The organism is Bartonella sp. TT121SHDZB, from assembly GCF_042193415.1.
GTDB lineage: Bacteria > Pseudomonadota > Alphaproteobacteria > Rhizobiales > Rhizobiaceae > Bartonella.
Genome location: NZ_JBHILR010000002.1, coordinates 173,015 through 230,685 on the forward strand (window position 1 = coordinate 173,015; position 57,671 = coordinate 230,685).

Sequence of the window (57,671 nt, forward strand, 5' to 3'; positions counted from 1 at the left end):
AAACCTTAAAAGCATTTTTTACGTTAAGTTTTCTCTCTCTCGAAGAAAGACTAACCTGCGGACGGGTATGCCGACAACGAATAAGCCACCCCGGTTTTAAAAGCTTTTTTTGTGATTCTGCAATATAACGTGCAAGCTCAGCAGATTGATTATAACGCCTCTCCCAAAAACGACGAAAATGCAATGGAATGGGGATAATAACATCACAATCATCAATAACCTCGCGCCCAGCAAACATCATCCACTTGGCCATAAATGATGCCAATTCTATATGATCACCATATTTTAAACGCGTTACTAAAGTTCGTGCAAGCCCTTTATGAACAATGACTGAGCGAACACGTGAAAAAGGATAAGAATTACGAAGTGCTTCACCACTGAGAAACCCCTCCCCCATATCACAAACAAAAGGAGTCCCCATAACAGGACAATAAGGTTTCGTGATAAATTGAAGTTCTTTCCAACATTCAGGGCAAATCGTACCATAAGTAGAAACATTTTGCTTACATCCAGGACAAATTGGTGGATAAAGCATCGTTTTCAAGCGTTCAACGAACTTACTTAGTATATCCCCGCTATTTAACGCCGCTTCTCGAAAATACAACATTATAAATTTAGGCTTTTACAAGTTTCCCTCAGAACAAAAGTTCCTTTGTATTTCCTCAATTTATAATTTTAATTCCTTTAAAAACTCTTACCTTCTATAAATTTATTTTCTTTCATATTATAAACTTGACAGAGCTTGCACAAATAATGAACCTTTTGAAAATATATTCTTTCATAGATCGAAAGTGTTCCACAATATGTCGCATCCTTTAATTTTTGATCATAACCGCATTGAACAATTCCGCAAACGCGCTTTCCAAAAAGCAAAAAAAGGATATGACTTTTTACTCTCTCACATGGCAGAAGATCTCTATAAACGTCTTAGCACTGTTGATCGCCTCTTTACATTAGCTCTTGATTTACACAGCCATACAGACCTTGCTGCGCAAGCTTTAATGAAATCTGGAAAAGTTTGTTCCATAGAACGCATTGAAACCGATACGCTTTATCAAAGCCATGATAAAAAATTTCATTTACGTCATCGAGAATTTCTTGATTTACCTCAAAGTTACTGTGATCTTATTGTTTCACTTCTTTCATTACAATTAACGAATGATACCCCTGGTGTTCTAAGCCAGATAAAAAATACCCTTAAACCAGATGGCTTATTTCTTGCTGTTATGGCAGGAGCTGGTACATTAAGAGAATTGCGGGAAAGCCTGCTGCAAGCTGAAAGTGAAATTTATGGTGGAGCAAGCCCTAGGATCTACCCTTTTGCCGACATTCGTGATGCAGGCGCTCTTTTACAGCGTGTTGGCTTTGCCCTGCCTGTAGCAGACGTTGAAGATATCACAATACGTTATAATACAATGTTTGACCTTATGCACGATCTTAAAGCTATGGGAATGCAAAATGCACTCATCAATCGTTCACGACGCCCTGTATCCAAACGTTTTTTTCTCCGCGCAGCTGAAATCTATGCACAACAATTTAGTGATCCTGATGGACGTATTCGTGCACATTTTTCTTTTATCTGGCTCTCTGGTTGGGCTCCTCATCCCAACCAACAAAAACCCCTACAACCCGGTTCAGCGCAAATATCTCTTACGAATGTTTTAAAAACTAAAAAAACATAATCTAAAATTATTTTTTAAAAATACTTTTATCTGTTGTCCGTAATATTTGACTGGTGACCGTTCCGGCTATCATTGAATCGCTCACGTTTAGAGCGGTCCGTCCCATATCAATTAGCGGTTCAATAGAGATAAGTACAGCAACCAAAGTAACAGGAAGCCCCATAATTGGTAACACAATCAATGCAGCGAAAATAGCACCTCCCCCCACACCAGCAACACCAATAGAACTCAATGTTACAACACCAATAAGCGTAGCAATCCAAGTCGGATCAAGAGGATTAATACCCATAGAGGGTGCAATCATGGTCGCAAGCATCGCTGGATAAAGACCAGCACAACCATTTTGTCCAATTGTTGCCCCAAAAGAAGCTGCAAAACTCGCAATGGATTGTGGTACACCTATCCACTGTGTTTGTGCTTCAATATTCAAAGGAATACTTGCAGCACTTGAACGACTGCTAAAAGCAAATGTCAAAACCGGTAAAACCTTTTTGAAAAAACGAAAGGGATTAACTCCAGAAATACCAAGCAATACACCGTGAATTCCAAAAATTAAAATAATACCGACATAAGAAGCAATAATAAAAACCAGTAAATTTAAAATATCTGCAACACGCGATATTGCTCCTACTTTTGTCATAAGTGCAAAAATACCATAAGGTGTCAAAGCAATCACAATACGGACTAACCGCATAATCCAAGCTTGTGCCACTTGAATAAATAAAAGCGCTTTTTCTCCTTTTTCTGGCTCATCTTTCTTTAAAAGGAGAACCGATGCACCTAAAAATGATGCAAAAATAACAACACTGATAATTGACGTACGTTTAGCTCCACTCAACTCAGCAAATGGATTTTTAGGAATCATAGACAAAATCATCTTTGGTATATTCATATCTCCAAGTTTAGAAATATGACCTTCAAGAAGAGCAGAAACATTTTGCCCTTCATGCACCAAACCATCGGTTGTTAATCCAAAAAAATTAACCACAAGCACACCAACCAATGCTGAAAGAGCCGTTGTAAAAAGCAATATTGAAATTGTTATTATACTCATCTTTCCAACAGCATAAACAGAATGTAAATGAGCAACTGCTGAAACGATAGAGATAAAAACCAATGGCATAACAATCATTTGCAACAATAAAATATAGCCCTCACCGACAATGTTAAACCATTCAACGGATTTCAATAAAGTGCTTTCACCCTCTCCATAAATAAACTGCAAAACACTTCCAAAAATCAAGCCAAGGATAAGCCCTAGCATAACACGTAGTGAAAGACTCCATTGCATTCTCTTACTTTGAGCAACCCACAGTAAAAAAATAACAAATAAAAACAAATTGATGAAAAAATTAAATGTCATTGTCTATGCCCAGTCCATATTCACTATTGTTATGATGACGTAAATAACATGCATAATTCAAAATCAATGCATAATATCTGAAATTAAAGTATAAAGCTTACAAGGCTTTTACAAGATCATTATTTTTTCAATTTATAGCTTAAAAGAGAATTTTTTATCTATTAATAACGGTTTAAAGAAAATAAATAAAAATATTTTCCTATTATTTAAATTTACACTCTCATTAAAAATAATTAAAAAAGAGAAGTATAAACAACATTCATTGCATCTTAATACTGAATAGTTCCAACATATCTTATCCTATAAGTGCCCTTATCACTCTCTTTTGCTATTTGAATTAAAAAGAGTTTTCCAAGCAAGGATGAATTAACAATCGAACATTCATGATTTTTCTAGAAAATACACTAACAAGCTACTTTTGCTAATTTTATGAACTGCGCTCTCAACAACTTTGATAAGCACTGCAAATATAATTATTTTATTGAAAATATCTTTTATACATTCTTTCTTTGTTCTCAATGAAAGCTTTTTTCGAAATCCTCTTTATAGTCATAAAAATATGCGCTCTTAATAACAAAAAAATCGTAAATGTAACGTGCTTTGAAAGCTACAATGCCTATTGAAATGTAATACCAACAAAAATATCATATATTTCATTGATATAACCACATATACTGATATCAACCGTCATAATAGCTATATTCAATATCCGACTATTGATCGAAGATAAGGCATTAAATCACTCAGAAGCGTACCGTAACATTTATTGTTTTAGCTTCTCTAATACCTTTGTTTTCTGTATTAATATCATTTGGATATATCAAAGTGAATAGATCTGAATCCGTATAATGAACTTTATCAATCACACCTCAATAAAAACTATAGAGACTCAGAATATCGCGAAAAAGAGGAAATAGCAAAAGAATATATATATAGAAGTCTTTCAGAGTACAATAAAATTTGTCACAAGCTGGCATCATCGTTATATTTTAGCCCTCAATGTGCCCGACAGCCCTTGTATTAAAACGGTTCATAAGAAGCATTTTTAGTCCTTTCTTCTATAGTTTTTTCTCCACACGCCAGCCCCACTTGTGACGTACAAGCAAGTGATTTTGATTGATCAAGATAAACAGATTTGAAATAAGAGAATCTTATGGTATTGGGGGTTCTAATTCAATATAAATAACGCCATATTATCTTTATAAATCAATATCTTGTTACATCTACAGAATATGATAAGGTATCGTAAAAAAAAATATTTAATGGAACTACAAATTGAACCTTCATAATTGGATATTTTAAAGCATTACCACACAATACTTGTCTTTTGTGAACACTGTATACTGTTGTTTGGCAAATAATCCAAAGACAAAGATCTGCTCAGTAATTAAATATGATACTAATTTGATTCATTGAGAAAAAATGCTTCTCTCGCAAAACTTGAAACAGACTTTAATGATCTGATAGCTGAATATGTAGAAAATTTTTAGATTCTCCAACTGATATTAACCGAAAAAAACAAATTATGTGTTCAGAAAAACTAATAACACTGTAATTCCCTTACCCATTAAAAAAATACAGCGATTGTCTACATGATGACAGTATAATTATATCGTATAATGATAAAAAAAGAATAAGAATCCTCATGAGATCTGGCTAATAAAAAATGGAAGCAATAAAAAGTTAAGCAGCACACTCTATGTTTTTAACGAACAAAAGAAGTGTTTGTAGCTTACCAGCACAACAACTAAGGTTTTGTATTTTTTCCACAAAACAAAATACTTCGTGTTCATATAAGCATCGTATATTGAGTTATAATCATTTATTATTCTAACATTAAGCAAGATATTAAACGCAAATTATATTTTTTTATCCCTTTTAAAAGTGAAAAATATTGTTTTCAAACCTATCCATCAGCGTGATGAGCCAAGTGGATAAAAATATTTGATAACCAGCTAAATATATCTCCTATGATCTATCTTTAGGATAAAGATACAACATTGAGGTTACAGAGATATCGTGACAGTATTAATCTGGATATAAAGATAACAGTGCCTAAAAGAGCTCTGTATTGTATCCCTTATGAGAAAGGTTGAAAGCAAGGGACAATATTCTCTCTAAGACAAGTTGGTGAATGCCTCCCACAGTGATATGCATTTTTTAAAAAGTACAAAGTGCCTTTGCCTAAAATTTAATAGGCACATTCTAAAAATACAGGTTCTACAGACTCATTCCAAATAGAATAGTAATAAGACAACAATTTTTCAGCATCTGTTTGCCCCATTGCAACAACCTCTTCTAAAGGATTAAGAAAATTTGTTTCATCAAAACCATTCTCATCATACTGTTTGCGATTTTTTAAGCCCTTGCGTGCAATAGCAAGAGCTTGACGTGCTAATTCTAAAAGAATGGTTTGACGAAAAGGGGTTCTTAATCCTTTTTGGGGAACATGTTGGCGCAACTCTAAAACTTCTTCAAAACACCAATCTTTTGTTAAAGCCTCTGCCTCATTAAGTGCTTCTCTATCATAAAGAAGCCCAACCCAAAAAGCTGACAACGCACAAATACGCTTCCAAGAACCGCAATCAGCTCCTCTCATTTCTAAAAATCTTTTTAAGCGGACTTCAGGAAATAACGTTGATAAGTGATTAATCCAATCTCCCATGTTTGGAATTAAATTTGCAACTTCTCCTCTTAATGCTCCATTCATAAACTGACGAAATGTTATATGTGTACAATCATAATAACGACCATCCCGCACAACAAAATACATTGGAACATCAAGGGCCCATTCAACGTAATCAGCAAAACCAAAACGCTCAGAAAATATAAAGGGGAGAACGCCTGTCCTCTGATTATCCGTATTACGCCAAATTTCAGAACGCCAAGATAAAAAGCCATTTGGGCGTCCTTCTGTAAAAGGTGAACTCGCAAATAATGCGGTCGCAATAGACTGTAGCTTCATAGATACTTGCATTTTTCGCCGCATATCACTTTCAGATGAAAAATCAAGATTAACCTGAACTGTTGATGTGCGATACATCATATTAAGACCATTATGCCCCACTTTCGGCATATAATCAGTCATAATCTGGTAACGTGACTTAGGCATTTTCGGCGTTTCAGCTAAAGTCCACTTTGGACTAGCTCCAAGACCTAGAAAACCTATACCTAATGGTTCTGAAATTTTCTTGAGAAGAGTTAAATGCTTCATCAACTCGTAATATGTATGACCTACTGATTTTAATGGTGCACCAGATAATTCAAATTGTCCCCCTGGTTCCAAAGAAATAGCCCCCTGATCAACTGATCCTACGAGCCCAATAATATTCCCTTCATCTAAAATAGGTTCCCACCCTAAAGCGCTTTGCATCCCCTCTAAAAGCGCTCGGATTCCTCTCTCACCTTCATAAGGAACAGGAAGAAAACCATCTCTATAAAACGGAAATTTTTCATGTTCTGTACCAATACGCCAATCATCTTCTGCTTTATACCCCCCTTGGAAATAGCTAACCAAGGAATCTAAGTTATAAATTTCACTTTCATCGGTTATATCAAGCGCCATAACTTATCATATCCTATCATTGGTATTATCTTATTAAATGAATTATTTAGAATGATTTTACAGACTTCTCAATCCATTGACCAATCTCCCACTGTAGCATTAAGAAGAGCTAAAGCAGCGACAGCGGCAGTATCAGCGCGTAAAATACGTGGACCTAATGATATTGGAACTACAAAGGGATGTTTTTTTAAAAAGTTCCGCTCTTCTTCACTAAACCCACCTTCTGGTCCAATGAGAACACCAGGTTTTGTAACTTTAAACTTCTTAAAAGAAGGCAATGGATTATGCGATTTATGCTCTTCATCACAAAAGAATAAAGGCTGTGTCTCATCCCAACGTGCTAAAAGCTCTGCTAATGATAAAGCAGATACGCATTCAGGAAGAGATAAAATGCCACACTGTTCAGAAGCTTCAATAACATTGGCTTCCATACGCGCCATATTGATACGCGTAACCTGTGTATGATGCGTTATAACAGGCTGCAAAATCGACACCCCCATTTCAACAGCTTTCTGCACCATATAATCTAACCGCGCGTTTTTGAGTGGAGCAAAGCAATAAATAAGATTGGAATGCGTCGTTTGTAATCTTTCTTGATGGATAAGCTGAGCTACAACAAATTTTTTTTTAACAATGATAAGCTTAGCAAGCCACTCACCATCCTGTCCATTAAAAAGTAAAATTTCTGCTCCTGCTTTCATCCGCAAAACATGCACAAGATAAGAAGCTTGTGCCCCCTCTATTTTTATTTCTTCATTCAAAGCCAATGTCTGTCGGATAAACAATCTTTTAAGTTTATAATTTATGCGCATAAAAATCTTATCAAAGCTCACTATCATCATCGATGAAAATAAAGAAAAGTATATAACAAAAAGAAAAAATTATATCTATAGAACTATAATATATTAAAGAATTATAGAGTTTTTTTTAGCTTTATGAGATGATAATAGGAACCAATAGATCTTTAAGTGATTCTGCTTTCATAATAGTTTAAATAATACACCATTCATCTTTGCATTCAGTCATTGATGCATCCGTGGAGGAGAAATATGTCTGCTAAAAAAGCTACAATTATTACAATTACAACCCTCTTAGCCTTTATTTTGATTACAGTGGGAATTGGTTCTGTTGGAGCAGACAGGAAGCATACAATTACCAAAGATGGCTATGGTATTTCTTCTGCGATTCAATAAGCACTGGCCAACATCCTCCTTAAAATTTTAATGTTTTTTAGCAACTTTTCTAAGATTTGCATAAATATTATGAATCTCTTGTATTTGAGAGATTCCATAAGAAGGATTTTTATTCTTCTCTTCAGTCATTTATCTATATCAACCACACTTATTATGACGGAGAGGACGGTTTTTACTGCTTCACGACGAACGGACTTAAAATGAAAGAATCTTTCGATAATGGGAGCTCTGATTTAAATTTAAAAACAACCTTAAATTGCAAACAGACAAATTATCATTATAAAATAGAATGTTATACAGATGCAAAACAATACTCAATCTGCGTCAATGTCTTTTGTAACCCAAAAATTACCATGATTTTGTCCTTTAGAGCTTAGAGAAAATGTAAAAGGCCATGCAAGGCTATTAGCAAGACATTGGACGTCTTTACATAAAGTTTCTGATCTATAGTTTTTGTCTAGTTGTGCCTGTAATATCAGTTCATTTTGCTTCCCTTGCACAATAGCAGCTGCAATGGTTCCTTGAATGGATAAGCTCAAGTCTGCTGTACGCATTAATGACTCTGTCACCTTCATCGTACTTTCTGAAAAGCTTGTCTGAATATCCCAGTGATCAAATGTTGTTGAAAAGGTATCATTATTCATTAAAAGAAATTGTTGTTTATTTGAAAGTTTTGTTTGTAATTCATTCAGATCATACCCTAATAGCCGACCAGAAGACATCTTTAATGTTAATTCACCTTGCATTTTCGTAAAAAGTTCTGGATAAGAATCAGCAAGTGTTCGTACCGTTGCAGTAAAATTTGTTTTGCTTTGTATAAATGGAATAAATCCTAAAGCTTCTAGAGCTCCCTGCGTATCAATAGAAGTACCTGAAATATTTCCTCCAATATGCATTTTCTGTCTAGCTGACGTAACTTCAATATTACTTTGAATGGATCCGCCAAAAATATTCGCATGCCCAAGATCAAAAATACCATGCCCATTTCTTATTTGTATCGCAGCAGCTAAATTTGTGAATGCAATATTCCCTATTTTAGCTTGTGGTGCAGAAAGTCGTATATCCACGCCAATACGATCAAAAATTCTCATATCAAAGCAGGTATTTTTCTTTTTACCTGAAAAAAACATTGAACCCAAGAGGCTAAGGTCTAGGTTATCAAAGGCTAAAGAGCCCATAACATTTGGTACATAATCTTGAAAATCAAGTTCTAAAGCCCCACGTGCATTGGTTTTCCCCATCGTAAATGTAACATTGTTCATTTGGATATGCATTGGTTGCGCTAAAAAATGAGATTCCCATACAATGGGTATTTTTAATTTATGTCCCCAAAATTGATTCCCACCAACCCAAGACAATGTCTGATTCCATCCCGGAGAACGCATCGATACCTTTCCATCAAAAATATAATATTCAGATAACCGAGCCTGCCCTGTAAAAGTTATTCCCCCACGTACAGAATTGAGACTTGCTTTAATCTGGCTTTTGCCTCCTGCAAGAAGCAGCAATGCTTGAGATGCATCAATTGATAACTTTGTAAATTCTCCGCGCCAACGAGCATTTGCACGCAACCGTACTTCCTGAGTCGCTTCTGCCCAATCTAAAGTTGCATTTAATCCTGTTATTTTTTCTGTTACTCCTGAAAAATTATCGTGATAAACAAAAGCACCATTTTCAATGACAATCCGCCCAAAAGGTTGTTTTAAAAGGTGCTCTAGTTCTGGATGTTCAGGATTACTTTTTAATATTTCACGCGCATTGCGTATCGCTAATCCTAATGCACCTTGTGAGCGAGAAAAACTATCAAAAAAATCTGCCATTGTTTTAATGGGCTTCTCCATAACAAATTGAGGATGCACAATCCGAGTCTCTGAAAAAGAAACATATCCCCATAGAAGATCGACGACAGAAAGATCAACTTCTATTGATTCAGCTTCCATTAATGGCGCAACATCATCCATTTTTGATGTTAAAGTAACACCGGAAAGAAATGCTTTAGGATAAGGAAAAAGGTGTAATCGTGGTGGATCACGCAGTTGTACATTATAACCTGTCCATGCACTCAAATCCTGCGCTAAACGAATACGAATCGCATCCGTAGAGACAAGATAAGGTAAAACGAGAATCCCCACTCCAAATAAAAAGATAATTATAATAAAAATTCCGCTCAAAAATTTTATTATTCCGATGCGCACAATATTCCTCTACACTTATCCCCCTATTACGGATTAAATACAAACTTAAATAATCGTTAAAAGTTTTTTTGTATCCTTATAATTCGCCCTATACATTTTGTATCTTCATTATTTTTGTTCTTTATCCAAAGTTTATTTAAACAGCAATATTGTTGCTTCTTTATAAAGCAATTATTTAAAAGCCTTCTAAAACTATAAATCCACAACCTTATCAAATCATTCTTACTGTTCTCACATAAATATTGCTATTAAACTCTATCGTATTATTAGAAAATGCTTTACAAAAAAACAAACAGCCTTACCGAAAGGATCTCTTAATGAATAACATTATCGACGGAAAAAAACTTGCTGAAGAGATTATTGTGAAAATTAAGGCTGAAACAACGAAACTCCGCAATAACTATAATATACAACCTAGTATCGCCGTCATTATTGTTGGAGATGATCCTGCAAGTCAAGTGTATGTCACCTCAAAAAATAAAAAAGCCGAAGAATGTGGGTTTCTTTCAATCAAACATGCCGTTTCCAAAGAAACACAAGAAAAAGAACTCCTGCAACTTATTGCAACATTAAATTCTGATCCCCAAATTCATGGTATTTTGGTACAACTGCCTCTCCCTGCCCATATGAATACAAACCGCATAACACAAGCCGTTGCTTTTCAAAAAGATGTTGATGGTTTTCATTATATCAATGTAGGAAAACTCGCAGCAAATGCACTTGACGATGCGATTATTCCCTGCACACCAGCTGGCGCCATGATGATGATTGAACGACACTGTGGACGAGATTTATCTGGACTTGATGCTGTCGTTGTTGGACGCTCTAATATTGTTGGAAAACCTATGGCTGCCCTTTTAACAGCAGCCAATGCTACTGTGACAATTGCCCATAGCCGTACCCGAGACCTTGATGATGTGTGTAGAAGCGCTGATATTCTCGTAGCAGCTGTAGGACGCCCACAAATGATTAAAAAAGACTGGATAAAAGATGGTGCAATTGTTATTGATGTCGGTATTAACCGCGTTGCTGCACCAGAAAAAGGGATAGGGAAAACACGTCTTGTTGGTGATGTTGATTTTGAAAACGTAAAAGAAAAAGCTGCTGCGATTACCCCTGTTCCAGGAGGCGTTGGACCAATGACAATTGCCATGCTTATGGTTAATACACTCAAAGCCGCCGCGCGATCACACAATCTTCCTATACCAAAATTCTAAGAATCGTAACAGTTCATTGTGCATGGTTTCATGGCGCAGACTCATCTTGTTCATTTTTGCATTCCTCATGTCATAAAAACAGATGCTCCTTGATCCGCACGATTAACGAATTGACGAAAAACATGAAAAAGTTCACGTCCAACGCCATGTTCGTTTTTTGAAAGATCAGGAGGCGTGATTGTTCGCGCGTTAAATTTTGCTAAATCCTCCAAAAGAGTTAGTTTACCCCCATGAACATCAAGGAAAACAATGTCACCATTTTGTAAACGTGCAATGGGACCACTATCCAAAGCTTCTGGTGTCACATGGATGGCAGCAGGAATTTTTCCTGATGCCCCTGACATACGGCCATCCGTTATCAATGCTACCTTTTGACCGCGATCTTGTAAAACGCCTAAAATAGTCGTTAATTTATGAAGCTCTGGCATACCATTGGCTTTTGGTCCTTGATAGCGAATGACAGCGATAAAATCTTTATCATGCAACGCTCCAGATTTAAAAGATTTTTGTAGTTCTTCTTGATCATTAAAAACAAGGACAGGAGCTTTAATCTGCCAATACTCTGGTTTAACAGATGAAACTTTTATAATAGCTGTTCCCAAATCTCCTGATAAAACACGAAGACCACCGTCAGGCTGAAATGGCTTTTTCCACCCTACTAACACCTTATGATCACCACTTTCCTTGAGAGCAGCTTCACGCACCACATGACCATCAGCAGAAAGCTTTGCTTCAATTGCATAAGCATTGAGATCTTTACCAAAAACCGTAGAAACATCTTCATGTACTAAACCTGCCTCGATAAGTTCGCGAATAATAAATCCCATCCCCCCAGCTGCATAAAAATGATTGATATCCGCTAAACCATTCGGATAAATTCGCGCCAAAAGAGGCACAACGGATGAAATTTCTGCAATATCATGCCATGTCAATTTAATACCGCAAACAGCAGCCATAGCAATCAAATGAATCGTATGATTGGTAGAGCCTCCTGTTGCATTTAATCCTACAATGGCATTTACAAAAAAACGCTCATCAATGATCATACCAAGTGGTCTATAATGATCACCAAGATTTGTCATTTCAAGTACACGCTTCGTAGCTTCCTTTGTTAAAGCATCACGCAACGGTGTATTCGCATTAACAAAAGAAGCTCCAGGCATATGAAGCCCCATCATTTCCAGTATCACCTGATTTGAGTTAGCGGTTCCATAAAATGTACATGTTCCTGGCCCATGATAAGAACGTGCTTCTGATGCTAAAAGTGTTTGGCGATCTATTTTATTTTCCGCGTAAAGTTGACGTATCTTCGCTTTTTCATCATTACCTTGACCACTTGTCATAGGACCAGCTGGTATAAAAATTCCTGGTAAATGACCAAATGTTAGTGCACCAATCAATAAACCTGGTACAATTTTATCACACACCCCAAGATACAATGCTGCATCAAAGACATCGTGTGATAAGCTTATAGCTGTTGCCATTGCAATTACTTCACGCGAAAAAAGAGAAAGTTCCATCCCCGCATTTCCCTGCGTAACACCATCGCACATCGCGGGAACACCACCTGCAACCTGTGCAACACCACCAACCATACGAGCCGACTCTTTAATTAAGTGAGGAAATTTTTCAAAAGGTTGATGCGCTGAAAGTATATCGTTATATGCCGTGATAATGCCAATATTCCCAACGATATTTCCCTTCAAACGCTCTTTATCTATTGCACCACAAGCAGCAAAGCCATGAGCCTGATTGGCACATCCTAAAAAACTCCGTTTGGGGCGATGGACTTGTGCTTTTGCAATACGATCTAAGTAAATTTCTCGTGTTGATCGAGAACGTTCATAAATCCTTCGTGTAACTGTGGCAATTGTCTTGGAAAGTGCCATATTTCTCTCCCCCTTTCATTGTTTCTTCCCCTCATTCATTGAGAGAGATTACGTTTTTATTCACCTTGTGTCGCATATTCTGATTCACCTATTTCATTTTCTGCAGGCGACCAATAAACCTGTACAAGATGAGGGGAATTACGCAAAATTGCCCGAATAGGCATTTCTATTTCAGATCCATCTTGACACGCTTCTTCAAAACAATCGCGTTTCTGAAAACCTTCAAAATGGAGAATAATACAACGAGATTGCATAATAACTGGCAAAGTTAGTGAGAGTCTTGGCTCAACAGCGCTCTTGGCATGAAGGGGTAAAACAAGTGCTTGTGTTCGAAGATCAAGCGCTTGCTTTAAACGATCAGCATCAGGAAAAAAGGAAGCTGTATGTCCATCAATTCCCATTCCTAAAACAACAACATCAAAGGGTTTAGGCAAAGTATTAACACGATTTGCCGCTGAAAAAGCAGCAAGTTCAGCAGTAATTGCTTTATGATAAAGCCCTACAAAACGCGCTTTTTCGGCAAAATTTTGTAACAAATGACACCGTACCATATGTTCATTTGAACGTTCATCGTGTGTAGGGACAAAACGTTCATCGACCAAAGTGATAATAATCTTTTGCCAATCAATATCCGCTTTTGACAAATAATGAAAAAACAATTCTGGTGTTTTACCACCAGACACCGCTAAAACGGCTCTCTTGCGCTCAAGAACAGATACACTAAGCTCTGCTGCTACTCGATCTGCTAATGCCAAGGCTAAAGTCTGAGGAGTTTCAAAATCTAAACGGTCAATATTCATTCTATACATACTTATTGCTCTAAACTAAATTGTTCCATATACGCCCATCACGTTCTATGAGGCTCGTCGAAGCAGATGGGCCCCATGAACCAGCGTTATAACTGTGAACAGGCTGTTTTATTTCTTCCCATCCCTCAATGATTGGATCAATCCAACGCCAAGCAGCCTCAACTTCATCACGACGCATAAACAGTGTTTGATCTCCACGAATAACATCCATTAATAAACGTTCATAAGCATCAGGATTACGTTCAGAAAATGCGGAAGCAAAACTCATGTCTAATGGAATGTGACGAAACCGCATACCGCCATAACTTGGATCCTTAATCATCAACCATTGTTTTACACCTTCATCAGGTTGGAGACGAATCACAAGCCGATTAGAAAAAATTTCATCTAAATCCACATTAAAAATATTATGAGGAATAGGTTTAAAAACCACAACAATTTCAGACATTCGCCTGAACATGCGCTTACCTGTTCGTAAATAAAAAGGCGTATTGGCCCAGCGCCAGTTATCAATCTTAATCTTAAGCGCTACAAATGTTTCACTCTTACTCACTCTTCCCAGATCATCGAAATAAGACTTTACAGATATACCATTTGATAGACCAGCAAGATACTGTCCACGTACAGTATGCTGCCCTACATTATGGACATCAAGCGGTGTTAAAGACTGCAAAACTTTAAGTTTTTCATCGCGCACAGCATTAGCACTGTTGGTAAATGGTATTTCCATCGCGACCAAACAAAGTAATTGTAGCATATGGTTTTGAACCATATCGCGGAGAGCACCAGTGCTTTCATAATATTCTGTACGCCCCTCTAACCCCAAAGATTCAGCAACGGTTATTTGAACATGATCAATATAATTGGAGTTCCATAGCGGTTCATAAAGTGTATTAACAAACCGCAATGCCATTAAATTTTGAACAGTTTCCTTCCCAAGATAATGATCAATACGAAAAATCTGCTCTTCATTAAAGGTGCTTGCAAATACATCATTAAGTGAAACAGCTGTTTTTACATCACAACCAATTGGCTTTTCAATGATAAGCCGTGTTTGTGGTGTCACCAAATCATTTTTTTCCAACTTCATCGCAATATCAGCAAAAAGTGACGAACCAACAGCCAAATAAAAAGCTCGAATATCCGCTGAATCTTGTGATAGAAGGAGGGCTAAATCCTCCCATCCTCGATTTGAGGAAATATCAACAGAAACGTAAGTTAAACGTGCAAGAAAACGATTGAGTTCTGTTGAATTTAGATCTTTTGGATGGATATGTTTTTCTAAAGAAATGCGGACAAAATTTTGATATTCTTCACGACTTAAGGAAGTGCGCGAAACCCCAATAATACGTGTTGGCTCACTGAATTGCCCAGCACACTGACAATGATACAAAGCCGGCAAAAGTTTGCGCGAAGCCAAATCACCATTGCCACCAAAAACAATACAATCAAAGGAAGAAACTGGAATAATTTTACGCACCATGAACTTGTTTATTTTTCTATTCGATTATGAAATCCTATATCACTTATAAAAGCTTTCATCATTAAAGCAGACAGATACTAAATAAGCCATTAATTTTCTTTATTTCAAACAATGTCCCCATTAAAGGCGATCCATAAAAGAAAACCAATGCATTGCTAAAAATACAAGCGGATAACGCAAAATGCGTCCCCCCAGGAAAGATGAAATCTTTAAGTCCTGAAAATAGGCAAAACGTTCATGATTCCCAGTCAACCATTCTGCGTATAATTTTCCCATAAAAGGAGCAAGCATAACGCCATGCCCTGAATAACCACCACAATAAGTCATCCTTGAAAAAAGTTGGCGAACATAGGGCATACGCTCAACTGTGATAGCTACCGTTGCCCCCCAACGATGACTGAGATTGATAGATTGTAATTGAGGATAAATTTCAGCAATTTGTTGTTTTATACGTTTATCTAAATCTACAGGGTGCTTATTATCGTAACTTTCTACACCACCAAATAATAGACGATTATCAATGCTTTTGCGAAAATAGCGAACCATAAAACGGGAATCATCGACCGATTCCCCTCCCATGAGAATTGAACTGTGCTTTGGTAATGGTTCCGTTGCTCCAATATAAGAGCGAATAGAAACAATATTTTTTTCAATAAAACGCTCCAGACCAAGTTTATACCCATTTGTTGCAAGTAAAACATGCTCTGCTGTTACACTACCTTTTTCTGTTATTACTTTCCAATGTGCTCCCTTGCGCCTTATGGTCGTTACTTGTGACTTCTCATAAAGCTTAGCATCAGCATCTTGGGCTCTTTTTGCCAACCCAACAATCAATTTTAAGGGATTGATATGGCCGGTATCTGCATCATAAATACCACCACAATAAAAAGGGGATCCAAGTCGTCTAGATGTTTCAGCCCTATCCATAAAAGTAAGCGCGTGATAGCCATAACGCTGCATCGCCTCAATATGCCGTTGATAAGAGAGAAGCTCACGCCTTTTATGAGTTACAGAAAGCTGTCCTCCTATAAAATCACACGGACAATTAGGCATTGCGCATAAAGATAAAATATCTCTTTTAGCTTCTTCTGCCAAATCAAACAGAGCCTTACTTCGCTCAAAACCATACTTTTTTTCTAATGTTTCTACCCATTGCCGTTGCCCTGTTCCCAGCTGTCCACCATTGCGCCCTGAAGCGCCGTCACCAAAACGTGATGCTTCAAATAAAACAACATCTACTCCAGCTTCGGCTAAATGATAAGCAGCCGAAAGACCCGTAAATCCGCCTCCAATAATGACCACATCACACTGTCTGTTTTCACAAAAAGAAGGATACGATGGACGTTCTCTTAAAGCATCTTCATACCAAGAAATTCCTGGAGAAATTGAATTATAATCAATGGTTGTCATAAAATTTAAACATTCAGCAGGAGATATTCACGCTCCCACGGACTGATTACTTCCATAAAAGTTTCAAACTCTTGTCGTTTAATTGCAGCATAAGTACTGACAAATACATCCCCTAAAATAGCACGTATCGCTGTATCTTGTTCAAATAAATTAACCGCCTCAATGAGTCCACGCGGTAACTCAATATTTTCAGCGTTTACATTATTTGTTGTTGGCTCATCTGGCTCAATTTTTTGCTGCAAACCAATAAGACCACACGCTAAAGAAGCAGCAAGAGCTAAATAAGGATTCGCATCTGACGAAGGAAGTCTATTCTCAACACGCCGCGCTTGAGGAGCAGAACGGGGAACACGAAAAGCCGTCGTACGATTGTCATATCCCCATCGCAAATTAACAGGTGCCGAATTATCAGGGACAAGACGTCGATAAGAATTCACATAAGGCGCAAGCATCACAAAAACCCCTGGTATATGTTTTTGCAATCCACCAATAAAATGACGAAAACAGGCACTTTCTTCACCATCCTCCTGTGTAAAAATGTTCATGCCCGTTTTCTTATCAACGACCGATTGGTGAATATGCATCGCAGAACCCGGCTGCCCCTGAATGGGTTTTGCCATAAAAGTTGCATACATATTATGTTTCAGTGCTGCTTCACGAATTGTTCGTTTAAACATAAAAACTTGATCCGCTAATTCAATAGGATCACCATGACGTAAATTGATTTCAAACTGTCCTGCTCCTTCTTCATGAATGAGCGTATCAATTTCCAATCCTTGTGCCTCTGAAAAATGATAAATATCATCAATCAAATCATCAAATTCATTCACACCAGCAATTGAATAGCCTTGTCCCCCACCAATTGAACGTCCAGAACGACCAACAGGCGGAACTAACGGATAATCAGGATCAGGATTTTTCTGTACCAAATAAAACTCAATTTCTGGTGAAACAATTGGTTTTAAACCCATCTGTGTGTAAAAATGAACCACCGTTTGTAAAACATTGCGTGGTGTGTAATCCACTACCTGTCCATTTTGATATACAAGATCACAAATCACCTGTGCCGTAGGAGCATCTTCCCATGGCACAATGCTTAACGTAGAAAGATCTGGCTCAAGGCGTAAATCACCATCTGCTTTAGGATATTCAAAACCATGACCGTCCTCAGGATAATCCCCTGAAATTGTTGTCATAAAAACTGCTGAAGGCAATGCCAATGATGTTTCCGATGTAAATTTTTTAGAAAGCATCATCTTACCCCGTGATACCCCTGCTTGATCAGGTGTAATACATTCAATATCCTCTACCTTACGGAAAGAAAGCCATTGTGAAACCTGTTCCCAATTGTTCACACCACGTAAACTTTTGAGAAAACGAGAGACAGGTTTAAAATTCTTACTTTTCGTTTGTTTACCATTTTTTACAGCCATAACATACCAACTTTAAAAACAATCAAGCCCTATTCTTATTGTATCAGCCCCTGCATAAACGACACGAAAAAAATTTATCAACTGGTATTCTTAAAGAATGCTACAACGTTTATCAAGATAAAAGAGCCTTACGCTCAACACGCTATCCTATCAACTACAGTGAAAATTGATACTGCACGCGATACATCGGTCTAATCTTCTCCTTATATAAAACAGCATAAATGAGCGTTCATTGTCCTCAATCTCTTGCCAATATCGTTTGACAGCCAACAAAAAACTCGTAACATTCAGCAACGAAAGATGTGTTTTTAAGAAGGTAGCCTCCTAAAAAATTAATCATCCGCAATAACACTGCTGAATTTCTGATTTTTCACTCAACAGGCTGGTGAAGACGGCTTTGAAGTTCGCTATGAAAAGATACAATCTGGCTTAGTCAAAAGCTTATGGCAGAGTTATTCAGCGTAGATGTACGTACAATCAGCGAACATTAAAAAAATATATTTGAAACTCAAGAATTAGATGAAAACTCAGTTATCCGGATTTTCCGGATAACTGCCTCTGACGGTAAAAACTATAATACTCAATTTTATAACCTAGATGCCATTATTGCTGTTGGATATCGGGTTAACTCCAAACGCGCGACACAATTTCGATAATGGGCGACACAAATATTACGCGATTTTGCAATTAGAGGCTATGTCATAGACAAAAGGCGTCTTGAAAACGGACAGACTCTCAATGAAGACTATTTCGAACATTTACTCGCTGAAATAAGAGAAATTCGCCTTAGTGAACGGCGTTTTTATCAAAAAATTATAGATATTTATACAACCAGTATAGATTATAACAAAGATGCGTCAACGACGCGCAATTTTTTCGCAAAGGTTCAGAATAAGTTGCATTTCGTTGTGCACAGACACATAGCAGCTGAACTAATTGCTAAGTGAGAAGATAGCAAAAAAACATATAGGCTTAGCAACGTGGGATAATTCTCCACATGGTAAAATTGTAAAAACCGATGTTACAATTGCTAAAAACTACCTAACACAAGATGAACTTAAGCAGCTTGGCTTAATTGTTAATGCTTATCTTGATTTAGCAGAGAGCTGCATCGAACGAAAATTGCCAATGACTATGGAAGATTGGGCAAAAAAATTAGATAAGCTCCTCGAGCTAGACGAGCACAATATTTTACAAAATGCTGGAACAATCACAGCAAAGATTGCTAAAAACTATACCGAAAATGAATTTGAAAAATACCGCATCATCCAGGATAACTCATTTGAATCTGATTTTGATAAAGAAATTAAAGCCCTTGAGAAACCTAAACGTAAAAAAAGTGATAACTAAGCTCGCTATGTGCTTGAATAAAGCTGTCTTAAGCGCAGTGAATACTGACCAATGCTTCTAAGATATTGAATCGCAGCACTTTCCACAAATGTGTATATGCACGCAACAATACTCTCAGCACAAGCCAATAATCCTGTATTCATGGAGGCCAACACCTAATTCCCATCTCAATCTCACCCCGCCCCAAACATAGGATTGCGTTTTATAAAATAACCCACGCGCATATAATTAAAGATAGAAACGATTAAGCTTGCACCAATCATGCCAAGCCAATAGCTAATAAAGCCATATTCAAAAAAATGCGCCATGAACGCTCCCCCCAATAGTCCTACCCCCCAATAACTTATTGCTACAACAATTGTGGACCAAAACGTATCAAGCAATCCCACAAGTATGCCATTGAGCATAGCTCCTAAAGTGCCAAAAGCAAAAGACAATAAGATGAACGGAAGCAACTCCCAAGAGAAAACAACAACACGGGCTGAAGAAATATCAAAGATGGTTGTAAGGATAAATTCATAAGAGAGATAAACAATCCCTGATAAAAACAAGACATAAACTACAGCAAAAACTGTGACACTCATACGCAACTGTTTTAGAGCCATATTATTCCTATCCGCTCTATACCACGCTGCTATTGTCGCAGCTGCGCTGGAAATCCCCAAAGCCACCACAGAAATAAGCATATCGAGACGCATTCCTATCGTATGCGCAGCCAAAGCTTGGACCCCATAAGCCATAATCATAAATGCAATGACAGAAGGAAAGCCTTCCGCAATAAGAATACGTATACCAATGGGTAGCCCTACTCGCAGCAATTTTATTATTCGTGAAATCTCTAACTTTGGCCTCAAATAATTAAAGCGAAAAGAATGAAAAGCAGAATTGCGGGACAAAATTATTGCTACTGCAATAACAATCAAAATACGGATCAAACTGCTCGCAATTCCAGCACCAAAGACACCTAATCCGCTTGCAGAACCTATACCAAAAATAAGCAGCCAAGAGATAAGAAAATTCACGAGGATAGCCGCAAGCATAACCCAGGTTAAGGGCTTTGGATTACCAATTGCGGACAGTAATCCGCGGCTATTCACATAAAGATAAAAAAATATCACCCCTATAGCAGCGCCACTATTATATTCCTGCGCTATAGTAGCAATTGCCTCATCTTGACCAAAAAGACACAAAATATTCCTCGTATTGAGTAAAATGATCGTGCTCATCATTCCAATCAAAAGGGCAAGCCATATTCCTTGATCAAACCATGCCTTTAATGCATATCTATCTTGTCTGCGAAAGCTTTCCGCAAGTTTTGGTGCAACCGCGGTAATAATACCTAGCCCAAACAACATAACAAAACTAAACATACTCAGAGCCAACATTATACCACTCAAAGCTTGAATACCTAAATGCGCCACAAACGCTGCATCTGTGAAAGAAATCATCATCTGAGAAATAAACCCAACAGCCAGAGGCATGCCAAGAGAGAGCAATTGCTTCAGCACAACAAACATTGTGAAATATCTTTCCATATTGAAGGGCGTATTAAGCCTAGACCTTTTAAACAAAACTCATTGATTTTTTCCGTAAAATCTGTCCATCGCAAATCTTGCACAAAGAATGCATAATGAGAACGCATAAGCTTAAGAGGAGAAGCCCAGGTCTTAAAGGAAAAACGTAATGCACCTTTATTGGTTTTTTGGACTTCATGCCATGCGTTTTTTTGTACAACATTATGCCCCCAAGCAATTACAATCGTTGATAAAATATCCTCAGCAAGCGTTTGTTCATCTGGCACATCCATTTTCAGTATTTTTAATAAAATTTTTTGAAAGACTTCTTGGTACAAAACTTGATATGCTCCCCCTAAAAAACCAATTCTTGGCAATAAAGAACTGTTGAAAAATATAAAAAACAAACGAGGGACTAGTCGTCCTGCTTGAAAATTTTGTACAACGCAATCAGATTCAAAATCAAGATGCAGATCCAAAACAATCTGAATGTCAAACGCTGTCTTTTAACTGGAGAGGCCGCACACGTCCTTCAATCGATAGCCAAAATAGATCTGTGGCGGTGGACATGAAATTTTTCCATAAAGCTTGTGATTTTAGCTGACAAGCATTATGAGTTACTAAGGCATCATCATTTAATGACAAATTAGAATCGATATCTACAGAAATGCCCCTGGACAGCATATACGCGCTACCTAAAAAATGCGTTTACTAACCCCAAAAGGGTAATTTTATCTTATTAAAAACAAACAATAAATTGACAAGAAGCTTTTTTAGATAAAATCTCTGCTCATTGAAACCATTTGGCTCTTTTGAGAAAAAAATCACGAGAGAAAGGTCTTTGCTTTATTATCATTCATACGCAAAAAAGTCCGAGATGCACAGGTTTCTGAAGGAAAAAACAAGGGAAATGAGAATTAAAACAGTTGTAAAAATGAAAATGGTACTACAGATGATACATCGGTGCTAACTTTTGACTAGTATAAAAGATCGACGCATCAAATTAAATATATTTTACAAATAAGCACGAACATTTTGCTCCGCACTAGGTTTTATATAGCTGCAGAATATCTCCTTTATTCGATAGCAGCTATTGCAGCGCCCCTAAAACGACCACACTTTGGAATAACCTCCTACCAAGCTACCCACTCGCAACTAAAGATTCACCATAAACCAGAAAGCACTTTATGACTAGATGCACTCCAACAAAGTACAATACCTAATAAGCAAAGCGATAAACTCCATACGAATAGTCATTTTCTTCAAAAAGTAATAATTTGAGTCCGCATTCGAATCCAATCTGGCGCATTTATGATATCATAGCTCCTACATGCCGACAGCATAAATTTGTCATCTAAGGATAAATCCAATGGGATAGATATATCTCTTAATAGATACATCTCTTACAAGAATATCATACTCATAACAATTTGAACCAACGACATCCGCTAAACTAAATTCACCGCTCATATCTCGAAAAGACAAAATTTGTGGCACTCTATTCTCGTGATACTGTGCAGACCGAGCACACATCCCCAGAGCCAAGATTGTAATTAAGTTCATACCATTCCGCTCTTTTATAGAGCTAATATTTGAAAATAAATAACCATAATCTTCAGATATAATACGCCTAGATTCAATAATTACCGTAAGCTTATGTAAATCACAACCCAATTGTGACAATGCCTCATAAATTTTACGAGAGTATTCGTCATTGACCGTCACGGCATCGCAGAACGCTGTGGAAGTCGGATATCCCTCACCTAGACTAGATATAAAAACTTATCTGATCCTTCAATGCGTAAATATCCTTTCCAGCCTTAGTTAAGGTGGATACTATTAACTCAGTCGAATTCAAATTAGAGCCCACATGTAAATGCACCCCATTAAGCCTAATCCTATTGGATTCTAGCAAAGATAATGCGGCACGTAACTTCGCCGCAGTCATACCAAAACGCGATCTATCCCCGTTTGCCAGTACATGGCACAATCTCAATGAGATTTTAGGTAATATGTCAAAATGGCGGGCAAGAGCGATGACGTCATGTCATTCGATAATATTATCACACTGGACATTTATATGTTTTCTAATAGATAATTCTATCTCTTCTTGAAGTTTTACAGAGATATAAAAAAATGTATCTCTACCTTTAAAACCATCTTTTTGTGTTAATGATATTTCATAACCAGACGCAAATTCCAAGTCCCAGCAACATAACAATGATGCCCCGCCCGTCCATTAAAATACCCTGCTTTTTCTCGCTCTAGGCATTCATAGACCGACCACGTAAAACAGGATACCAATTACAATATCAGACCATAAGACTGCAAGAGAAAGTTTTTTTATAAATAGACATTTTTTTATCTTTCCATTGCCTCTTAAACACGCTCGCCTGTTCATATAAGAAGTTATATGTATAATACATATAACTTCTACAAAAGGGGGATTCATTATGTTCCGTGAAAATCTTTGGTAATACACTCGGGCGATTAGATCACTAGTCGCCCGTCAATAATATAGTGCGCGTTAAGAAATTGGGGGAGATAAGCTATGCAACTCGTGGATCATCCTTTTGTGAAATTCGATCAACTCAAGCTGATTTACAACTTCACATATCCGTTATTTCGCACTATTTCAAATGAATTTTACGATTACCTAGACTTTAATAAACTAGCGCACAGTAAGCAGATTCCACAAGCGCATACTATTTCTCTTTATTTGCATATTCCCTTTTGTGAAACCATCTGTTCCTTTTGTCCCTTTCAGAAAGGGGACTACAAGCACGTTAAACAAATCGAATCTTATATGTCAGCGCTTACCACAGAGATCAGAACCAAAGGAAATTTCATTCGCTCGCTTAGAGGGCCCATCCGCAGCATCTATATAGGGGGCAGCACACCATCGCTTTTGTCGGCAGATAATATCCGACACATCGGAAAAGTATTGCATGCCGAATTTGAGCTCTCTTCCTTAACCGAATTTACACTGGAAAGCGAACCGAAGAGCGTCACACGTGATAAACTTTATGCTGCCCGTGAGATCGGCGTTAACCGGATAAACTTCGGTGTACAGAGTTTCATTGAGCGTTTCCGATCATTGTTTAACCTCACCTCAACACGTGAACAAATCAACAATACCGTGGCTTTGTCACAAGAGATAATTGGACATGTCGGTTTCGACCTACTATATGGCATGCACAGCCAGAAAGCCGAAGAACTATTATACGATTTGAAGCAAGTCAGCGAGCTTCATCCTGAAACCATCAACCTCTATGCAATTAACAATCTGGCTATCACATCGCAACTGCATAAGTCTTACGCACAAAAAGGGCTAAAGCCATCCAGCCTACAGCATCGACAGATGCTTCGATTATTTAGCGATATCGTTATGCGCAGCTGCGGCTATGCGCCGTGTAATGGGCATTCCTATATCAAAATTGCCAATAACACTCCTCTAACGCTCGCTAAAACGAGTTCAGCTAATTATTTCCGCTATCACAAATATTTGTATGGTTATCATGACGATTATGTGGTTGGCTTCGGGGCGTCAGCACTGTCGATTCTTGGCTCACTCGTCACACGAGCCAATCCCTATCGAAGCGGATACATTACCGACATACAACTTAAAGGCAAATCCAAAGTATACTACAATTGGGTATCAGCGGAGCAACAAGCCTCCAAGGCTTTGTGTATGCGGCTACCTTATAACGGCTATGCCAAAAAAGAAAGAATTGACTGGATCGCACTCCCCTCTTTCGTATACAATAACCTACAACAGCCCATAGGTGCAGGTCTCACCGCAGAAAGTGATAACAATCTCCAGCTGACTCAACGTGGTTGGCAATGGTATTCCAACCTTATGTATTTTCTTCTACCTCAGGAAGACAGGAATATCTTGGACGACTATGTCGCAAACATGCTGAATACAACCGCCGTACTTGATGGACCAGCGGAAACCTGTGTGGCATCTTAAGGAGAAAAGAATGTTCACGCTTTTTGTCAACAAGAACATACGCTATTTTTGCCTAACCGTTAGTCTGCTCGCCTTACTCAGCGGTGCTTTGCGCACTGCCATCCCGCTATTAGCAAGACAATCTGGATATGGCGTAGTCGGAGTAAGTTGGGCGCAAGGTCTCTTTTCATTAGCGTGGCCAATTTTCGGCATCCTTGCAGGCGCTTTACTTGATCGCTGCGACAAAATAAAACTTGCCACCTCGGCTCTCCTCATCTTCACGCTACTGCATATTGTCCTGTTCATACTGCTCATGATACAGATTGCTCCAGCCGAACAAATTTTCTTCTATGCAACCATTGCTGGATTTATCGTCGTTTCTGCCGAAGCTTATATAATGACGATTCCACCACTTATCATGGAGGGAGAGAGATTGATGACCTTCTACTCAATTGTCTTGTTTTTAGATTTCGGGGTCTCCTATTTTCTTGCCCCTGTCATAACAAGCAGCATTTTAGCGCATAGCACACTGCTATTTCTCGGCCTTTTAATCGTGCTTTTTATCACATTGATTTTTACCGCTCGCCGTGCTGTTCCGACATCGCCAACACCTGATAAAGAAAACATCACTTTCCGTTATATCATTGCCGGCTTTCATTTCATTTTTTCAAATCGGCATCTTACCTCCCTTACATTACTCACATTTTTTCTATCGGTGGTATTTGGAGCATTCCTAACCTCGTTCATCTTCTTCGTTACCGACAGTCGGTATCTGGGCCTACATAGCAGCCAATATGGCGTGATGTTTTCAGCCTACGCGCTTGGAACAATGGCAGGTGCCCTATTTGCACCGCGTATACGTTATGCACCGGTGCGCCTAGCTGTTCTCACTGACGGTTTAGGAACGGTTATCTTACTGCTGATTCCAGCCTTTTCAAAAAGTGCTGTCGTCGTATGGGGCATCACCTTTATTGCTGGTGTTGGAGCAAGCTTATGGTTTATTGGTGTTACCGCCTTCAGGCAGCGCCTCACACCAAAGCAACTTCTCGGGCGAGCTAATTCTGCTTTTCGGGTGATAGGCTATGCTGGAACGCCGGTCGGAAGCTTTTTGGTCGGCGTCCTTGGTTCTTTTATATCATTGCAGTTTGCTGCCACCTTTATCGCTGGACTACTATTGGTGGCTATCGCGATAACGCTTCCTTTTCTTTGGCAGGCTGATCATATAGACACACCCAACCTTGCCACGAGGTAACAGCTGCTTTTTAAAAAAGACACGGTCGAAAAAGGCACACATACCCTATTACGCAATCGATTGATCTGTTCTTTGGACGAGGAAATTATCACCATAATGGCTGATAGAGCCAGCGGCATTATAGAAGCAGCCAAACAAGCGCTAAAGACAAAACAGCCCCTTTACGTTGCATTGGGCGATAATCTCAACGCCCTATATAAAGAATGCAGAGAGCTTATAGCGTACGGAGCGCGATTCTTAACTAAAAACTCCGCCCTAGCAATGCCCACTTATACTTCAGTTAATCCGTCACTCGCTGGACATCAAATACCTCACCCCTTTACTGCTCCTCAAAATACATTTGCTGCATTTACACGCCGTATTCTTCCTTTGTAATTAAAAGAGCAGCCCTCCTTTCCTCATTTAGGATCTCTGCCTACACAATGCAGCAACAGATGCGACCATATATGCAATCACGCCTTAGGACCTGCATAGTAGAAAGCTTAGTTCGAAAGATTCATAAAGCCTATATCCCAATAAATTTGCCGCCCAATCCACCTTTTAAAAGGGCGACTTTATATAAACCGTTAAAGCAAGCTATGAAATCCTTAGGTGTATTAGAAATAATTGGCGGTTTTTACCTCAGACCAATGTTGATTGACTTTTACTCGTGCATATATGCAAGCGGTGCTACTCTTTTCTTAGATAGAAAAGACATAATCATTACCGTCTGACCTATTATTGTTTGAAAATAAAAAAAGTATCAGTGCGACTGATGATATTGAAGAGCTATCTCATTATGTGGCTGTACTTAATTACGGCATTGGGAAGCTAGACACGCAATCACCCGTTTCTGCGCGCCTTCTGCATGATATTCATAAGATTTTATTACGCGATAAACGCGGTACGTCCAAAAGCCTTGGCGAATTTCGCAAAGCACAAAATTAGCTTGGCGGTACGCAACTAAAGACAGCGTTATTCGTGCCGCCCACTCCTACCACAGCCCCCCTACTCTCTCTACCACCATCCCCCGCGCTTAGAATCGCGCCAATTCATCACAGGAGCTTCGTTAAACACCACACCAGTCTCAAGGGCGGTAAAATGCGCCTTGCCGCATTTAATCTTCAGCATTTCTTTAAGGCGCAAATCAAACTCGCTATTCGTTCCTTTTGTTTCCAGCACAAAGTAAAGCTTTTGTTCGCCATCCCGCTCTAAAAAAACCGCCCAATCAGGCGTATAAGAACCAATGGGAGTGGCTATTTTAAAACTTCTTGGCAGTTTAAAAAACAATCTGACTTCTGGATCATTTTCAAGACTTTGTGCAAACTCTTTTTCCACACTGCTTTCATAAACCACATGATCATACACACTTTTCTCACTCACAACAGCTGTACGCTCTAAATTTGCCACAAGCTCTTCACTGGTAAAAAGCTCTTGCACACTATATTCTTGCCCGACTAGCTTTAAATATTTAATGCCATCAATTGTAAGATTAACATAGGTTTTATTGAGTATTTCTTCTATGCGCTCTAAAAAAGCTTGTGGATTTTTCACAAACTCACGCTCACGACCACTCTTTGTCAAAATACCAATAATTGTCTTTGCTGTTAATTTCAGCTTTAAGGTCAAATAATGTACAATGTTCGGCAGTGCACAAAAACTATAATCAAGCGCACTCTGCTTTAATAACTGCTCTTCATAGATCACACCAGCACTATCCAGTTCTATCTCTGCTGTCTGATAAACCAAATGCGCGGGCGCAACTGGCGCCATTTTTTCCACTGCATCCACTGCTTTGGCAACAAACTCTGTGCGATCAAGCTTTGCACGATAAGTGGTCTTTTTATTGATCTTCTCCCACAAGGCCAAAAACTCTGGTGAAGCCACTGTTTGCTTTTTAAGCTTAACCCGCACCTCGCGCGTAACATTACGAATAATCGGCATGGCTTGGCTCGCTTCTAGCGCCTGCAGCACAGCCTGCTTTTGCCCTTTACTAAAACGTTCACTTAAATCCAACGTCCCAGTCGCCCATCGCGCTTTTAATGTATCTGTGATTTTTCCTGCTGATGTAAGCAAGGCTTTTTCACGTAACTCAACCAATATATCAGCAGCCTCTTGCGAAGACAGAATCTTTGTTTCCGTCACAGCTGTCATATAAATCAGATCTTGCAGCATCTCAACATTAATAAGCGCGCCCGCATTAGTTTTTTTCACAATTTCTTGACGCAATTCGCGTGGCAATTCCTCCGCCCCTATAGCATCAAATGCGCTCGCTACTAAATCTTGATCTACTTTAACGACACCCGCCTCATCAATAAAATCTTTCGCAACAAGTATTTTAACAATTTTTTGTGCTTGCGATACTTCCACTTTAGCGGCCACATATTTTACATCTTCATAAATACGGCCAACCAACTGCTCCATCTGCAATGTACCAAGTTTATAACCAATATCCGCTTCTAATTCTTTTTGCAATGTACTCACAAACTCAGCAAAGCTTTCATTCACCATGACATGCAGCACATTTATATCTTTATCTTCTACCTGTTCACCGTGTTGGTTTACGCACAAGCGCAAACCGCGACCAATCTTTTGCCGTGCGGTAAAATTCGATTTTTGCTCAATCAACATACACACTTGAAACACATTCGGATTATCCCAGCCTTCTCTCAAGGCAGAATGTGAAAAGATAAAACGCAAGGGGCATGCAAAAGATAATAACCACTCCTTATCACGCATAATCGTGTTATAAGTGTCATCATCAGCTTGGCTGTCGCCCTTTGTATCCTTATACACGCCTTTCTTGTCTTGCGAGAAATAACCGCCGTGCACATTTCGAACATTTTGCGCAAACTTAGTTCGTAAGGAGGTATATTTCTTTTTCGTCAACAGCTCTTCATAACATTCTTCAAACATACGCTCATAAAGTGCTGGCTCTTCATCAGAGCTACGATATTTAGCCACCTCATCAATAAAAAAAAGTGATAAAACTTTAATCCCTAAAGGCGCAAGCCGCAATTCTTTATCTAAATGTGTTTCTATAGTGCGATAAATTTGCGCGCGTTTAAGCTCTATTGTATTCACATCACCAAGGGCGTGGCCAAATTTGACAACTTCAGTATCAGAAAACTCAACAGCTTCATCCCCCGCCATGCAATTGATACCCGAAACAATATAACCCCTATAAAGCTCACGCCCGCCCGTAACGCGATACAGATCATCGCCTTGTCTCACTGTAACTGTTTTGCGGCTCACAGTGCCATTCTTTCCCGCAATATCCAACTCTAAGCGCGCCTTAAAGCCATGTTTGTGTGATACGGATTTCAAGGCAATATAGGGACGGTTAAAATCTTGCTCTATCTGATTAGAAGAGACACAAATTTGCTTTACCAGTCCTTTTTGATAAGCATCAACAGGTGTTAAACGATATAAAAGATTAATCTCCTCTTTATGCGTAGCACTATAACGGAAAACACAAAGCGGATTAAGGCTCGCAATAGCCTCTTTCGCTTTTGCTGTACTATCCACCGATTGCGGTTCATCTATGATCACAATCGGATTTGTATCTTGGATATAGCGCATAGCACTTTCGCCATTCAGTCTATCTTGCGGAAGATTGATAATATTTTCCGCTTTTTTAAATGCATCAATATTGATAATCATAATTTCAATATTGGTAGAGCTTGCAAATTGGCGAATTTGCGAAAGATCTTTTGAATTATAAATAAAATAACGATAGGGCAGATTATCAAACTCTGCTTGAAAATGCTCCCTTGTTACTTGAAGTGATTTATATACCCCTTCGCGAATAGCAACACTTGGTACGACGATAATAAATTTGATAAAGCCATAGCGTTGATTTAACTCAAAAATCGTCTTGCTATAAACATAAGTTTTGCCTGTTCCCGTTTCCATCTCAATAGAAAACTGCTTTTGCTCTAGCGCCTTACTCGCCACGAGTTTATTGTTCTGTTGCACCTCTTGTAAATTTGCTAATATAGTTTCATCACTAATCAATAATTGATTACCATAACCAAATTCATTTAACGCTAATTGTCCTTGTTCTGAACACAAGAAAATAGAAGAATCTCGTCGTGGTTGGCCTTTAAATAAATCAATGACGCTTTTAACGGCATCATTTTGAAATTCTTGTTGTTTAAATTTAAGTTTCATATCGCCGCCCCAATCGTCTCTCTATAGTTTAAATTTTATCAAAACTTACTTCATTGTCTTTAAAGATAAAGTCGCAATTAATAAGCGCCTCATCACTTTTAAAGGCCGCATCAAGCGCTACGATTTTTACGGGCAAATACTTTATCATCTCTTCCGCATCTTCGGGGTCAAAGGGCGGGTCTATGGCTATAATCACTAAGACATCGCCTTCGCTCTCACCTATATAATAGAATTTTTTGCCATTGATTGGTAAAGGATAAATTTTTAAATCCAATGGCCAACCATATTTAAGTATGATCTCGAAGATAATATCTTGATGAGAGCGCTCGGAATTCACCCCCCGTAAAATATGATCCAAACGCATTTGCAATTGTTCTTTAACATCAAGTGCATTCGGATCAATCGGGCTATCGTCCCATATGGAAAAGTTGGAACTATCGAGCTCTAGCACGCGAAATCCGATGTCTAAAGGCTGCTTGCTTGTGAGTTCTGCTTCATGCTTTTGCTTGATTTGTGCACCAGCGCGGCGAATACGTTCGCTACCTATATCGCAGATAGTTTTATAACCAGCCTTATAAGCTTCGCTCTTCTCATCACACAATTCAGGCAATTGCACCATGATGAATTTGCGATTGCCACCATCTTCGGCATTCAAATCCATCACTGCATGCGCTGTTGTACTAGAGCCAGCGAAAAAATCGAGAATGATGTCGTTGTCGCCGGTGCAAATGTGCTTTATTAAATACTCAAGCAGCGCAGTAGGCTTTGGATACTCCAACAATTTTGCACCCAACAATTGAATCAATTCCGAAGAGCCTTTTTTGGTACTCCCAATCTCCAAAGGCAGCACTGTTTTCGGATGAACCGTACCTCTTTCTTTTTCATAGCAAACACGGCCTTGCGCATTAAAATAAAATCGAGTTACTCTTTGTCCCTTACTATCAAAAGTTTCTTTTCCGCCCAGCCATGACATAAGCTGGTTCTTCATAGCCCACCCTGCTTTAATCGTTACATCTTCCGCTAATAAGCCTTTCTCAAAGCGCAATTTACCTGCAACAACATATTGCTTCTCTACCCCCCCCAACTCATCAGGAAACTCTGCATCTGTTCCTTCAAATTGAATGCTTCCTTTAGGAAACAATATTTCACTCGCTGGATTTGCAGCCGAGATTTTTTTACTGCCCTATCACTGATAACTCCACCGTCTAAATCTTTAAAATAATTTAAGGCTGTCTTATACCTTGCGTAAACCAGAATATATTCATGCGACCGCGTGAAATGCCCTGCTTGCGTTCCGCTAGACAAACTCCACACCAATTGCGCGACAAAATTTTCTTCACCAAACACCTCGTCGCACACTTTGCGCAAATTATGCACTTCATGATCATCAATCGAGATAAAGATCACCCCATCGTCACGCAATAAGGTCTGTGCCAAACGCAAACGCGGATAAATCATATTGAGCCAAGCCGTGTGAAACCGCCCCATTGTCTCAGGGTTAGATTTTGTCGTTTGGCTTGTCACTTCCTTATATCGCGCCAACGGGTCTTTAAAATCATCACCATAGATAAAATCATTCCCCGTATTATAGGGCGGGTCTATATAGATCATCTTCACTTGGCCAAAATAAGCCCGCTGGATAAGTTTTAACACTTCAAGATTATCGCCCTTAATATAAAGATTATGTGTATTATCAAAGTTTACGCTCTCCTCGCGCTTCGGACGCAATGTCGCAAGTGAAGGCTTTTGCGCAAGCTTTAAACTTGCTCCTTTACCCTTCCATTCAAATTTGAACTTCTCAAAATCATTATCAATATATTCGCCGCATAGATTAAGGAGCTGATCTATATCCAGCTTTCCCTCAGCAAAACACTGCGGAAAGGCTGCTTTTAACTTTTCTATGTCTGGATTAATAGGGCTTTGACTCATGCCTTCTATTTTATCTTCACCCGCTATTATACTCATCTTTGCGCTTCTCCGTTACGCTTAGTATAAAATATGTCTATGAATATTTCTTTTGTACGTCGCAATTCCTTTTATCCTATTTATTTCTATATCCTCTGCAAATTTACTTTCATGAAAAGTGTCGTATAAGCTGTTCTTTTTATTTTTTAAAGTTTCTTGTGCTTGTTTTATGTCTTTTTGCTTACGCAAATCGGCTAGATCAATTCGCATTACCACATTTTGATCATTTTGCCTTTCTTTGATTTACTTTGAAAAAGCAATAATTTCGCGCCCTAAATTAGCCGCTGTTTGGCATAATTAAAGACAGCGATTTTATATTTTTTTGTGTGCTATTATGGCACTTACAAATATTATCAATAAGCTTATCAATTGGCACAAGCACATCCAAAATATGTCTATCTTTTAGCCTTGTCATATTTCTTACAAATCGAAGAGCTGTATCGTCAATTTGACGACATGCCACCATGGGTAATTTTAAAATTGCGTCACATGTGGCTTGGTCAAGCACATACAAGTACTATCCTGCCAACGAAAACATAAATTTCTTCATCATTTATTTCGACGCAATAAAAACCATTTCACAAGGGATTATATCAGCATCCACTTCTAGTTCTCCCTTGTCCGCATAAGCAAGATTTGCTAAAATACCTTTTACGGAGTGTAAAAACACCCTCAAACGCCCACCAGCAGACTGAAAATCCTTCCCATGCCATAAAACGCTTTGCCTTTATAGGTTTTATACTGTGTGTCAGATTCATAATAAAATATAGCTCTTATCATTTTGTCCCTGAGTGATTTGTATTGCCTTATCAATCATATAATTAGGCTCATGTACAAACCATGCTTTTACAATCTGCCATAGGAATGTATTAATCTCTTGCACTCGCTCCTTAAATATATTGCGGCATAATTTTTACATTATCAGCAACGCTGGTATTAATTGCCAACCTTCATGACAATAAGTTTTAACAAAGCTTTCGCCTGCTTCTTTTTATCGTCCAGTGAGTTAAACTCCTGTTCTAAGCCTTCTTCGGTGAATTTACGTTTTATATATAGCGCCGCGTATTGGTTTTATCGCTTGTTTAAGCACCTTTCTTGTCCCCTGTCATCCTCTCATCCCCGCCTTACAAAGCTAAAAAACAAATGGCCATTCCAATTGATGCCGGTAATATGTTTGGCAATAACTTTCAAGCTTTTGTAAATCTTGCCCTCATTGATAGCCTTTTGGCACCACAAGCACATGATGGGTTTGTCCTAAATAATTGTCACTGAAATAAGTGTGCCATAAGGCTTTGGGCTCCTACATTGACGTATACTTTACTGTGGCTATTTCTTGCTCTAATTGTTTACAACTCATTGTCTAATCCTCTCAACACATGAATGTTCTATTTCCTCGATTAGTCCAGAAAATAGTGTGTGTTCACAAAGTCAGACAAAAATGCAATTTATTCTTTTTCATTGGATAGCTCAACTCCCTCCACGCTTAGAACCAATAAACCTAAGCTTATTGCTGCTATAAGTTTACCGCGCACCAAAAATGAGAAATTTATATCCTATGAAAAAAATAATAAATTTAGAAGATCCCTTCTTAAACAAAGTCTCGACTAAATAAGATGGTTTGGGCATTTTTAGCAAAAAGAGATAAAAATTCACTATCTCAAGGATCTTAACTACGTTATCGATCATACGCAAAAAAAGCTGAGAAGTGCAGATTTCTTAAAGAAACAAAAGAAATGAGAATAGTTTTAACAAGATAAATGGTACTGAAAGCGATACATCGGTTCGAACGTTCTCTTTAAAAACACACCGTAATTACAAGCGGCTTCAAAAAACAGCCTTACTAATATAATATTAGCTAGAGGGTTACATGTATATCGCAATAATAATGCACTCATTCCCGCAAGAGTGCTCCACATAATGGTGTAGACTGTACAAACTCTGCCGCTCTTGCATACTCAGGCGTAAGGCCACTTAGTCGTATAGCAGCCGCAGTTTCAACGTAAAACAGCGGACGCTTCTGTATCATAATACTTGACAGAAGCCTCAACAGCTAAGGATATAGGAACTAATTTATATTTTTTCGAAATGTTATATATAAATTTAATGTGCCGCCCCAAAACACACCACCAGTGAACCCACTTAAAAGACCAAAAAGAAGGTTAAAATCAAATGCATATTTCAAATCAGGTACAACCTTGAGAAAAACAATCAATGTGAATTTGATGACAAAAGCGATAAGAATAAATGTCAGCGTCAACGGCGTACCAGGCAGAATAATGAAATCCGTTCCTTCTTTGATTTTTAAACGCGCAGTAGCACGCCAGAGCAACCAGCCAACGCCAACGCCGATCATCAGCCCTGCCAACATTGAGACTGCTCCCCAGCGCAGGAACGCCAGCTCTTTAATCACATCGCTTGCGCCCAAAAAAAGAAAGACTAACGGCAATAGAAAAAGGCGGTTAACCTTCATTTCCCTATCTTTCAATGCGATTATTCCCCTCGCAATGAGAAAAATGAGCAAAATCCAGGCCCATAAAGGAGTTCCAGTCAGAATGTTAAACAATGACATATTATGCTCCATGATGTTTGATGCGATAAAAATATCGCATCATGTTAGAAAAAAAGGATACCAACACAAGCTAAACCCATATTGATCCACCAAAGCTGGGGAGTCCCTTCAAAAAAACATTGGGCAGCCCATTAGCAAAAAATATGATAACCCAAATCCATGTAATATATTTATTGATGAGATACAACATAATATGTCTACGTTTTTCCTCACCAACACCAGCACTGGCATAAAAAATAGTAAAGGGTTTCTTTAGTAAAAAGCTAATCAATTTTATCTTCACCCGCTATTATACTCATCACTGCATTTCCCCTTATGCTCAGTATAGAAGAATAGAATATTTATTTTCATGCATATTGCAAGCTTACTGTAAAAAAACAAAACCTTATAGGGAAATTATAGCGATTCTACTTAAACAGAGGCCTTAGGTTTGTATCACGCGTGCCACCCACAAGATGCATACCGACCATAAAATGAGCAATTTTATAACATATTGAAAAATAAATATAAATTGAGCGGAGACCTTTTTAAAAAAGTCTCCGCTCAATGAGACGTTTTGGCCATTTTGGGCGAAAAAGAGGAAAATACACCCGCGCAAGGCCTCGGCTCTGTTATCAGTCAAAGGCAAAAAACGCCGAAAACTGCGTCTCTTAACCGCTTTACAAAACACTGGAAAGGAGAATGAGAAAAGTTGTAAGGAAATCAATGGTACGGTTGGTGGGATTTGAACCTACGACCTCTGGTGCCACAAACCAGCGCTCTAACCAACTGAGCTACAACCGCATAAAAAGCAAATGTATCATAACTGTTCACGATTTCGTAAACATTTATTCTTTGCTTATGTGACATAAGGAAGATCAACAAAGTTTGCAAGCCCCTTTAAAAAAATCTCGCAATTTTTTGTGAAGAAAAAAGCGTTTTTTACAAAGGAAATTTTGCCCACTGCTCAAGACTATGATCACGATAGCCTTTTATGTTATCAACGCCATCTTGTTGCATCATCTGCAAAATCTCTTGCAGAATAGTTATGACAAGATTTGAACCTTCATAAACCATCCCACTGTATAATTGAATCAAATCTGCACCAGCTTTTACTTTTTCCAAAGCCGTCTGTGCATCCTTTACACCGCCAACACCGATAATTGCAATCTCCTTCCCTAATTTTTGACGCATTTTTGCAAGCACAATAGTAGAACGTTCAAAAAGTGGACGTCCAGAAAGCCCTCCCTCTTCATTACTGAAGTGACTATTGCTAAGACCTTGGCGTGAAAGAGTCGTATTGGAAACAATCAGTCCATTAAAATCAGAAAGTTTTATTTCTTCAGCAACATCATCTAATTCTTTCTCTGATAAATCGGGAGCAATTTTTAAAAAAATGGGAATGGAGAATCCATGTTTGTTCTCTTGCTCATTTCGCGCTTGCGAAATTGCACTCAACAAAAGATGTAAACTGTCACGGGCCTGTAAATCACGTAAACCTGGTGTATTGGGAGAAGAAATATTAACCGTAAAATAATCAGCAACATCATAAAAATGAGCAATACCAACAGTATAATCATCAATCTTATTAACTGTATCCTTATTGGCTCCAATGTTGACTCCTACAACACCAGTTTTTTTACATGCACGCAATCTGTTGTAAACAACTTGATGTCCGTCATTATTAAAACCCATTCTATTAATAATTGCTTCATCTTCTTTTAAACGAAAAAGCCGTGGTTTAGGATTTCCAATCTGAGGCTTTGGTGTCACTGTCCCAATTTCAGTAAAACCAAATCCTAAACGAAAAATACCATCCACAACCTCTGCATTTTTATCAAACCCCGCTGCAAGACCAATAAAATTTTCAAACTCAAGCCCAGAAACAGTTACACACAAACGTTTGTCGATAACCTTTTGACAGCCATTAAATCCACTTTTCAGCCCGAGAATCGCTAAACCATGTGCTTGCTCTGGATCCAACATAAATAAGGCAGAACGGCCAATACAACGAAAAAAACTCATCAATTCTTCTCCACAACATAAAAATGATCCATCGCACCTCACCTCTACCTTTTAACACAAAAGATTACCAATCAAAGAGAGCATATTATCCAAATAATATTCCTCTTCTAAAAGAAAACTCATCACATAATAGCCATACATGTTTATATTGGTTATACTATGTAAAGAACTTTTTATTCTTAAAAAATGTTTCTCTTTTTCGACATTTTTTAAAGATTAAAATATGAATCCTAATCTTATAAAATTCAGCATGAATTGAAACATCAACGACTCTTACCATAGTCATGGTTTTATAACGTCTTATGCAGGCAAGTTCATAATTTTCTTAAAAATGCAGGAAAATTATCTCTATTCCCAAAGTTCCTTTGTATAATATTGTTTTCAATAGAAACAAAGCTTGTTCTATAAAGCTATTTTTTCCTAGCATTTATAGGATACATGGTTCATAAAATCATCTAAATTCATACTATTGTTGCACCATTTATGAGCAACAGAATGCTCAATCAATTTGTACTCTATTGATAAAATTTTGAGGAATCTGCGTTGTTTTCTTTGCCATTTCTGATGCATTAAATACAACTTTGCATCTATTAAGTGCTCTGTCTAACATATATTTTAAGTAATGACAGTTGATCATTGAACTCACACATCATACCTATGACTTCCAAACCAAAACGATCTTGCAAACCCTAGAGCTCTGCTATTTACAAACTGATACAATCTTCCAGCAGATGAAATGTGTCTCTTCCATCGGAATTATCGCCATTTTAGCTCATGCAACCCAATACAAATAGCTAAGCCATAATGCCCTCTAATTGCTATTATCGCTTACTGAATTAAGAGGAGTTAAATTATAAGTTTTACTCCTGTCTCATCTATCTATTTCTTCCATCAGTACTGAAATATATTTTTTATTCCTAAATTCTCTTTTTATGCCAATATATGTACTTCATTTGAGAAGCTTTCTGATAGCTCAACTTTCAACACTACTCACTTGTGGTATTGTGTAAAAATCTCTCTTTTTAATGTTAACATAAACATCTTGAGGCAATTATATAAATTAAGCTACAGTTTTCTACTTTCTGTTGCAAAAAGCAGATATAGTTTTTATCAAAAAAGCTTTTTTCTAGGAAATGTTCTATATACATTCAAATAGAACTCTAAAGCTCTTTATTAAACCTTATAAAGTTCTTTGAAAATAATATTAATATTGTAATATAATCCTAAAAATAAAATCTGCCCTTTCCTTTTTCATCAAAAGCGGTAAGTAAATTACCGTATATCGCTTATATAAGGGGAAAACGCAATGCTTAAAGAATTCAAAGAATTTGCCCTAAAAGGTAATATGATTGATCTTGCTATCGGTGTGATTATAGGGGGTGCTTTTGGTAGCTTGGTCAACTCAATTGTCAATGATATTTTTATGCCAATCATTGGGCTGATTACAGGTGGGATTGATTTTTCTAATATGTTTATTCAACTTGCTGGAGAAAAACAAGCAACATTGAGTGCCGCCAAAGCAGCTGGAGCAACCATTAGCTATGGACACTTTATTACTTTACTTATCAATTTTCTCATTATTGCTTGGGTTCTTTTTTTATTCGTTAAAGCTATGAATAAAATCCGTAGAAAAGAAGAAGAAACCCCCCAAAAAATGTCTTCAGAAGAACAACTTTTAACAGAAATTAGAGATCTTTTGGCTAAGAAAAAATAATTTTATACAAGATTTACATCATGGAACACGAGGAAAAAACATTTCCACAGTTGTTCCATAATTGGGTTTTGAGAACAGTAAAAATTGCCCCCCTCTTTCTTCCACCATTGCCTTACACATTGGGAGGCCTAGACCTGTTCCCATAAAAGCGCTATCACCAGATCGGCCATCTTTGCGCTCTACTTGACCATAAGGTTGCAGTGCCTGTATAATTTCTTCTTCGTTCATCCCTATACCATTATCACTCACTGAAATTTTTACACGTTCTTTTCTATAAGAAACGTGAACAATAATCTGTCCACCCAAAGGTGTAAAACGAATAGCATTGGAAAGAAGATTCCATATAATCTGGCGAAACACTTGTTGTGATACAGGAATAAATGGAACGTGAGGTGGAGCAACAATACGCATGATAATGCCGTTCTGATTGGCTTGAGTTTCAAGAAAAGCTATCGTCGCACGTAAACAAGATATCACATCAAATGTTTCAGAAATAAGGGAAGAATCAATCTGGTTATTGGAACCAGAATAATTTATCTTTGAGCACTCTAGTAATTGATTAATTAGCAATAATATATGTTTTCCAGAGGAAATAATATCGCGTAAATATCCATGATAGCGCTCATTTTCTATCGAACCAAAACGGCCTTCTCTCATAATTTCTGCAAAACCAATAAGAGCATTCAAAGGTGTTCGTATTTCATGAACAACTCCAACGATTTTATTCTCTTCTGCTTTTTTTTCTCCTGATGGAACTGTCTGTGTCCTATCACGCAACATAACAGCATAATTGCCTTGCTTTGCCAAAAATACAATCGTTATCAAAACGGTTATATTTTTATGATTTTTTGTCATTAAATCAGCGGTTTCACTGCGATTTAAAACCTGATTTTTCTCCTCTATACGGATTGATTTAAAATATTTTTCAACCAAAAGTCGGCTTTGCAAAGTAAATAATGAAGAGAATGGCTGTCCTCGTAGTTCATTTATTTCATAACCCATTAATGCTAAAGCTGCCCTACTCGCTGATTGAATAAAGCCCTCTTCATCCAACCATAAAACACCATCAGTTGCTGTATCCAACAATGATAAAACTGCAGCTGGCTCTTTTATGAGAGCTTGTTCTATAGCATTGACCGGCAATGTTTGTGCATATGGTAACTGAATAGCTGTTTCTTCAACTAAATTTTCTTCTTTTACCGATGAATTCAATTCATCACGCAAGTGCTCTGCAATTTCACGAAAAGCTAAGCGTTCTATCTCCGTAAGACATGGCATTTCTGTTGCTAGCTTTTCATTTCTTTTTTCTTGGACTTTTTTTTGTATTTTTAAAACGCCAAAGCCACGAAACCCCTGAAGCTGCTTTTTAACATCAAAAATTGGCAAAGCCGATAATTCAACATCAAGCCATTGTAAGCAACCATCAACAGGCCATTGAACAATCTCTTTACTCCAAGGCATAGCCGCTTCAATAAAACGACTGAGAACCAGATATCGATCATCATTAAATTGATGAGCAAGCTCATGAAAACTACACCCTAAAATAGAAGAAGAGAGAGGACCAACAACTTCAGCTAGCTCTTTTGAGACTTCACAAAACAAACCATTCTGATCGATTTCCCACGTAAAAGGCCGTGGCAAAAGCTCTGGTGTAAAACGAAAAGCTTCTTGCTGACATTTTAATTCATTTGTATTTAACTTTAACTCATCCGCTTTTAATGGCATAATTAAAACAATGTTGTATTTACTCTCAAATGAATAATGCTAATTTGTTTACAATTATCTGTTCTGGTTAAAATAACTTGATATCTCATATCAATTGTCTGTAGCAAAATTTTGACTGTTTCATCAACAAAACAAAAATAAAAAGAAGCTTCCAGCTCTTGTTGCTTATTCACCTATTATTGTAATAAATCCTATTACAATAATAGTAACATCTCCCTCGCATAAATAGTACTCAAAAAGAATACACTTATTTTACGCATTCATGCGCCTGCTTTAACAAAACATATCCCATGATCCCCAAGCTTATTTTACGACAGCATCCTTAAATGGTGTAATGTAAAAGTCCCTATAGAAGATATCAAGGCATTGTGCATTACCATTTTTACGCTTATAAAAAGCTGGTTAGCACCATCATTATACTAATTTCAGCCCCTAATATTACCAATAGTTCTTGGCATTTGAAGGCATTCATAAGCCGCATTTTTATTTTTTTAACTTTTTTACTCCTACATTATTATGATACGCAAGAAAATGGTTTTAATTACTTCAACAGAAACAGATTTGAAATGAAACAATCTTACGATATTGGAGACTTTTATTCACACAAATAATGATAAACTATCATTATAAATCAGTATATTGCATGATAAAAGTCCGAAATTAAAAATTTCTTTTTCAAATTAAAGTCTCGTAAGAATATCTTTCTCGCACTGATAGTATCAAATGATAATAAATTCAGCATAGCGCTTTAAAGCACCCAACGCAACAGACCTTATATATTGGATACTCTTCTTATGATACTCTCCATAATCACCCAAAGACCTTTTTTTCATAAAAATCGCGACAGAAAAAAACAAAAAATATATCACCACACTGTTTTACTCAAGAATCTCTCTGTAAATAGAATAGAAAACAAACATTATCGGTTTTCATATAAAGATTTGTTTAATTTCTTTACATTCCAGATCATCGAGAAATATTTAAAATATCTTACAATCTCCTTTGATATCAGCCTGTTTACCTCATCAGCAATTTTAATACAAAAAATCACTTTTGCATTATGACTCTCTACTCAATTTGTTAATATTATTATAAAAAATAAATATGTGTAGCCCATCTTCTCTGAAAAAATAAAACAAGCACATTTTAATAATGACTGTCAGACATTTTTAAAAATTACCCATTTTAAAATGGGCTTGTTTATTTCCCTTCATTGAGTAGAATTTCACGTTTTCCAACATGATTAGCGGCTCCAACAATGCCTTTTTCTTCCATCCGCTCGACGAGAGAAGCTGCTTTATTATAGCCGATTGAAAGACGGCGCTGAATATAAGATGTTGAACATTTTTTATCACGCATAACAATTTTTACAGCTTGGTTATAAAGTTCCTCACCCTCTTCATCAAAATTTTCTTCCTCAGAAATTCCAGCAACTGAATCAGCAGAAGTATCCTCTTTGTTATCGTCTTCATTATCAGTTACCGTTGCTAAATAATCAGGTTTACCTTGCATTTTAAGATGTGCAACAATGGATTCAACTTCTTCATCAGAGACAAAAGGTCCATGAACACGCACAATGCGTCCACCACCAGCCATATGAAGCATATCCCCCTGACCTAAAAGCGTTTCAGCACCTTGTTCACCCAAGATCGTACGACTATCAATTTTTGATGTTACTTGAAAAGAAATGCGGGTAGGAAAGTTCGCTTTAATTGTACCGGTGATAACATCAACAGAAGGACGTTGCGTTGCCATAATAAGATGAATACCTGCCGCACGCGCCATTTGCGCTAAGCGCTGAATGGCATTCTCTATTTCTTTTCCTGCCACCATCATAAGATCAGCCATCTCATCAACAATCACAACAATATAAGGAAGCTGCGTGAGATCCATGGCTTCTTCATGATAAAGCATTTCCCCTGTTTTCTTATCAAAACCCGACTGAACAGTACACATGATCGTCTCGCCTTTTTGAGCTGCAAGTGCAACGCGCGCATTAAAACCATCAATATTACGCACACCCAACTTAGCCATTTTGCGATAACGTTCTTCCATTTCACGAACCGCCCATTTTAAAGCTGTTACCGCTTTTTTGGGATCTGTTACAACAGGTGTTAAAAGATGTGGTATGCCATCATAAACAGAGAGCTCTAACATTTTAGGATCAACCATGATCAAACGACACTGCTTTGGTGTCATACGATAAAGAATCGACAAAATCATTGTATTAATTGCAACAGACTTTCCTGATCCTGTTGTTCCCGCAACCAATAAATGAGGCATTTTTGCTAATTCTGCAATGACCGGTTCACCATTAATCCCCTTCCCTAAAGCAAGAGCAAGTTTAAACTCACTTTCACGAAAAGAACGTGTTTGGATTAATTCCCGTAAATAAACGGTTTCACGAACCGCATTGGGTAACTCAATCCCGATAACATTACGTCCAGGAATGACAGCAACGCGTGTAGAAATAGCAGACATAGAACGCGCAATATCATCAGAAAGATTAATAACGCGTGATGACTTTATACCCGCAGCAGGCTCAAATTCATACATTGTTACCACTGGCCCTGGATGAACATGGATAACTTCACCCTTAATGCCAAAATCTTCCAACACACTTTCCAAAAGTCCAGCACCACGTTCTAATGTTTCCTGAGGAATCATTGTACCTTCATGAAAAACAGGTTCTTGCAATAAATTGATCGGAGGAAATTCATAAACATCGCAGTCAACAGATTGAATATTTTGCGCAAAAGCAGAATCATAATTGCCTAATGGCGCGCGGCTAGATTGGAATATTTTAGTTTTAACGTTTGCTTGCATCACAGACAAATCTTTTGAATTCTTTGTGACATCTTTTGTTATACAATCAACGGTATTATTGGCGATAGTATTATTGCTATTTTCAGTCTCTATACAAGCCCCAGCGCCGCTTAACGCCTCAGTATTATTTACCGCCTCTGCATCATTTGACGTATGGACACAATCTTCAACAGAAAGCTTAGAATGATACTCTTTAGTCGTATCATTATTTGTATGCATTAAATTAGAAATTTGCTCAACGCCTCGCATCCTTTCTGCTGGAGATTCTGATGTAATTGAATCATAGAGTTGTGGAAAACGGTATTCAAGAACACGGTAAAGAGCAGTTATTGACTCATCAAAGGCAGAAGGAATATGAGGTGTAATTTCATTTTTTGTGTCAATCGATGCATCCTTTTTTGAAGTTTGAGTATCCACATGTTCAAATATCAAAGATTCACACTCAAAAAATGCATCATCGGAAAGGTGCAAAGCAGGATTCATTTTTTGTAGCACATTTTCTCCTGGTAATTTATGTTCTTGTTTATCCTCCTTAAGCGGAATATTTGCTGGTGACATACCAGTAATTTGTCGTGACAACTGATGTAAAACTGTTGAATGACAAACTGACGTTTTATTCTCTATTGATTGAGGATTAATGACTTTTTTTGTCGATAAAACATTTTTCGTTTTCTTGTTACAGCGTACAATATCTGTCATTTGTTTTTGATCTTGCTTCGTAAAAATTTTAAATTGTTTTGCAAAAACTGGATCTGTTTCTATACGACGACGCAAAATCTCAACTTCTGGGGTTCTCGTAAAACGGACATTTTTTCCGAGGGTAAATGCCTTTTTCCATACTTCCGGATAAGGAAATATCTCAGTAATCTTAATAGATAAATCTTCTCTTGATGCACCTTCTGTACCATCATCAGAAAAAGAAGAGGTAGGAATAGATTTTGTTTTCGAATTATGCATGGCACCCAACAAATTTATAGCAATGAGAAAAATAATCTTTTCAAAAAGAATTCATAGAGACTATCATATGAAGGTTAATAACCTTTTGCTGATGGTTACTTTTTAATGAAAAAAATAATGCCATAATGCACATTTATTCTCCTTATTTACGGCGTAAATTGCCCAGTTTATGGTGCCGTATAGCGCGTATTCCATTCGTTTTGAAGAAAACTTCATGAGAAAAAAGATTCAAGAAAATTGTCTATACTTCTCTTTCCCTCCCTTTTCATAAAAATGATTAAAATACAAATAATTATATAAGCGTTGCTCTATTTTAATTCTCCATGCTTGATTATCGTACGACACTCTAATTTCTCACGTTTTTATAAGATTACCCTTGTTATCCTCGTTTAAAAAGGCTTAGACTAAGACAATCATAATGACATAAATACAAATAGAAAAAAGGGAGTGAATTATGTTTAATAAACGGAAATTTTATATCAATGGTCTATGGGATGAGCCAAGCACTCCTCACGATTTTGACGTCATTAATCCATCAACAGAGGAGGCTTGTGCTGTCATTAGCCTTGGAAGTACAAAAGATGCTGATAAGGCAATTAACGCGGCTAAAGAAGCGTTTCAAAAATGGAAAACAACATCACCAAATGAACGTCTTGGATTTGTTGAAAAAATTCTAGAGATCTACGAAAAACGTTCCAAAGACATGGCAAAAACCATTTCAATGGAAATGGGAGCACCAATTGATATGGCGCTTAATGCGCAAACTGCAACCGGAAGTTCCCATATTCGCAATTTTATCGAAGCTTATAAAGAGTTTTCGTTCCAAGAAACTTTAATAAAGGGAAATGAGCAAGCAATCCTTCACTACGATCCTATCGGCGTCGTAGGATTAATTACGCCATGGAATTGGCCCATGAATCAAGTAACGCTTAAAGTTATTCCTGCTCTCTTGGCTGGCTGTACCATGGTGTTAAAGCCCTCTGAAATTGCGCCTCTTTCTGCTATGCTTTTTGCTGAAATTGTAGAGGAAGCCAGACTTCCGGCCGGTGTTTTTAATTTAATCAATGGTGATGGTGCAAGTGTCGGCTCTTATCTCTCTGCACATCCAGATTTAGAAATGATCAGCTTTACTGGTTCAACTAGAGCAGGAAAAGATATTTCTAAAAATGCCAGCGCTACTTTAAAAAGAGTCTGTCTGGAACTTGGGGGAAAAGGAGCGAATATTATCTTTGCTGATGCCGACTCAGATGCTGTTCAACGTGGTGCACGACATTGCTTTTATAATAGTGGACAAAGTTGTAATGCACCGACTCGTATGCTTGTAGAACAAAGCATCTATGACAAAGCCGTGAAAATAGCCAAAGATATTGCAGAAACAACAAAAGTAGGACCAAACTGCCAAGAAGGAAATCATATTGGACCTGTCGTTTCAAAAAAACAATATGATAAAATTCAAGATCTTATCCAATCGGGAATTGATGAAGGTGCGACTCTTGTTGCAGGCGGGACTGGTTTACCAAAAGGAATGGAACGCGGTTATTATGTCCGTCCAACAGTCTTTGCTGATGTAAAACCTCATATGCGTATTTTTAAAGAAGAAATCTTTGGTCCAGTTCTCTCGATTCTTTCTTTTAGTACAGAAGAAGAAGCTGTCGCTTTAGCGAATGAAACTGAGTATGGTCTTACAAACTATATTCAATCGCAAGATCGCAACAAATGTCGTCGTATTGCGGCACAAGTACGCTCTGGTATGGTAGAAGTTAATGGACATGGATTACCCAGTGGAAGCTACTTTGGAGGTGTAAAATTTTCTGGGCGCGCTCGTGAAGGAGGACATTGGGGAATTAAAGAATTTCTCGATAGTAAAGCAATTTCGTACTGGTAAAATCTTATTAAAAACTTAATAGGAATCGTATGGTAATACAGAAAATAACGGATGAAGGTGCTCTTGGGCAACGTCTTGATCAGTGGCTCGCAAAACAATATCGTGATGTGCTCTCACGTTCGCGTTTGCAAACCCTCATCCGTGAAGGCTGTCTTAAAATTGATGGTCAATTCATAAAAGAATCAAAAACAAAATTAAAACCTAACCAAATAATTGAATTGGAAATGCCGGACCTTCGTGATGCAGAACCTAGCGCTGAAGCCATTGCATTGGACATTCTTTTTGAAGATGATCATATCATTGTTATTAACAAACCAGCGGGTCTTGTTGTTCATCCTGGCAATGGCAATTGGACCGGTACGTTGGTTAATGCCCTTATTTACCACTGTGGGAATAGTTTATCTGGTATAGGTGGTGTTAAACGCCCTGGCATTGTCCATCGTCTCGACAAAAATACAAGCGGTGTTATGGTTATTGCAAAAAATGATCTGGCTCATAAAAGTCTTAGCGCTCAATTTTCTGATCATGGACGTACCTGCGCATTAGATCGACGTTATCATGCCTTGATTTGGGGGACACCTCAGCGCAATGTCTGGACGATTGATGCATCACTTGGTCGTTCGCCCCATAACCGGACAAAGCAAGCTGTCATCCATAACCAAAACCCTTATGCTCGTCATGCTGTTACACATGTTTCTCTGCTTGAAAAATATGGCTCTCGTGCAGACTCAACATCTTTTGCTAGCCTTCTGGAATGTCGCTTGGAAACTGGACGCACCCATCAAATCCGTGTTCATATGGCTCATATCGGACATCCTCTCATAGGTGATATGGTTTATGGAAACGCTTTTAAAACAAAATCAAATACCCTTAATCCCACTATTAGAAATGCAATCGATCAATTCAACCGACATGCACTCCATGCTACCAGTCTTACTTTTGAACATCCTTCTATCGGTAAAGTTATGTCGTTTTCCGCACCATTGCCTCAAGATATGGCTAAACTTATTAAGCTTTTAAAAAAAATGAATTGAAACTTTTCCCCTTCTCAAGATTTCACAATAAAATATCTTTTTTTGAACAAAATTGAAAAATATGCTAGAGTGAGGTTATGAGGATAGTTAGCTATCTGAAACAGAGAATTTGCCTTATTAGGGAATTCAAACAAAAGGAGGGTGCTATATGGCCCATATGAATTTGTTGTCAGTAATGACAGGTGATGGTGGTTTAAACCGTTACTTGGAAGAAGTTCGTCGTTTTCCAATGCTTGAGCCAAAAGAAGAGTATATGTTAGCTCAGCGTTACCGTGAGCATAATGATCTAAAAGCTGCGCATAGGTTGGTCACCAGTCATTTGCGTCTCGTAGCTAAAATCGCTATGAGATATCGAGGCTATGGACTCCCCATTGGGGAAGTTATTTCAGAAGGAAATATTGGACTCATGCAAGCGGTTAAACGTTTCGAACCAGAACGGGGTTTTCGTCTTGCAACCTATGCAATATGGTGGATTAAAGCGTCAATCCAAGAATATGTATTACGGTCTTGGAGCTTGGTGAAAATGGGGACAACAGCTAATCAAAAGCGCTTGTTTTTCAACCTTCGTAAATTAAAAAGTAAACTTCAAGCACTTGATAGCGGCGATCTCAATGCAGAACAAGTAAAAGAAATCGCGACTCAGTTAAATGTCACAGAAGATGAAGTTGTGTCAATGAATCGTCGGCTTGGGGGTGATACTTCGCTCAATGCACAGATTCGGACAAAAGAAGGGGAAAACAGCGAGTTACAAGATTGGTTGGTGGATGAATCTAACGATCAAGAACAAATTTTAATTGAAAAAAGTGAATTAGAAAATCGCCGTTCCATGCTCATAAATGCCATGGACAATCTCAGTGAACGCGAAAAACGTATATTCAAAGCGCGTCGTTTAAGCGATGTACCACTCACCCTAGAAGAACTCTCTGGTGAATTTAACATCAGTCGAGAACGAGTAAGGCAAATTGAAATGCGTGCTTTTGAAAAAGTGCAAAACTCTATCAAAGATTTTTCTTTATCTCAAAGTCAAGTATAAAATTCTAGAATTAAGTATAAAGTCAATTGTTTGCGCATTCTAAGGTGGAAATGAAAAAAGCATATATTGACTTTATACTGGTAAATTAACCTATAGAATTCTTTGAGATATTGATATGTGAACTTTATTGAGTACGTTTAGTATAATTGATATAAAAGGCTGTGGAGAATTCTCTACAGCCTTTTATTTTTTTGCATCTATGTTTTACTTTTTTGACCGAGAACTGTTAACTTCTCTTGTTGTGCAAGCCATTGTCCAATCACTTCATTAAAAATAGACTTACCCGTTGGTCCTTTTGCAAAGGTTAATTCATTTATACGCCCGTTTTTATCCGTTAACACCAAACGCATCCAATCTAATTCTCGCATCAATTGTAAATTTTGATCAAGAAATGGATGATGACCACTCAATGCAACAAGAAAAAAATCATCGTTAATCTTTGCAGCAATGGTTCTTGTTAAAACCTGCCCAATGGATTGTTCACTTGCTTTAAAGGTTAAGGCTTGAACATTGCTTATAGCTTTACCTGAAAATTTATCAGAAAGAATAAAAATAAGGTCCATAATATACGCAGCAGGAAATGACCGATCGGTATTACGACGTAAAATTAACCGTAATGATAACCCTTCATCAGGAATTGTTATATCACCTTGTATAGCGGTTTCCTCTGGAGCCCCCTTCACATGAGACTCCTTTATAAGCGTCCAGCTAGCTCTCCCCGTTGCTATCTTTTCTGCATCATAATTTGTACGTGCTTGATAAAAAACAGCTTCCCCTGATTTTTCAAGCGATTGCAAATTGCTGGCAACAACTGTTGAGATTCCTTCCTCATCTGAAGAATCTATCGCTTTTTTTAAACCAACATCAATTTCACTTCCATCCTCTAATAAGCGTTGTGTTAACTTTCTCTTAATTGGAAATGCCTTTGGTACTCTGTGAGAAGCTTGAAGATTTTCTTCTAAAAACTGATAATCATTTGATACAAATACACGCTCACCAACAAAAAAAACACCAACAATTAAAACAACAAAACTAACAACAAAAACAGCACTTATCACAATATGCCTTTGCACTAACGATTTATTAGCACGACGTAAAGCCTGAGAAAAAATATGCGAAACAATATGCGGATTATCTTCCTGCGAAGAAGAAACCTTTAACACACCGCTATTAACATGCTGAGAAGGCAAATAAGCCTCCATATTAACAGGCTCTGCATCTGGTATATCTGATACACAAGGCTCATCAAATATCTTGTTATCCATTGAACGTATAACAAAATCCTGATTTCTTTTTATGTTGACCACTGAAAATTCATTATTCTTTGACCATAGGTTTTTTTTTGTAACTTTCTTATCTTCATTTATATTTGTGGGATTCCACCCAATAACTGAAGCAAGCAACTTCTTTTCAACTGCTAAATATTCTTCCTCAACAGTTGCAATAGAACTTTGAAGAATCTTTCTTTGTTCATCCGCTATTATTTGTGGTATTTTTGCTGTTAAAAATTGATGTTCTAGTGTTTCAGTCGCCCGCTTATAAATTCGCTTACGCACTTGCGGTGTAACATTATTTTGTGCATTAATCGCCTTTTTTAAGATTCCAACGAAATCTACCATTTCCTCTATAATCTCTCTTAAACTGAGAAAAAAACAGCAGTAAAGCTAAAAAACTTTATTTTAGCCCTCTAAATTGATTGTCATTTATACTGGTACAACTATTGTAATAGTGTAAAATGAATATGAAAAATAAACAATGCTATTTTGCACCTTTCTCTCACACGCTCTAAAAAATTTTCTTTGTAAAAAATACAGAAACGAACAAAGAACACATATAGAAATCTAAAAACAATAATCAATTTGCAAAGGGATCTGTAATGAGAATAGTATCTTCACGCTCTGGACTCGTGGATAATAAAGCCACTTTCGTATTAATCAATTCTTCAATATAGCGTATATATTTAACAGCCTGCACTGGTAAATCTTCCCACCTCAATACATGTGCTGTTTTTTCCTTCCAGCCTTCTAATGTTTCATAAATAGGCTTCACCCGAGCCTGAGCCCCCATGGAAGAAGGTAAATAATCAATCCTTCTACCATCAAGCTCATAACCAATACAAATTTTTATTTCATCCAAACCATCTAAAACATCAAGTTTTGTCAATGCTATACCTTGAACACCGCAAATTGTTACCATCTGACGGACTAAGATAGCATCAAACCAACCACATCGACGCTTTCGACCCGTTACAACACCAAATTCATGTCCACGCACTCCTAGAAATTCACCAATATCATTTATCTGCTCTGTCGGAAACGGACCTTCTCCAACGCGTGTGGTATAAGCTTTTGCAATACCCAACACATAGTGAATTGCACCAGGCCCCATCCCTGAACCTGTACATGCCTGCCCAGCAACTGTATTCGATGACGTTACATAAGGATAAGTTCCAAAATCATTATCGAGTAAAGCACCTTGCGCACCTTCAAAAAGAATGTGTTTTCCTCCCCGATACCCTTCATCTAAAAGACGCCACGTACAATCCATAAAGGGCAAAATTTTATCCGCTACTTGCATCAATTCATCATAAAGCGCTTGAGAATCAATCTCTTCAACACCCATTCCACGACGCAAAGCATTATGATGCCTCAAAAGCCGCTCAATCTTAGCCATAAGCGTATCTTTTTCTGCTAAATCCATCACTCGAATAGCACGCCGTCCCACCTTATCTTCATAAGCCGGTCCAATACCACGCTTTGTTGTACCAATCTTTAAACCAGATAAACCGCTTTCTCGAATCGCATCAAGATCACGATGCAAAGAAAGAATCAAAGGAGCATTTTCAGCAATACGTAAAATTTCTGGTGTAATTTTTATACCCTGATCATATAGTTTTTTTAATTCTGCAACAAAATGATGAGGATCAACAACAACACCATTGCCAATGATTGATAACTTTCCACGCACTAAACCAGACGGTAAAAGTGATAATTTATAACTCACTCCATCAATAACCAATGTGTGGCCAGCATTATGCCCCCCTTGATATCTCACCACAATATCTGCTCGCTCAGATAACCAATCTACAATTTTACCTTTGCCTTCATCACCCCATTGTGTACCGACAACAACTACATTGGCCATAACTTTCTCCGTCTGTTTGGTCAAAAAAACCAGCATTCAAAAACAAATGCTTCTTTATAACGAAACCTTAGAGCAAGTGCGACTCCTCATTTCAGATTTTTCTCACTCTTTAAGTGATTAAATTTTTTACTTTATGATATAAATTTGTCATTTTTGCCACAAAAAGCGAAAAATAGAGATTTTAATTTGTGCTTTACCTAACACCTGACAAAGCATTCATTCCCCCTCTTAATCTTTTACAATTAATGTAATACTTAAAGGCTGTTTGTCTAATACAAGAATACGAAAGATTATCATAATCTCTCGTATTTTTTCTGTTTAAAAACGCGTTGTGAAAATCGCCAATAATTATTTAAAGCTGTGCTTTTTCAACTTGGAACGCCCATTCAAGCCATTCTGTTAAAATTTCAAGATCGGAAGCTTCAATTGTTATACCCGCCCAAATTCGAAGCCCAGGAGGAGCGTCGCGATATGAACCGATATCATAAGCGACCCCTTCCTTATCAAGACGTTTCACAACCGCTTTTATAAAAGATACTCGCTTTTCCGTATCCAAAGCAGTAATCACTGGATCCACAATATCTAAACAAATAGCGGTGTTAGAACGCACTTCAGGATCTTTTGCCAAATATTCTAACCATGGCGTTTTGCGAACAAAAGCATCAAGTACAGAAAAGTTTTTCTCAACCCGTGCTCTTAATGCCGCTGCACCTCCTAGAGACTTTGCCCACTTCAACCCATCAAGAAAATCCTCAACACAAAGCATAGAAGGCGTATTGATTATCTTTCCTTTAAAAATATCTTCGTTCAACTTTCCATTTTTCGTCATACAGAAAAGTTGGGGCATCGGCCAAGCTGGAACATGATTCTCAAGCCTCTCAACAGCACGAGGACTTAAAATCACCATACCATGTGCAGCCTCACCTCCCAAAACTTTCTGCCATGAAAAAGTGACAACATCTAATTTTGAAAAATCAAGATATTGCGCAAAAGCTGCAGATGTTGCATCACAAATGGTTAATCCAGCCCGCTTATGCGGAATGAAATCCGCATTAGGAATACGCACCCCAGAAGTTGTGCCATTCCATGTAAAAACAACATCACGATCAAAGTCAAGTTGTGTTAAATCTGGTATTTCACCATAAGGAGCTTCGAAACGACGCACATCAGAAAGCTTTAATTGCTCGACAACATCTTTATTCCACCCAAATCCAAAACTTTCCCACGCTGCCATATCAATGCCACGCTCACCTAATAGAGACCATAGAGTAGCCTCAACAGCACCGGTATCTGAACCTGGCATAATTCCTATACGATGATCAGAAGGAACCTCAAGAATCTCACGGGTTAAATCAACAACTTCAGCAAGTTTTAATTCTGCTTCTCTCGATCTATGTGAACGTCCAACTAATGCATTTTTAAGAACATCAAGAGTCCAACCAGGACGTTTGCTACAAGGACCTGAAGAAAAATTAGTATTATTGGGACGACGGCTTGGTTTTTGTAACATTATCATTATTTCTCCCCTTTTAGATGACTTGCTTTCTTTAATAAAGAAAAACAAATTATTATAAAGACTACTCAATAGTCTCTTAAAAAAAATCAAAAATGTTTTCTATTTATTTCGTAGGCTTTAAATTCACGAAAACTTTAAAAAATCTTCCTTAATCATACTTATATATTGATTTCTTTTGATTTTTTTCGTATCATCACCACGATAAGATAGCATTCTGATAACAACACACTAACGTATCATAACATACCTATCAAGTTTATTTTATAATAAAGATTCATTGATAACTCTCCAGAATAGGGAGATAAACTTATTAAAAAATCAATTATTTTTCTTTTGATGACTGGACAGAGAAAATTTTAATGTTATAACCGCAAACACTTTATATGTTTTATGAAGTATGCCCAGATAGCTCAGTTGGTAGAGCAGCGGACTGAAAATCCGCGTGTCCGTGGTTCGAATCCGCGTCTGGGCACCATTTTCTTTTTTATTGCTAATAAATCATTGTTTTTACTAAAATTTTTTAAAGTGAGGAGCACCCAAATAAAAGTAAGGGAATAGAATTTCGCAACATGCCTTTTAATTGTTGTCGATCAGGACTTATTTTTGAGGCGTTTTGTTGATTCGTGCACTCAAAATTCTTTCATTTATAACAAGATGAATTCTTAAAGAATCTCTTTAAAAATTTTTGATGTTATGCGCCATATTAATGGTATTATCTGTATCAGAGTTATCCACGATAATAATTACTTTTCTAAGAAATACGAAAGCCTTCACTACAAAATTATCGAAAATATCAAAGAAAGCATGTGTTTTTACAAAAGTTTTTTAAATTTATATTAAGTCGCTTTAAATATATGATGTGTTGATTTGTCATCATAATTTGTTGTTTTATATGTTGAATGAGCAATCTGAATATCGTAGATCTCTCATTTGAGATTTGTTTATATTCAATCAATTAAAATCACTTTCTTGCATATCACAAAGGTGGCTAGCATGTGGATAAAAAACGTTTTATGAACCATCTCAGAATCCAAAGCTATAGCAATATTGGTAACTGGCAAAAGTGTATGATACTATCGGCTTGCTCCTTCATAACTGTAAAAATGCTGATATCTTAGTATAATTATTCGCAGGGGCTTTAGCATTATACTATTCACAAGCATCATCGCAGAATAGGTGTAACATTGTGCTCTAAGAGATGCCTTTTTAAAACAAACTCGTAAATTGATCAAAACAAGTTATATCGTGTTTGAGCTGTTCTCTTTGTAAGTCAGGGACATTACTCTATTGAAGAATGTGAAACATAAACGCGTAATTTCCATTATAAAAAGATATTGATATGAGCGCTTTTGAAAATCGGAAAGCCAAATAAAAAGAAATGGTTAAGCGATCGATTGCTTCGCCTCTATCCTCATATCATTTTCTCTAAAAATTTTACGAAATTGACACTCATCCATCTTGAAAAAATTAAAAGACGTACAAACCTTCTTTCGAAAATAAAACTTATACCACTCTTTCAAGGAAGTAAAATTTTAAAAATCAATTGGCGCAAAGTTCGAAAATAATTATTGCAAATAAACTCATCACTCGCATCGTTTTATAAAAATACTAGTATTTTTTAAAGCCTATTATAAAAAAATTATTAATTCCGTCTTGAACACTTACATACTATAACCTATTGCTACAATATATAAAACTCTTCGAATATTAATATACATAATTTGTTTAGCATGTATAGATATATACATAGCTTATTATTTATTCTATTTATGATAAAGTTATTATTTTTTCCCAAAAAAATAAATAATCTACCATTTGAATATAAAAAATATTGAAGAATATAAATACATTCCCAAATTACTATATATACGTTTTGTTTTTTGAAAAATAAATACCATATTTTCCCAAAATAAATTATGATTACCAGGATGAGCTGGTGAAATAATCTTATTTAATAAAGAATTGCTCTGTTTACCAAGTAGTAAATCGGATGCAGAAATAGTATGAGTAATAGATGCTTCTCGCTGAAAAACGGTACGTTCAGATGCTTTCACGGTAGATAAAAAAATTAATAATAGAACACATATAGCAAATAAATATTTTACAGTCATTTTTATAATTTACCTCAATCAATAAATATTCATAATGAAATTAACATAAATATATTTTTGTGTCTATATTATATTTCAGATAAAAAATATATTTCTTTGTAACTTTTGTTTAATAACCAATTAAAATATATATACCAAATTGAAAAATAATATTATTTACTACATGAAATATTTTTCAAAATTTATTATTTAATAAAATTTTATTTATATAAATTTTAAAAATGAGTTGTATAATTTGTGAATAATATTTTTACATATACGTATATTATTTATAAGATATCCCGTATAAGTCAAAATTAAAATTTATAATAAACATATAATAAATTACTCTTTGCTAGATATGATATTTCATTAAAATACAAAAAGTAAGATAAAAATACTTTATCTTATTACTATTTGTGCTCTATTTTTCCCCCATGTACTGTCATACAAAACTTCATTTCAGAAACAGCATTACCCTTTCTCGAAATGAATGAGAGGAACAGTTTTTTTAATGGTAAGCGCTACAAAGGATGCAATCAGCACTTTTAAAAAACCACCAATTAAAAAAACTAATGAACTTATTAAAACTGTTAGCAAAGGCACTTGTATCATATACCCTGTCCATAGAATACCAAAAGCGTAGACAACGCCTATACCACCCACAGTATTTATCAAGAATAAGAATATAAAATTTAAGCGCTTCCACAATAACTCAACCAATAAGCCAATGAAAAATGCAGCAAAAGGAAAACTGATGAGATAACCACTCGTAACTCCTGAAAAAACACTAATTCCACCACGACCACCAGGCAATAGAGGCAATCCAATAGCAACAAGTATAAGAAAAAGGAGCGATGCTAAAGCTCCCCTTTTTGCTCCAAGTATAGACCCTGCTAACATTGGAGCCATCGACTGAGCTGTAATAGGGACTCCTAGAAGAAAAGGAAGATAAACAGGAGGAAAAAGACTTAAAGCAGCATAAATAGCGGCAAATAAAGCTATATAAACTAAATCTTTTGTATGCACTGGACTATTCCTTCATTATGGCAAAGCTTTAGTTATTATCGTATCATTAATCAAAAATATCAGCTTTATAAAAGCACACTTCCAATGCCTTAGATATCAAGAAAAATATTATAATAATATTACTTATATGAATCGTATTAGATTCTACAATGTTTAATTATATCATAATTGAATATATTTAAATTCAATGGACTTGCGATGATATATAAATATATTATAATAACAGAATGACAAAATGATACATTTATTTTAGCTTATTCTTATTATTTTTTATTTTAACTGTATGGCGTTATAATAATACATTCAAAATAAAACCTATCTTTTCTTTGAATAAATGAGCGGGACAGATCTTTTAATTGCAAATGCGACAAAGGATGCAATCAATATTTTTAAACAATCACCTATCAAAAAAACTGAGGAAGCGATTAAAACTTTCAGTAAAGAAACTTTAGTCATATATGCTGTCCATGGAACACCAAAAGCATAAACAATTCCTATTCCCCCTACAGCATTTATTGCAAATAATGTTATAAAATTTAACCGCTGCCAAAAGAGTTCTACCATTAAGCCAATAAAAAATGCAGCAAAGGGAAAACCTATCAAATAACCACTTGCAATCCCTGAAAAAACACTGATCCCACCACGACCACCAGGCAACAGAGGTAATCCAATCACAACAAGTATAAGAAAAAGGAGCGACGCTAAAGCACCCCTTTTTGCCCCAAGTATAGACCCTGCTAACATCGGTCCCATCGACTGAGCTGTAATAGGAACGCCTAAAAGAAAAGGAAGATAAACAGGAGGGAAAAGGCTTAAAACAGCATAAATAGCAGCAAATAAAGCTATATAGACTAAATCTTTTGTATTCATTCGATTCTTCTTTTACTACAAAAAACTTGAATTATTATGAGATGCTGTATCAATAGTATCAGCATCATAAGAACGCGCTTCCAATGCTTCAGCCACTTCCGAAGCCATTCTTATGGTTCGTATAATTAAAGGTATTGCAAGAGCAACAATGTTAGTATTAAGTCCGCGTGCTTGTTGTGCTTCACGCACCTCATTAAACTGTTCACTCAAAAGAGGAATAAATCTGATAGCCATAGAGATGACCATACTCACTTTTGATGGATTTATACCAAAACAACGGAAGGGCTGGAGCCCTGCTTCAATTGCATCCACCATATCTGAAACTTTTGTTGTGAATGAAACAAGTGATGATAAAGAAAAGAGGATAATAGGACGTAATATGACCTCAACCCCCATAAGCCAACTGCTAAAAATAGTTTGAAATATAAATAGAAGAACTAAAAGCAATCCTATCGATTTAAACTGCTTTATCACCATTTTAAAAGGAATCTTGGCAACTCTATAGAATAAGACAACAAATAATAAGAAAAGTCCAAGAAGTGATATAGATGAAACCATTATTATAGTAGTTCCACACACTGTAAGGAATAATAACTTAACTCTAGGATTAAGTCTATGAATAAATGTATCCTTTGAAATATATAAACCGATCATGACATTCTTTTTATATACGCCTTGATAGCAACAAAAGGCACATCATCAATTGCTATTTCCCCCTTATCAAAAACAAGTACTCTATCAAAATTTTTCAAAAACTCCAAATCATGCGATACAACAATCACTGTTTGTGGTAATTCTTCTATTACTTGCGTAACACGATGCTTATTGCGCAAGTCAAGTAATGTCGTCGG

The 57,671-nt window shown here is 37.1% G+C and carries 41 protein-coding genes, 2 tRNA genes and 1 pseudogene (2 of these 44 running past the window's edge); 14 read left to right on the top strand and 30 right to left on the bottom strand.

The window, feature by feature from the left end:
* Positions 1 to 607: the 5' portion of a ComF family protein gene (locus ACFIKI_RS02080; protein ID WP_375665453.1), read on the bottom strand. It extends 179 nt beyond the left edge of the window; the window shows 607 of its 786 coding nt (coding positions 1-607); the start codon lies at positions 605 to 607; its stop codon lies beyond the left edge, outside the window.
* A gap of 196 nt (positions 608 to 803) precedes the next feature.
* Here ACFIKI_RS02080 and ACFIKI_RS02085 point away from each other — a divergent pair, with 196 nt between their 5' ends.
* Positions 804 to 1,682 carry a methyltransferase gene (locus ACFIKI_RS02085; protein ID WP_375665455.1) on the top strand — a complete coding sequence of 293 codons (879 nt, stop codon included), beginning with the start codon at positions 804 to 806 and terminating at the stop codon, positions 1,680 to 1,682.
* Between the two features lie 7 nt (positions 1,683 to 1,689).
* Here ACFIKI_RS02085 and ACFIKI_RS02090 read toward each other — a convergent pair whose 3' ends face one another.
* The 3 genes from ACFIKI_RS02090 to ACFIKI_RS02100 form a co-directional block, all read right to left on the bottom strand.
* Positions 1,690 to 3,045, bottom strand: coding sequence for an L-cystine transporter (locus tag ACFIKI_RS02090; RefSeq protein ID WP_375665456.1), 1,356 nt, complete (start codon positions 3,043 to 3,045; stop codon positions 1,690 to 1,692).
* Positions 3,046 to 5,236: 2,191 nt separating this feature from the next.
* Entirely contained in the window at positions 5,237 to 6,610 is a 1,374-nt protein-coding gene (locus tag ACFIKI_RS02095; protein WP_375665457.1) for a glutamate--cysteine ligase, read from the bottom strand.
* 68 nt (positions 6,611 to 6,678) lie between these two features.
* A complete protein-coding gene (locus tag ACFIKI_RS02100) occupies positions 6,679 to 7,422 on the bottom strand; it encodes a 16S rRNA (uracil(1498)-N(3))-methyltransferase (RefSeq protein WP_375665459.1) in 744 nt (247 codons plus the stop codon).
* 237 nt (positions 7,423 to 7,659) lie between these two features.
* Between ACFIKI_RS02100 and ACFIKI_RS02105 the strand changes: the two genes are divergently transcribed.
* The gene (locus ACFIKI_RS02105; RefSeq protein WP_375665460.1) at positions 7,660 to 7,803 is read left to right on the top strand and encodes a hypothetical protein; all 144 of its coding nucleotides are present in this window, start codon (positions 7,660 to 7,662) and stop codon (positions 7,801 to 7,803) included.
* 314 nt (positions 7,804 to 8,117) lie between these two features.
* Here the strand turns inward: ACFIKI_RS02105 and ACFIKI_RS02110 are convergent, their stop codons facing one another.
* On the bottom strand, positions 8,118 to 9,998 hold the full coding sequence (locus ACFIKI_RS02110) for an AsmA family protein (RefSeq protein WP_375665461.1): 1,881 nt from the start codon (positions 9,996 to 9,998) through the stop codon (positions 8,118 to 8,120).
* A 317-nt stretch (positions 9,999 to 10,315) separates the two neighbouring features.
* Between ACFIKI_RS02110 and folD the strand changes: the two genes are divergently transcribed.
* Positions 10,316 to 11,215, top strand: coding sequence for a bifunctional methylenetetrahydrofolate dehydrogenase/methenyltetrahydrofolate cyclohydrolase FolD (gene folD / locus ACFIKI_RS02115; protein WP_375665462.1), 900 nt, complete (start codon positions 10,316 to 10,318; stop codon positions 11,213 to 11,215).
* 65 nt (positions 11,216 to 11,280) lie between these two features.
* On the opposite strand, the gene edd is transcribed toward folD, so the two are convergent.
* The 5 genes from edd to ACFIKI_RS02140 form a co-directional block, all read right to left on the bottom strand.
* Positions 11,281 to 13,104 carry a phosphogluconate dehydratase gene (gene edd / locus ACFIKI_RS02120; protein WP_375665463.1) on the bottom strand — a complete coding sequence of 608 codons (1,824 nt, stop codon included), beginning with the start codon at positions 13,102 to 13,104 and terminating at the stop codon, positions 11,281 to 11,283.
* Between the two features lie 56 nt (positions 13,105 to 13,160).
* On the bottom strand, positions 13,161 to 13,913 hold the full coding sequence (gene pgl, locus ACFIKI_RS02125) for a 6-phosphogluconolactonase (protein ID WP_375623519.1): 753 nt from the start codon (positions 13,911 to 13,913) through the stop codon (positions 13,161 to 13,163).
* A gap of 10 nt (positions 13,914 to 13,923) precedes the next feature.
* Positions 13,924 to 15,396 (bottom strand): glucose-6-phosphate dehydrogenase, encoded by a 1,473-nt coding sequence (gene zwf / locus ACFIKI_RS02130; protein WP_375665464.1) that lies wholly within the window; start codon positions 15,394 to 15,396, stop codon positions 13,924 to 13,926.
* A gap of 120 nt (positions 15,397 to 15,516) precedes the next feature.
* A complete protein-coding gene (locus ACFIKI_RS02135; protein ID WP_375665466.1) occupies positions 15,517 to 16,806 on the bottom strand; it encodes an NAD(P)/FAD-dependent oxidoreductase in 1,290 nt (429 codons plus the stop codon).
* 5 nt (positions 16,807 to 16,811) lie between these two features.
* Positions 16,812 to 18,239, bottom strand: coding sequence for a glutamine synthetase family protein (locus ACFIKI_RS02140; protein ID WP_375665467.1), 1,428 nt, complete (start codon positions 18,237 to 18,239; stop codon positions 16,812 to 16,814).
* Positions 18,240 to 18,787: 548 nt separating this feature from the next.
* Here ACFIKI_RS02140 and rhuM (ACFIKI_RS02145) point away from each other — a divergent pair.
* Together rhuM (ACFIKI_RS02145) and rhuM (ACFIKI_RS02150) are read left to right on the top strand one after the other, a co-directional pair.
* Positions 18,788 to 19,186, top strand: a pseudogene (rhuM, locus tag ACFIKI_RS02145) (RhuM family protein).
* Complete coding sequence (gene rhuM, locus ACFIKI_RS02150) at positions 19,176 to 19,589, top strand: RhuM family protein (protein WP_375665469.1); 414 nt, start codon at positions 19,176 to 19,178, stop codon at positions 19,587 to 19,589. Before rhuM (ACFIKI_RS02145) ends, rhuM (ACFIKI_RS02150) begins: the two are co-directional and overlap by 11 nt.
* 173 nt (positions 19,590 to 19,762) lie before the next feature.
* Here rhuM (ACFIKI_RS02150) and ACFIKI_RS02155 read toward each other — a convergent pair whose 3' ends face one another.
* The 3 genes from ACFIKI_RS02155 to ACFIKI_RS02165 form a co-directional block, all read right to left on the bottom strand.
* Entirely contained in the window at positions 19,763 to 21,106 is a 1,344-nt protein-coding gene (locus tag ACFIKI_RS02155; protein ID WP_375665470.1) for an MATE family efflux transporter, read from the bottom strand.
* On the bottom strand, positions 21,091 to 21,582 hold the full coding sequence (locus ACFIKI_RS02160) for a hypothetical protein (protein WP_375665471.1): 492 nt from the start codon (positions 21,580 to 21,582) through the stop codon (positions 21,091 to 21,093). Before ACFIKI_RS02160 ends, ACFIKI_RS02155 begins: the two co-directional genes overlap by 16 nt.
* 1,289 nt (positions 21,583 to 22,871) lie before the next feature.
* A complete protein-coding gene (locus tag ACFIKI_RS02165) occupies positions 22,872 to 23,099 on the bottom strand; it encodes a hypothetical protein (RefSeq protein ID WP_375665472.1) in 228 nt (75 codons plus the stop codon).
* Positions 23,100 to 23,654: 555 nt separating this feature from the next.
* Between ACFIKI_RS02165 and ACFIKI_RS02170 the strand changes: the two genes are divergently transcribed.
* From ACFIKI_RS02170 to ACFIKI_RS02185, 4 genes are all read left to right on the top strand, one after another.
* Positions 23,655 to 25,076: a coproporphyrinogen-III oxidase family protein gene (locus tag ACFIKI_RS02170; RefSeq protein ID WP_375665474.1), complete on the top strand. Its 1,422-nt coding sequence runs from the start codon at positions 23,655 to 23,657 to the stop codon at positions 25,074 to 25,076.
* Between the two features lie 10 nt (positions 25,077 to 25,086).
* Positions 25,087 to 26,307, top strand: a complete 1,221-nt coding sequence (locus ACFIKI_RS02175) for an MFS transporter (protein ID WP_375665475.1) — start codon at positions 25,087 to 25,089, stop codon at positions 26,305 to 26,307.
* A 3-nt stretch (positions 26,308 to 26,310) separates the two neighbouring features.
* Positions 26,311 to 26,682 (top strand): DNA-processing protein DprA, encoded by a 372-nt coding sequence (locus tag ACFIKI_RS02180; RefSeq protein ID WP_375665536.1) that lies wholly within the window; start codon positions 26,311 to 26,313, stop codon positions 26,680 to 26,682.
* A 405-nt stretch (positions 26,683 to 27,087) separates the two neighbouring features.
* On the top strand, positions 27,088 to 27,234 hold the full coding sequence (locus ACFIKI_RS02185; RefSeq protein WP_375608561.1) for a hypothetical protein: 147 nt from the start codon (positions 27,088 to 27,090) through the stop codon (positions 27,232 to 27,234).
* A gap of 69 nt (positions 27,235 to 27,303) precedes the next feature.
* On the opposite strand, the gene ACFIKI_RS02190 is transcribed toward ACFIKI_RS02185, so the two are convergent.
* From ACFIKI_RS02190 to ACFIKI_RS02225, 8 genes are all read right to left on the bottom strand, one after another.
* Positions 27,304 to 30,459 (bottom strand): DEAD/DEAH box helicase family protein, encoded by a 3,156-nt coding sequence (locus ACFIKI_RS02190; RefSeq protein ID WP_375665476.1) that lies wholly within the window; start codon positions 30,457 to 30,459, stop codon positions 27,304 to 27,306.
* A gap of 28 nt (positions 30,460 to 30,487) precedes the next feature.
* Positions 30,488 to 31,600 (bottom strand): DNA methyltransferase, encoded by a 1,113-nt coding sequence (locus ACFIKI_RS02195; RefSeq protein WP_375665477.1) that lies wholly within the window; start codon positions 31,598 to 31,600, stop codon positions 30,488 to 30,490.
* The gene (locus ACFIKI_RS02200) at positions 31,531 to 32,424 is read right to left on the bottom strand and encodes a site-specific DNA-methyltransferase (RefSeq protein WP_375665478.1); all 894 of its coding nucleotides are present in this window, start codon (positions 32,422 to 32,424) and stop codon (positions 31,531 to 31,533) included. The genes ACFIKI_RS02195 and ACFIKI_RS02200 overlap by 70 nt, the downstream gene beginning before the upstream one ends.
* 1,113 nt (positions 32,425 to 33,537) lie before the next feature.
* Positions 33,538 to 33,666 (bottom strand): DUF2924 domain-containing protein, encoded by a 129-nt coding sequence (locus tag ACFIKI_RS02205; protein WP_375665479.1) that lies wholly within the window; start codon positions 33,664 to 33,666, stop codon positions 33,538 to 33,540.
* Positions 33,667 to 34,315: 649 nt separating this feature from the next.
* Positions 34,316 to 34,450 carry a hypothetical protein gene (locus tag ACFIKI_RS02210; RefSeq protein ID WP_375665480.1) on the bottom strand — a complete coding sequence of 45 codons (135 nt, stop codon included), beginning with the start codon at positions 34,448 to 34,450 and terminating at the stop codon, positions 34,316 to 34,318.
* A 39-nt stretch (positions 34,451 to 34,489) separates the two neighbouring features.
* Positions 34,490 to 34,993 carry a hypothetical protein gene (locus tag ACFIKI_RS02215; protein ID WP_375631507.1) on the bottom strand — a complete coding sequence of 168 codons (504 nt, stop codon included), beginning with the start codon at positions 34,991 to 34,993 and terminating at the stop codon, positions 34,490 to 34,492.
* 706 nt (positions 34,994 to 35,699) lie between these two features.
* Positions 35,700 to 35,776: transfer RNA gene (locus tag ACFIKI_RS02220), tRNA-His, on the bottom strand.
* A 138-nt stretch (positions 35,777 to 35,914) separates the two neighbouring features.
* Positions 35,915 to 36,997, bottom strand: a complete 1,083-nt coding sequence (locus ACFIKI_RS02225; protein WP_375623480.1) for a quinone-dependent dihydroorotate dehydrogenase — start codon at positions 36,995 to 36,997, stop codon at positions 35,915 to 35,917.
* Positions 36,998 to 38,303: 1,306 nt separating this feature from the next.
* Here ACFIKI_RS02225 and mscL point away from each other — a divergent pair.
* Positions 38,304 to 38,711 carry a large conductance mechanosensitive channel protein MscL gene (gene mscL / locus ACFIKI_RS02230; protein WP_375665481.1) on the top strand — a complete coding sequence of 136 codons (408 nt, stop codon included), beginning with the start codon at positions 38,304 to 38,306 and terminating at the stop codon, positions 38,709 to 38,711.
* A gap of 18 nt (positions 38,712 to 38,729) precedes the next feature.
* Here mscL and ACFIKI_RS02235 read toward each other — a convergent pair whose 3' ends face one another.
* Both ACFIKI_RS02235 and ACFIKI_RS02240 read right to left on the bottom strand, forming a co-directional pair.
* Entirely contained in the window at positions 38,730 to 40,436 is a 1,707-nt protein-coding gene (locus ACFIKI_RS02235; RefSeq protein ID WP_375665483.1) for an ATP-binding protein, read from the bottom strand.
* A gap of 1,200 nt (positions 40,437 to 41,636) precedes the next feature.
* Entirely contained in the window at positions 41,637 to 44,219 is a 2,583-nt protein-coding gene (locus ACFIKI_RS02240) for a DNA translocase FtsK (RefSeq protein ID WP_375665484.1), read from the bottom strand.
* Between the two features lie 454 nt (positions 44,220 to 44,673).
* On the opposite strand from ACFIKI_RS02240, the gene ACFIKI_RS02245 reads away from it, so the two are divergent.
* From ACFIKI_RS02245 to rpoH, 3 genes are all read left to right on the top strand, one after another.
* The gene (locus tag ACFIKI_RS02245) at positions 44,674 to 46,104 is read left to right on the top strand and encodes an aldehyde dehydrogenase family protein (protein ID WP_375665486.1); all 1,431 of its coding nucleotides are present in this window, start codon (positions 44,674 to 44,676) and stop codon (positions 46,102 to 46,104) included.
* Positions 46,105 to 46,133: 29 nt separating this feature from the next.
* Positions 46,134 to 47,138: an RluA family pseudouridine synthase gene (locus tag ACFIKI_RS02250; RefSeq protein WP_375665487.1), complete on the top strand. Its 1,005-nt coding sequence runs from the start codon at positions 46,134 to 46,136 to the stop codon at positions 47,136 to 47,138.
* A gap of 148 nt (positions 47,139 to 47,286) precedes the next feature.
* A complete protein-coding gene (gene rpoH / locus ACFIKI_RS02255) occupies positions 47,287 to 48,171 on the top strand; it encodes an RNA polymerase sigma factor RpoH (RefSeq protein ID WP_375665489.1) in 885 nt (294 codons plus the stop codon).
* A 197-nt stretch (positions 48,172 to 48,368) separates the two neighbouring features.
* Here the strand turns inward: rpoH and ACFIKI_RS02260 are convergent, their stop codons facing one another.
* The 3 genes from ACFIKI_RS02260 to ACFIKI_RS02270 form a co-directional block, all read right to left on the bottom strand.
* A complete protein-coding gene (locus tag ACFIKI_RS02260) occupies positions 48,369 to 49,790 on the bottom strand; it encodes a hypothetical protein (protein ID WP_375665491.1) in 1,422 nt (473 codons plus the stop codon).
* 235 nt (positions 49,791 to 50,025) lie between these two features.
* Positions 50,026 to 51,315: an adenylosuccinate synthase gene (locus ACFIKI_RS02265; protein WP_375665492.1), complete on the bottom strand. Its 1,290-nt coding sequence runs from the start codon at positions 51,313 to 51,315 to the stop codon at positions 50,026 to 50,028.
* A 352-nt stretch (positions 51,316 to 51,667) separates the two neighbouring features.
* On the bottom strand, positions 51,668 to 52,831 hold the full coding sequence (locus ACFIKI_RS02270) for a phosphoserine transaminase (RefSeq protein WP_375665494.1): 1,164 nt from the start codon (positions 52,829 to 52,831) through the stop codon (positions 51,668 to 51,670).
* 399 nt (positions 52,832 to 53,230) lie between these two features.
* Here ACFIKI_RS02270 and ACFIKI_RS02275 point away from each other — a divergent pair.
* Positions 53,231 to 53,306: transfer RNA gene (locus tag ACFIKI_RS02275), tRNA-Phe, on the top strand.
* Between the two features lie 2,089 nt (positions 53,307 to 55,395).
* On the opposite strand, the gene ACFIKI_RS02280 is transcribed toward ACFIKI_RS02275, so the two are convergent.
* The 4 genes from ACFIKI_RS02280 to ACFIKI_RS02295 form a co-directional block, all read right to left on the bottom strand.
* Positions 55,396 to 55,950 carry a biotin transporter BioY gene (locus tag ACFIKI_RS02280; RefSeq protein ID WP_375665496.1) on the bottom strand — a complete coding sequence of 185 codons (555 nt, stop codon included), beginning with the start codon at positions 55,948 to 55,950 and terminating at the stop codon, positions 55,396 to 55,398.
* 315 nt (positions 55,951 to 56,265) lie between these two features.
* Positions 56,266 to 56,820, bottom strand: a complete 555-nt coding sequence (locus ACFIKI_RS02285; protein ID WP_375665497.1) for a biotin transporter BioY — start codon at positions 56,818 to 56,820, stop codon at positions 56,266 to 56,268.
* Between the two features lie 15 nt (positions 56,821 to 56,835).
* Positions 56,836 to 57,474 carry an energy-coupling factor transporter transmembrane component T family protein gene (locus ACFIKI_RS02290; protein ID WP_375665498.1) on the bottom strand — a complete coding sequence of 213 codons (639 nt, stop codon included), beginning with the start codon at positions 57,472 to 57,474 and terminating at the stop codon, positions 56,836 to 56,838.
* Positions 57,471 to 57,671: the end of an energy-coupling factor ABC transporter ATP-binding protein gene (locus ACFIKI_RS02295; protein WP_375665500.1), read on the bottom strand. The gene runs 480 nt beyond the window's last position; only the last 201 of its 681 coding nucleotides appear in the window; the start codon falls outside the window, past its right edge; the stop codon is at positions 57,471 to 57,473. The genes ACFIKI_RS02290 and ACFIKI_RS02295 overlap by 4 nt, the downstream gene beginning before the upstream one ends.

Coding starts and splice junctions, on each gene's coding strand:
- ACFIKI_RS02085 (WP_375665455.1), top strand. CDS start 804: ATGTCGCATCCTTTAATTTTTGATCATAACCGCATTGAACAATTCCGC.
- ACFIKI_RS02090 (WP_375665456.1), bottom strand. CDS start 3,045: ATGACATTTAATTTTTTCATCAATTTGTTTTTATTTGTTATTTTTTTA.
- ACFIKI_RS02095 (WP_375665457.1), bottom strand. CDS start 6,610: ATGGCGCTTGATATAACCGATGAAAGTGAAATTTATAACTTAGATTCC.
- ACFIKI_RS02100 (WP_375665459.1), bottom strand. CDS start 7,422: ATGCGCATAAATTATAAACTTAAAAGATTGTTTATCCGACAGACATTG.
- ACFIKI_RS02105 (WP_375665460.1), top strand. CDS start 7,660: ATGTCTGCTAAAAAAGCTACAATTATTACAATTACAACCCTCTTAGCC.
- folD (WP_375665462.1), top strand. CDS start 10,316: ATGAATAACATTATCGACGGAAAAAAACTTGCTGAAGAGATTATTGTG.
- edd (WP_375665463.1), bottom strand. CDS start 13,104: ATGGCACTTTCCAAGACAATTGCCACAGTTACACGAAGGATTTATGAA.
- pgl (WP_375623519.1), bottom strand. CDS start 13,913: ATGTATAGAATGAATATTGACCGTTTAGATTTTGAAACTCCTCAGACT.
- zwf (WP_375665464.1), bottom strand. CDS start 15,396: ATGGTGCGTAAAATTATTCCAGTTTCTTCCTTTGATTGTATTGTTTTT.
- ACFIKI_RS02135 (WP_375665466.1), bottom strand. CDS start 16,806: ATGACAACCATTGATTATAATTCAATTTCTCCAGGAATTTCTTGGTAT.
- ACFIKI_RS02140 (WP_375665467.1), bottom strand. CDS start 18,239: ATGGCTGTAAAAAATGGTAAACAAACGAAAAGTAAGAATTTTAAACCT.
- ACFIKI_RS02155 (WP_375665470.1), bottom strand. CDS start 21,106: ATGTTTGTTGTGCTGAAGCAATTGCTCTCTCTTGGCATGCCTCTGGCT.
- ACFIKI_RS02170 (WP_375665474.1), top strand. CDS start 23,655: ATGCAACTCGTGGATCATCCTTTTGTGAAATTCGATCAACTCAAGCTG.
- ACFIKI_RS02175 (WP_375665475.1), top strand. CDS start 25,087: ATGTTCACGCTTTTTGTCAACAAGAACATACGCTATTTTTGCCTAACC.
- ACFIKI_RS02190 (WP_375665476.1), bottom strand. CDS start 30,459: ATGAAACTTAAATTTAAACAACAAGAATTTCAAAATGATGCCGTTAAA.
- ACFIKI_RS02200 (WP_375665478.1), bottom strand. CDS start 32,424: ATGAGTATAATAGCGGGTGAAGATAAAATAGAAGGCATGAGTCAAAGC.
- ACFIKI_RS02205 (WP_375665479.1), bottom strand. CDS start 33,666: ATGTGCTTGTGGTGCCAAAAGGCTATCAATGAGGGCAAGATTTACAAA.
- ACFIKI_RS02210 (WP_375665480.1), bottom strand. CDS start 34,450: ATGATACAGAAGCGTCCGCTGTTTTACGTTGAAACTGCGGCTGCTATA.
- ACFIKI_RS02215 (WP_375631507.1), bottom strand. CDS start 34,993: ATGTCATTGTTTAACATTCTGACTGGAACTCCTTTATGGGCCTGGATT.
- ACFIKI_RS02225 (WP_375623480.1), bottom strand. CDS start 36,997: ATGAGTTTTTTTCGTTGTATTGGCCGTTCTGCCTTATTTATGTTGGAT.
- mscL (WP_375665481.1), top strand. CDS start 38,304: ATGCTTAAAGAATTCAAAGAATTTGCCCTAAAAGGTAATATGATTGAT.
- ACFIKI_RS02235 (WP_375665483.1), bottom strand. CDS start 40,436: ATGCCATTAAAAGCGGATGAGTTAAAGTTAAATACAAATGAATTAAAA.
- ACFIKI_RS02240 (WP_375665484.1), bottom strand. CDS start 44,219: ATGCATAATTCGAAAACAAAATCTATTCCTACCTCTTCTTTTTCTGAT.
- ACFIKI_RS02245 (WP_375665486.1), top strand. CDS start 44,674: ATGTTTAATAAACGGAAATTTTATATCAATGGTCTATGGGATGAGCCA.
- ACFIKI_RS02250 (WP_375665487.1), top strand. CDS start 46,134: ATGGTAATACAGAAAATAACGGATGAAGGTGCTCTTGGGCAACGTCTT.
- rpoH (WP_375665489.1), top strand. CDS start 47,287: ATGGCCCATATGAATTTGTTGTCAGTAATGACAGGTGATGGTGGTTTA.
- ACFIKI_RS02260 (WP_375665491.1), bottom strand. CDS start 49,790: ATGGTAGATTTCGTTGGAATCTTAAAAAAGGCGATTAATGCACAAAAT.
- ACFIKI_RS02265 (WP_375665492.1), bottom strand. CDS start 51,315: ATGGCCAATGTAGTTGTTGTCGGTACACAATGGGGTGATGAAGGCAAA.
- ACFIKI_RS02270 (WP_375665494.1), bottom strand. CDS start 52,831: ATGATAATGTTACAAAAACCAAGCCGTCGTCCCAATAATACTAATTTT.
- ACFIKI_RS02285 (WP_375665497.1), bottom strand. CDS start 56,820: ATGAATACAAAAGATTTAGTCTATATAGCTTTATTTGCTGCTATTTAT.
- ACFIKI_RS02290 (WP_375665498.1), bottom strand. CDS start 57,474: ATGATCGGTTTATATATTTCAAAGGATACATTTATTCATAGACTTAAT.